General features: G+C 67.3%; 59 protein-coding genes, 2 tRNA genes and 1 pseudogene. 36 read left to right on the forward strand and 26 right to left on the reverse strand.

Annotated features, from left to right (window positions below):
• The 6 genes from D6T64_RS11550 to D6T64_RS11575 form a co-directional block, all read left to right on the forward strand.
• The coding region (locus D6T64_RS11550) for a RibD family protein (protein WP_147364532.1) at positions 1 to 506 on the forward strand (506 nt) is incomplete at its 5' end.
• Entirely contained in the window at positions 507 to 1178 is a 672-nt protein-coding gene (locus D6T64_RS11555; RefSeq protein ID WP_119974831.1) for a riboflavin synthase, read from the forward strand. It begins immediately after the preceding gene.
• Positions 1175 to 2455, forward strand: a complete 1281-nt coding sequence (gene ribA, locus D6T64_RS11560; protein WP_119974832.1) for a GTP cyclohydrolase II — start codon at positions 1175 to 1177, stop codon at positions 2453 to 2455. The genes D6T64_RS11555 and ribA overlap by 4 nt, the downstream gene beginning before the upstream one ends.
• A complete protein-coding gene (gene ribH, locus D6T64_RS11565; RefSeq protein ID WP_119974833.1) occupies positions 2452 to 2925 on the forward strand; it encodes a 6,7-dimethyl-8-ribityllumazine synthase in 474 nt (157 codons plus the stop codon). The genes ribA and ribH overlap by 4 nt, the downstream gene beginning before the upstream one ends.
• A gap of 45 nt (positions 2926 to 2970) precedes the next feature.
• Entirely contained in the window at positions 2971 to 3327 is a 357-nt protein-coding gene (locus D6T64_RS11570; protein ID WP_119974834.1) for a hypothetical protein, read from the forward strand.
• Positions 3328 to 3581: 254 nt separating this feature from the next.
• Positions 3582 to 4964, forward strand: coding sequence for an MFS transporter (locus D6T64_RS11575; protein ID WP_119974835.1), 1383 nt, complete (start codon positions 3582 to 3584; stop codon positions 4962 to 4964).
• A gap of 72 nt (positions 4965 to 5036) precedes the next feature.
• Here D6T64_RS11575 and D6T64_RS11580 read toward each other — a convergent pair whose 3' ends face one another.
• From D6T64_RS11580 to D6T64_RS11590, 3 genes are read right to left on the reverse strand one after another with little or no spacing between them, the layout of a single operon-like run.
• Positions 5037 to 5891: an ABC transporter permease gene (locus D6T64_RS11580; RefSeq protein WP_119974836.1), complete on the reverse strand. Its 855-nt coding sequence runs from the start codon at positions 5889 to 5891 to the stop codon at positions 5037 to 5039.
• On the reverse strand, positions 5888 to 6808 hold the full coding sequence (locus tag D6T64_RS11585; protein WP_119974837.1) for an ABC transporter permease: 921 nt from the start codon (positions 6806 to 6808) through the stop codon (positions 5888 to 5890). Before D6T64_RS11585 ends, D6T64_RS11580 begins: the two co-directional genes overlap by 4 nt.
• Positions 6805 to 7764, reverse strand: coding sequence for an ABC transporter ATP-binding protein (locus D6T64_RS11590; protein ID WP_119974838.1), 960 nt, complete (start codon positions 7762 to 7764; stop codon positions 6805 to 6807). The genes D6T64_RS11585 and D6T64_RS11590 overlap by 4 nt, the downstream gene beginning before the upstream one ends.
• Positions 7765 to 7978: 214 nt before the next feature.
• Between D6T64_RS11590 and D6T64_RS11595 the strand changes: the two genes are divergently transcribed.
• Positions 7979 to 9865, forward strand: coding sequence for an ABC transporter ATP-binding protein (locus tag D6T64_RS11595; protein ID WP_119974839.1), 1887 nt, complete (start codon positions 7979 to 7981; stop codon positions 9863 to 9865).
• On the opposite strand, the gene D6T64_RS11600 is transcribed toward D6T64_RS11595, so the two are convergent.
• Positions 9862 to 10434, reverse strand: a complete 573-nt coding sequence (locus tag D6T64_RS11600; RefSeq protein WP_119974840.1) for a DUF1697 domain-containing protein — start codon at positions 10432 to 10434, stop codon at positions 9862 to 9864. The genes D6T64_RS11595 and D6T64_RS11600 overlap by 4 nt on opposite strands.
• Before the next feature lie 151 nt (positions 10435 to 10585).
• Here D6T64_RS11600 and D6T64_RS11605 point away from each other — a divergent pair, with 151 nt between their 5' ends.
• Positions 10586 to 10861 carry a FitA-like ribbon-helix-helix domain-containing protein gene (locus tag D6T64_RS11605; RefSeq protein ID WP_199719148.1) on the forward strand — a complete coding sequence of 92 codons (276 nt, stop codon included), beginning with the start codon at positions 10586 to 10588 and terminating at the stop codon, positions 10859 to 10861.
• A 73-nt stretch (positions 10862 to 10934) separates the two neighbouring features.
• Here the strand turns inward: D6T64_RS11605 and D6T64_RS11610 are convergent, their stop codons facing one another.
• The gene (locus D6T64_RS11610) at positions 10935 to 11132 is read right to left on the reverse strand and encodes a hypothetical protein (RefSeq protein WP_119974841.1); all 198 of its coding nucleotides are present in this window, start codon (positions 11130 to 11132) and stop codon (positions 10935 to 10937) included.
• A 637-nt stretch (positions 11133 to 11769) separates the two neighbouring features.
• On the opposite strand from D6T64_RS11610, the gene D6T64_RS11625 reads away from it, so the two are divergent.
• Positions 11770 to 13590 (forward strand): HNH endonuclease signature motif containing protein, encoded by a 1821-nt coding sequence (locus tag D6T64_RS11625; protein ID WP_119974844.1) that lies wholly within the window; start codon positions 11770 to 11772, stop codon positions 13588 to 13590.
• 474 nt (positions 13591 to 14064) lie between these two features.
• On the opposite strand, the gene D6T64_RS11630 is transcribed toward D6T64_RS11625, so the two are convergent.
• Positions 14065 to 17247 (reverse strand): alpha-mannosidase, encoded by a 3183-nt coding sequence (locus D6T64_RS11630; protein ID WP_119974845.1) that lies wholly within the window; start codon positions 17245 to 17247, stop codon positions 14065 to 14067.
• A 158-nt stretch (positions 17248 to 17405) separates the two neighbouring features.
• The gene (locus D6T64_RS11635; RefSeq protein ID WP_119974846.1) at positions 17406 to 19256 is read right to left on the reverse strand and encodes a phosphoenolpyruvate carboxykinase (GTP); all 1851 of its coding nucleotides are present in this window, start codon (positions 19254 to 19256) and stop codon (positions 17406 to 17408) included.
• A gap of 182 nt (positions 19257 to 19438) precedes the next feature.
• Here D6T64_RS11635 and D6T64_RS11640 point away from each other — a divergent pair, with 182 nt between their 5' ends.
• From D6T64_RS11640 to D6T64_RS11650, 3 genes are all read left to right on the forward strand, one after another.
• Positions 19439 to 20881, forward strand: coding sequence for a helix-turn-helix domain-containing protein (locus tag D6T64_RS11640; RefSeq protein ID WP_119974847.1), 1443 nt, complete (start codon positions 19439 to 19441; stop codon positions 20879 to 20881).
• Positions 20882 to 21089: 208 nt separating this feature from the next.
• Complete coding sequence (locus D6T64_RS11645; RefSeq protein WP_119974848.1) at positions 21090 to 22493, forward strand: hemolysin family protein; 1404 nt, start codon at positions 21090 to 21092, stop codon at positions 22491 to 22493.
• On the forward strand, positions 22490 to 23536 hold the full coding sequence (locus D6T64_RS11650; protein WP_119974849.1) for a hemolysin family protein: 1047 nt from the start codon (positions 22490 to 22492) through the stop codon (positions 23534 to 23536). The genes D6T64_RS11645 and D6T64_RS11650 overlap by 4 nt, the downstream gene beginning before the upstream one ends.
• Here the strand turns inward: D6T64_RS11650 and D6T64_RS11655 are convergent.
• From D6T64_RS11655 to D6T64_RS11735, 17 genes and pseudogenes are all read right to left on the reverse strand, one after another.
• Positions 23533 to 23880, reverse strand: coding sequence for a hypothetical protein (locus D6T64_RS11655; protein WP_147364533.1), 348 nt, complete (start codon positions 23878 to 23880; stop codon positions 23533 to 23535). The genes D6T64_RS11650 and D6T64_RS11655 overlap by 4 nt on opposite strands.
• 128 nt (positions 23881 to 24008) lie before the next feature.
• A complete protein-coding gene (locus D6T64_RS11660) occupies positions 24009 to 24626 on the reverse strand; it encodes an SRPBCC domain-containing protein (RefSeq protein WP_119974851.1) in 618 nt (205 codons plus the stop codon).
• Positions 24627 to 24634: 8 nt separating this feature from the next.
• Positions 24635 to 25519: an SDR family NAD(P)-dependent oxidoreductase gene (locus D6T64_RS11665; RefSeq protein ID WP_119974852.1), complete on the reverse strand. Its 885-nt coding sequence runs from the start codon at positions 25517 to 25519 to the stop codon at positions 24635 to 24637.
• Positions 25516 to 26718, reverse strand: coding sequence for a thiolase family protein (locus tag D6T64_RS11670; protein ID WP_119974853.1), 1203 nt, complete (start codon positions 26716 to 26718; stop codon positions 25516 to 25518). The genes D6T64_RS11665 and D6T64_RS11670 overlap by 4 nt, the downstream gene beginning before the upstream one ends.
• 154 nt (positions 26719 to 26872) lie before the next feature.
• Positions 26873 to 27679: a TrmH family RNA methyltransferase gene (locus D6T64_RS11675; RefSeq protein WP_119974854.1), complete on the reverse strand. Its 807-nt coding sequence runs from the start codon at positions 27677 to 27679 to the stop codon at positions 26873 to 26875.
• Between the two features lie 291 nt (positions 27680 to 27970).
• A complete protein-coding gene (locus tag D6T64_RS11680) occupies positions 27971 to 28735 on the reverse strand; it encodes a DUF4397 domain-containing protein (protein WP_119974855.1) in 765 nt (254 codons plus the stop codon).
• Positions 28736 to 28863: 128 nt separating this feature from the next.
• Positions 28864 to 29862, reverse strand: coding sequence for a DNA-3-methyladenine glycosylase family protein (locus D6T64_RS11685; RefSeq protein ID WP_233551101.1), 999 nt, complete (start codon positions 29860 to 29862; stop codon positions 28864 to 28866).
• 43 nt (positions 29863 to 29905) lie between these two features.
• A complete protein-coding gene (locus D6T64_RS11690; RefSeq protein WP_119974856.1) occupies positions 29906 to 31420 on the reverse strand; it encodes an NAD-dependent succinate-semialdehyde dehydrogenase in 1515 nt (504 codons plus the stop codon).
• Positions 31421 to 31624: 204 nt separating this feature from the next.
• Positions 31625 to 32563: an anti-sigma factor domain-containing protein gene (locus D6T64_RS11695; protein ID WP_119974857.1), complete on the reverse strand. Its 939-nt coding sequence runs from the start codon at positions 32561 to 32563 to the stop codon at positions 31625 to 31627.
• Positions 32550 to 33110, reverse strand: coding sequence for a sigma-70 family RNA polymerase sigma factor (locus D6T64_RS11700; protein WP_233551102.1), 561 nt, complete (start codon positions 33108 to 33110; stop codon positions 32550 to 32552). Before D6T64_RS11700 ends, D6T64_RS11695 begins: the two co-directional genes overlap by 14 nt.
• Before the next feature lie 198 nt (positions 33111 to 33308).
• Positions 33309 to 34259, reverse strand: a complete 951-nt coding sequence (locus tag D6T64_RS11705; RefSeq protein ID WP_199719149.1) for an alpha/beta fold hydrolase — start codon at positions 34257 to 34259, stop codon at positions 33309 to 33311.
• A gap of 206 nt (positions 34260 to 34465) precedes the next feature.
• Positions 34466 to 35035, reverse strand: a pseudogene (locus D6T64_RS11710) (isochorismatase family protein); the annotation flags it as partial.
• A 75-nt stretch (positions 35036 to 35110) separates the two neighbouring features.
• Complete coding sequence (locus D6T64_RS11715; RefSeq protein WP_233551104.1) at positions 35111 to 36535, reverse strand: D-alanyl-D-alanine carboxypeptidase/D-alanyl-D-alanine-endopeptidase; 1425 nt, start codon at positions 36533 to 36535, stop codon at positions 35111 to 35113.
• Between the two features lie 195 nt (positions 36536 to 36730).
• On the reverse strand, positions 36731 to 37732 hold the full coding sequence (locus tag D6T64_RS11720) for a Gfo/Idh/MocA family protein (protein WP_119974860.1): 1002 nt from the start codon (positions 37730 to 37732) through the stop codon (positions 36731 to 36733).
• 9 nt (positions 37733 to 37741) lie between these two features.
• On the reverse strand, positions 37742 to 39154 hold the full coding sequence (locus D6T64_RS11725) for a DHA2 family efflux MFS transporter permease subunit (RefSeq protein WP_119974861.1): 1413 nt from the start codon (positions 39152 to 39154) through the stop codon (positions 37742 to 37744).
• A 102-nt stretch (positions 39155 to 39256) separates the two neighbouring features.
• Positions 39257 to 39466 carry a three-helix bundle dimerization domain-containing protein gene (locus D6T64_RS11730; RefSeq protein WP_119974862.1) on the reverse strand — a complete coding sequence of 70 codons (210 nt, stop codon included), beginning with the start codon at positions 39464 to 39466 and terminating at the stop codon, positions 39257 to 39259.
• 99 nt (positions 39467 to 39565) lie between these two features.
• Positions 39566 to 42064 (reverse strand): MMPL family transporter, encoded by a 2499-nt coding sequence (locus D6T64_RS11735; protein ID WP_119974863.1) that lies wholly within the window; start codon positions 42062 to 42064, stop codon positions 39566 to 39568.
• Positions 42065 to 42137: 73 nt separating this feature from the next.
• Here D6T64_RS11735 and D6T64_RS11740 point away from each other — a divergent pair, with 73 nt between their 5' ends.
• Positions 42138 to 42725: a TetR/AcrR family transcriptional regulator gene (locus D6T64_RS11740; RefSeq protein ID WP_199719150.1), complete on the forward strand. Its 588-nt coding sequence runs from the start codon at positions 42138 to 42140 to the stop codon at positions 42723 to 42725.
• 109 nt (positions 42726 to 42834) lie between these two features.
• On the opposite strand, the gene D6T64_RS22600 is transcribed toward D6T64_RS11740, so the two are convergent.
• A tRNA-Thr gene (locus D6T64_RS22600) sits at positions 42835 to 42928 on the reverse strand.
• A gap of 345 nt (positions 42929 to 43273) precedes the next feature.
• On the opposite strand from D6T64_RS22600, the gene D6T64_RS11745 reads away from it, so the two are divergent.
• Entirely contained in the window at positions 43274 to 44551 is a 1278-nt protein-coding gene (locus tag D6T64_RS11745) for a tyrosine-type recombinase/integrase (RefSeq protein ID WP_119974865.1), read from the forward strand.
• Positions 44552 to 44629: 78 nt separating this feature from the next.
• Positions 44630 to 44806 (forward strand): helix-turn-helix domain-containing protein, encoded by a 177-nt coding sequence (locus D6T64_RS22245; protein WP_147364534.1) that lies wholly within the window; start codon positions 44630 to 44632, stop codon positions 44804 to 44806.
• Here D6T64_RS22245 and D6T64_RS22605 read toward each other — a convergent pair.
• A complete protein-coding gene (locus tag D6T64_RS22605; protein WP_325049798.1) occupies positions 44803 to 45102 on the reverse strand; it encodes a helix-turn-helix domain-containing protein in 300 nt (99 codons plus the stop codon). The genes D6T64_RS22245 and D6T64_RS22605 overlap by 4 nt on opposite strands.
• 77 nt (positions 45103 to 45179) lie before the next feature.
• Between D6T64_RS22605 and D6T64_RS11755 the strand changes: the two genes are divergently transcribed.
• From D6T64_RS11755 to D6T64_RS11825, 21 genes are all read left to right on the forward strand, one after another.
• A complete protein-coding gene (locus D6T64_RS11755; RefSeq protein WP_147364535.1) occupies positions 45180 to 45428 on the forward strand; it encodes a hypothetical protein in 249 nt (82 codons plus the stop codon).
• A complete protein-coding gene (locus D6T64_RS11760; RefSeq protein WP_119974868.1) occupies positions 45425 to 45649 on the forward strand; it encodes a hypothetical protein in 225 nt (74 codons plus the stop codon). The genes D6T64_RS11755 and D6T64_RS11760 overlap by 4 nt, the downstream gene beginning before the upstream one ends.
• The gene (locus D6T64_RS11765) at positions 45646 to 46431 is read left to right on the forward strand and encodes a Rha family transcriptional regulator (protein ID WP_119974869.1); all 786 of its coding nucleotides are present in this window, start codon (positions 45646 to 45648) and stop codon (positions 46429 to 46431) included. Before D6T64_RS11760 ends, D6T64_RS11765 begins: the two co-directional genes overlap by 4 nt.
• The gene (locus tag D6T64_RS11770) at positions 46424 to 46768 is read left to right on the forward strand and encodes a hypothetical protein (protein ID WP_119974870.1); all 345 of its coding nucleotides are present in this window, start codon (positions 46424 to 46426) and stop codon (positions 46766 to 46768) included. The genes D6T64_RS11765 and D6T64_RS11770 overlap by 8 nt, the downstream gene beginning before the upstream one ends.
• Positions 46769 to 47082: 314 nt before the next feature.
• Positions 47083 to 47153: transfer RNA gene (locus tag D6T64_RS22610), tRNA-OTHER, on the forward strand.
• A 23-nt stretch (positions 47154 to 47176) separates the two neighbouring features.
• Positions 47177 to 47395, forward strand: a complete 219-nt coding sequence (locus D6T64_RS11775; protein WP_119974871.1) for a hypothetical protein — start codon at positions 47177 to 47179, stop codon at positions 47393 to 47395.
• Positions 47392 to 47559 carry a hypothetical protein gene (locus tag D6T64_RS22615; RefSeq protein WP_158594867.1) on the forward strand — a complete coding sequence of 56 codons (168 nt, stop codon included), beginning with the start codon at positions 47392 to 47394 and terminating at the stop codon, positions 47557 to 47559. Before D6T64_RS11775 ends, D6T64_RS22615 begins: the two co-directional genes overlap by 4 nt.
• 251 nt (positions 47560 to 47810) lie before the next feature.
• Entirely contained in the window at positions 47811 to 48119 is a 309-nt protein-coding gene (locus D6T64_RS11780) for a hypothetical protein (protein ID WP_119974872.1), read from the forward strand.
• Entirely contained in the window at positions 48119 to 48286 is a 168-nt protein-coding gene (locus D6T64_RS22620; RefSeq protein ID WP_158594868.1) for a hypothetical protein, read from the forward strand. The genes D6T64_RS11780 and D6T64_RS22620 overlap by 1 nt, the downstream gene beginning before the upstream one ends.
• The gene (locus D6T64_RS22625) at positions 48286 to 48456 is read left to right on the forward strand and encodes a hypothetical protein (protein ID WP_158594869.1); all 171 of its coding nucleotides are present in this window, start codon (positions 48286 to 48288) and stop codon (positions 48454 to 48456) included. Before D6T64_RS22620 ends, D6T64_RS22625 begins: the two co-directional genes overlap by 1 nt.
• Before the next feature lie 98 nt (positions 48457 to 48554).
• Positions 48555 to 48878, forward strand: coding sequence for a hypothetical protein (locus tag D6T64_RS11785; protein ID WP_119974873.1), 324 nt, complete (start codon positions 48555 to 48557; stop codon positions 48876 to 48878).
• Complete coding sequence (locus D6T64_RS22250; protein ID WP_147364536.1) at positions 48875 to 49249, forward strand: hypothetical protein; 375 nt, start codon at positions 48875 to 48877, stop codon at positions 49247 to 49249. The genes D6T64_RS11785 and D6T64_RS22250 overlap by 4 nt, the downstream gene beginning before the upstream one ends.
• Positions 49246 to 49665, forward strand: a complete 420-nt coding sequence (locus tag D6T64_RS11790; protein WP_119974874.1) for a hypothetical protein — start codon at positions 49246 to 49248, stop codon at positions 49663 to 49665. The genes D6T64_RS22250 and D6T64_RS11790 overlap by 4 nt, the downstream gene beginning before the upstream one ends.
• Entirely contained in the window at positions 49662 to 50027 is a 366-nt protein-coding gene (locus D6T64_RS11795; RefSeq protein ID WP_147364537.1) for a hypothetical protein, read from the forward strand. Before D6T64_RS11790 ends, D6T64_RS11795 begins: the two co-directional genes overlap by 4 nt.
• 611 nt (positions 50028 to 50638) lie before the next feature.
• The gene (locus tag D6T64_RS11800; RefSeq protein WP_158594870.1) at positions 50639 to 51274 is read left to right on the forward strand and encodes a DNA polymerase III subunit beta family protein; all 636 of its coding nucleotides are present in this window, start codon (positions 50639 to 50641) and stop codon (positions 51272 to 51274) included.
• A gap of 18 nt (positions 51275 to 51292) precedes the next feature.
• Positions 51293 to 52567: an OLD family protein gene (locus D6T64_RS11805; protein WP_119974877.1), complete on the forward strand. Its 1275-nt coding sequence runs from the start codon at positions 51293 to 51295 to the stop codon at positions 52565 to 52567.
• Positions 52564 to 53046 carry a hypothetical protein gene (locus tag D6T64_RS11810; RefSeq protein WP_119974878.1) on the forward strand — a complete coding sequence of 161 codons (483 nt, stop codon included), beginning with the start codon at positions 52564 to 52566 and terminating at the stop codon, positions 53044 to 53046. Before D6T64_RS11805 ends, D6T64_RS11810 begins: the two co-directional genes overlap by 4 nt.
• Positions 53047 to 53128: 82 nt before the next feature.
• Positions 53129 to 53371: a hypothetical protein gene (locus D6T64_RS11815; protein WP_119974879.1), complete on the forward strand. Its 243-nt coding sequence runs from the start codon at positions 53129 to 53131 to the stop codon at positions 53369 to 53371.
• Positions 53368 to 53811, forward strand: a complete 444-nt coding sequence (locus D6T64_RS11820; protein ID WP_119974880.1) for a RusA family crossover junction endodeoxyribonuclease — start codon at positions 53368 to 53370, stop codon at positions 53809 to 53811. The genes D6T64_RS11815 and D6T64_RS11820 overlap by 4 nt, the downstream gene beginning before the upstream one ends.
• The gene (locus D6T64_RS22630) at positions 53808 to 53978 is read left to right on the forward strand and encodes a hypothetical protein (RefSeq protein WP_158594871.1); all 171 of its coding nucleotides are present in this window, start codon (positions 53808 to 53810) and stop codon (positions 53976 to 53978) included. Before D6T64_RS11820 ends, D6T64_RS22630 begins: the two co-directional genes overlap by 4 nt.
• Complete coding sequence (locus tag D6T64_RS11825) at positions 53975 to 54673, forward strand: hypothetical protein (protein WP_119974881.1); 699 nt, start codon at positions 53975 to 53977, stop codon at positions 54671 to 54673. The genes D6T64_RS22630 and D6T64_RS11825 overlap by 4 nt, the downstream gene beginning before the upstream one ends.
• Positions 54674 to 54762: the final 89 nt, after the last annotated feature.

Consider the following 54762-nt stretch of genomic DNA (forward strand, 5'->3'; position numbering starts at 1 on the left):
CCGCCGCCGACGCGATCCTGGTCGGCACCGGCACCGTGCTCGCCGACGACCCCGCACTCACCGCCCGCGACGCGGCCGGGGAGCTGCTGCCCAGCCAGCCGATCCCCGTCGTCGTCGGCCGGCGGGCGACCCCGGACACGGCCGCGGTGCGGCGGCATCCGCGGGACGCGCATTTTTACGCGACCGACGACCTCGCCGCGGTGCTCGCGGACCTGGCGGCCCGGGGCATCCGTCGCGTGTTCATCGAGGGCGGACCGACGCTCGCGAGCGCGTTCGTCGCCGCCGGCCTCGTCGACGAGTACCTCGTCTACCTCGCCCCGACGCTGCTCGGCGGGCCGCGAGTCGCCCTCGGCGACATCGGCGTGGAGACCATCACCGGGCAGCGACGCCTCGCCATCGACCACCTCGAGCAGCTCGGCGACGACGTGCTCATCGTGGCACGGCCGCGGCCCCTGAGCCCAATCTCCCCCAGTTCCAGTTCCACTCGCATCTCGAAGGGCGCCTGAATGTTCACCGGAATCATTGAAGAACTCGGCCGCATCGAACGCGTCGACCACACCAGCGACGCCGCCCGGCTCACCGTGCGCGGCCCGCTCGTCGTCGACGGGGTCGGCCACGGCGACTCAATCGCCGTGAACGGCGTCTGCCTGACCGTCGTCGACCGCACCGACAGCACCTTCACGGCCGACGTGATGGCCCAGACCCTGTCGATGTCGACCCTCTCCGACGCGATCGCCGGGTCGCCGGTCAACCTCGAACGCGCCGCCCTCGTCGGCGACCGCCTCGGCGGCCACATCGTGCAGGGCCACATCGACGGCACCAGCGAGGTACTGAGCGTGACGCCCGGCGAAGCGTGGCGGGTGCTGCGGTTCAGCCTCAGCCCGGCATTGGCCCCGCTCGTCGTGGGCAAGGGCTCGATCGCGATCGACGGCGTCTCCCTCACGGTGAGCAACATCAGCGCCGCGGATGCCCCCGCCCAGTGGTTCGAGGTCTCCCTGATCCCCGAGACCCTCACCGCCACCACCCTCGGGGCCCTCATGCTCGGCGACCACGTCAACCTCGAGACCGATATTCTCGCCCGCCACGTCGAGCGGATGCTGGCCCTCGCCGCCGTACACGCTGTCCCCACCATCCCCACCGGCCCCACCATCCCTGCAACACCTAGGAGCGCATCATGAGCCTCACCGACATCCCCACCGCACTCGAGTCACTGCGGCTCGGCCGGCCGGTCATCGTCGCCGACGATGAGGGCCGCGAGAACGAGGGTGACGTGATCCTCAGCGCCCAGCTCGCCACCCAGGAATGGCTCGCCTGGACCATCCGCGTCTCCTCCGGCTTCGTCTGCGCCCCGATGACGAACGACATCGCCGACCAGCTCGATCTGCCGGTGATGGTGCTCGACAACGAAGACCCTCTCGGCACCAACTACACGGTGAGCGTCGACGCCGCCGACCGGCTCTCGACCGGAATCAGCGCCGCCGACCGCGCCCACACCCTGCGGGTGCTGGCCAACCCGGAGTCGGTGCCGTCGAGCCTGCACCGGCCCGGCCACATCCTGCCGCTGCGCGCCCGCGACGGCGGCGTGCGCGAACGCAGCGGCCACACCGAAGCGGCCGTCGACCTGATGAAGCTCGCCGGCCTCGTGCCGGTCGCCGCGATCTGCGAGATCGTCGCTGACGACGGCGAGATGATGCGCCTGCCCGGCCTGCTCGAACTCGGCGAGCGCGAAGGCCTCGACGTGATCACCATCGCCGACCTGATCGTCTACCTGAACGAAAACCACGGCGACGAACCGCTGCCGTCCATCAGCCCGATCCAGGAGAGCCCGCGCGTCGACTTCGAGGTCGAAACCACCGTGCCCACCCGGCACGGCAGTTTTCAGGTGCGCGCCTACCGCGACCGCATGACCGGCGCCGACCACGTCGCGCTCGTCTCCGGTACCCCGGTCAACGGCGCGCTCGTGCGGGTGCACTCGGAGTGCCTCACCGGCGAGGTCTTCGGCTCGCTCAAGTGCGAGTGCGGGCCGCAGCTCGACGCCTCCCTCGAGGCGATCCAGGCCGAGGGCGGCGTGGTCGTCTACCTGCGCGGCCAAGAGGGCCGCGGCATCGGTCTCATCAACAAGCTGCGCGCCTACGCCCTGCAGGAGGACGGCCTCGACACCCTCGACGCGAACCTCGCGCTCGGCCTGCCGGGCGACAACCGCGACTACAGCGCGGCGACCAGCATCCTCGAAGACCTCGGCCTCTCAGAGGTGCGCCTGCTCACCAACAACCCCGAGAAGGTGCGCCAGCTCGAAGCCCGCGGCGTGAGCGTCACCGAACGAGTGCCGCTCATTGTCGGAGTCGGCAGCCATAATGAGGGCTATCTCGCCGCTAAACGGGACCGGATGGGTCACCACCTCGCCGCCGCAGACATACTTAAGGGCCAGGACAGCTTGAAAGGACAGACCGTATGAGCGTTGAAGGCGTACCCGAGATTGAGGTGGACGGCACCGGACTCACCGTGGTCATCGTCGCCGGAATGTGGCATGACGTGATCACCGACGGACTGATCGCCGGAGCGACCCGGGTGCTCGAGGCATCCGGTGCCCGATTCTCGCTCGTGCGGGTGCCGGGCAGCTTCGAGCTGCCGGTCGCCTGCAAGGTCGCCCTCGACAACGGGGCCGACGCGGTGGTGGCGCTCGGCGTCATCATTCGCGGCGGCACCCCGCACTTCGAGTACGTCTCGAGTGCGGCGACCGATGGCCTCACCCGCGTCGCCCTCGACGCCGGCAAGCCGGTCGGTTTCGGAGTGCTGACCCTCGACACCGAGCAGCAGGGCCTCGACCGCGCCGGCCTGCCCGGCTCGAAGGAAGACAAGGGCGCCGAAGCGGCGAGCGCGGCGCTTGCGACCGCCCGGGTGCTGCTCGGCCTCGCCGGGCACTAGCCCCGGCCGGTGCGCGGGGCTCCGCGGGGCCAATAGGCTGGCTGCATGGAACTTTTGCGTCAGATTCTGCTCATTCTGCACTTCGTCGGCCTCGCCTCCCTGCTGGGCGGGTTCCTCGTACAGACGAAGGCGATCGCCGCCGGCAAGGGCACGATTGTGACCTCGATGTTCCACGGCGCCCTCACCCAGCTCGTGACGGGCATCGCCTTGGTCGGCGTGATCCAGATGGCGGCGCTCGGCTCGATCGACAACGGCAAGATCGGCGTGAAGCTGCTCGTGCTCATCGTCATCACCGCCCTCGTCATCGTGTACCGCAAGAAGGCGACGGTGCCGTCGTGGGCGTTGTGGTCGATCGGCGGCCTCACCCTGGCCAACGTCGTGATCGCGGTGCTCTGGCGCTAACCCGACCCACCGCATCCGCTTACCCGAATCTCGCGAGTGAGCAAAAAGTGCACTTCCCAGCCCCGGGAAGTGCAAAAACTGCTCACTCGCGGGACGGTAACGGGGTCAGAGCTGTGTGCCGAGGGCGTAAGGTGCTGGAAGGCCTCCACAAGTGGCCGTCCATTTTCGCGTTCCACACCCCCAGCCTGTCTGTCTGATCGACGTTCGCATTCCGTGGCCCGCACCAGCGCACGCACACACGGAGTTGTGAGACCATGTCATCCCCCACCACCTCGGCGACGACGCCGGGCTCCCCGACCGGCGCTGCCGGCGCCCCGGCCGCCCCCGTCAATCCGAAGAGCCGCGTCATCATGGCGAGCCTCATCGGCACGACCATCGAGTTCTACGACTTCTACGTCTACGCGACCGCGGCCGTACTCGTCTTTCCGCACCTGTTCTTTCCGACCGGCAATGAGACCACCGCGCTGCTGGCCTCCTTCGCCGTCTTCGGTGCCGCGATGGTCGCCCGCCCGATCGGCGCGCTGTTCTTCGGCCACTTCGGTGACCGCAACGGCCGCAAGGCCACCCTTGTCGGTGCGCTGCTCACGATGGGCATCGCGACGTTCCTGATCGGCCTGCTGCCGACCTACCAGATGATCGGCTGGTGGGCCCCGTTCATGCTCGTCATCCTGCGCCTGGCCCAGGGCTTCGCCCTCGGCGGCGAGTGGAGCGGCGCGGCCCTCGTCGCGACCGAGAACGCCCCGGTCGGCAAGCGCGCCTGGTACGGCACCTTCCCGCAGGTCGGCGCCCCGCTCGGTTTCATCATCGCCAACGGACTGTTCCTCGGCCTCGCGCTCGCGTTGCCCTCGACCGACCCGACCCGCCCCTCCGAGGCGTTCCTCGAGTGGGCCTGGCGCATCCCGTTCCTGTTCTCCGCGGTCATGGTCATGGTCGGCCTCTGGGTGCGCCTGCGCCTCGTCGAGAGTGAAGCGTTCACCAAGGTCGTCAAGACCAAGCGCGTCGAAAAGCTGCCGCTCGCCGCCGTGTTCAAGTCCAACTGGCGCGAACTCATCCTCGGCACGTTCATCATGCTCGCGACCTACGTGCTGTTCTACCTGATGACCACCTTCACCCTCGGCTACGGCCGCGCGGCGACGGATGCCCCGGTGCCCGGCCTCGGATTCAGCTACAACAACTTCATCCTGATGATGATCCTCGGCGTGGTGTTCTTCGGAATCTTCACCCTCGCCTCCGGCCCCTGGGCCGACAAGCACGGGCGCCGCAAGACGCTCATCATCGTGACGATCGCCATCGTCGTCTTCGGCCTGCTCTTCGTGCCGCTGCTCGGCGCCGGTTTCTTCGGCGTGATGTTCTTCCTGATCCTCGGCTTCTCGTTGATGGGCATGACCTTCGGCCCGATGGGCGCCCTGCTGCCGGAGCTCTTCCCGACCAGCGTGCGCTACACCGGCTCCGCTTTCGCCTACAACATGAGCTCGATCCTCGGCGCAGCCGTCGCGCCGTTCATCGCGATCTGGCTGTGGACCCTCGGCGAGGGCAGCCCGTTCTGGGTCGGCGTGTACCTCTCGGTGATGGCCGTCATCACCCTGATCGCGCTGATCCTCAGCCGCGAGACCAAGGACCTCGACCTGCACCGCTAAGGTTCCGCACCTGCAGCATCCGCTCCCCCTCGCCATCTGCGAGGGGGAGCGTCTGCGTTCAGCCGAGAATCTTCAGTCCAGGAAAAGGGCGCGCAGCCGCCGGGTCGTGAAGACCAGCCCGATCACGATCATCACGGCGTAGTAGAGCACGTGCCAGAGCATGCCGAGGTCGACCATGCCGGTCGTCAGCCCGCGCACGAGCTCAACGCCGTGCCAGAGCGGCAGCGCCTGGATCACCCACTGGATGCCCTGTGGGTAGACGCTGAGCGGATAGAACGTAGCCGAGAACAGGAACATCGGCAGCAGCACGAAGGTGATCCAGTCCATCTGCTGGAACGTCTTCATGTAGCTCGTGACCGCCATGCCCACGCTCGCAAACCCGAACGCGATCAGCAGCACCGCCGGCAGCGCGAGCAACGCCCACCACGACAGGTTGAGGCCGAGCGCCTGCATCACCACCAAAAACCCGGTCGCGTAGAGGAGCCCGCGCAGGAGCGCGAGCGAGATCTCGCCGAGCGCGACATCCAACGGGCCGAGCGAAGTCGACAGCATGCCCTCGTAGAGCCTGGCGAATTGCATCTTGAAGAACACGTTCCAGGTCGAGTCGTAGATCGCCCCGTTCATCGCGGCGACCGCGAGCAGCGCCGGCGCGATGAAGGCCGCATAGGGCACGCTCTGGCCGTCGTCGGTCTGCACCTGGCCGATCAGCGCGCCGAGCCCGAGGCCCATCGACAGTAGGTAGAAGATCGGCTCGAAGAACCCGCTCACCACGACGAGCCAGTTGGTGCTGCGGGTCGCCCGCCAGCCTCGTGCCATCACGCTGCGCGCGTTGCCCGCGTAGAGACCGCCAAACGGGCGCGGGCCAGCCGATGCCGCCGCGCTCGATGGTGCCAGGCTCGGGTTCGTCGTGCGCTCGCCCGCGGTCATATATTCAACCGCCGCAGCGTCAGGCGGCGTGCCCAGATCCAGCCGGCCGCGAGCAGGACGACGAGGTAGACCACGTGCACCAGGCTCAACCAGATGGGCTCGGCCATGCCGTAGGCGAACACCCGCGACAGCTCGGTGCCGTGCCAGAGCGGGGAGATCCAGCCGATCCACTGCAGGTAGCCCGGCAGCACGTCGAGTGGAAAGAAGGTGCCCGAGAACAGGGTCATCGGCAGGATCACGAAGCGCTGCACCATGGCGAGCTGGCCGGTGTCGTTGGTCAGGGTCGCGGTGTACCCCATCAGCACGGCGCCGAAGGCGAGGCCGGTGAGCAGCGCGACGAACACCGCGACAAAACCGAGCGGCCCCGGAACCGCCCCGAACAGCAGCATGAATGCGTAGTAGATGGCGCAGGTCAGCAGCATGCGCGCGGCAACGGAGATGACGATTCCGTTGATGATCTGCCGGGGCTGGATCGAGCTGGCATTCATGCCGAAGAACACCGGGTTCCACTTGAATCCGAGCATGATCGGATAGGTGAACTCTTCTGAGGCGACCGAGATGGCGCTGCTGGCCAACAGTGCCGGTGCGAGAAAGGCCAGGTAGCTGACCCCGTTGACGGCGTCGGCGCCGAGGTTGCCGTCGACGAGGGTCGCGAGCCCCACGCCCATCGCGTAGAGGTAGACGATCGGGTTGCCGATCGCGGTGAACAGCACGGTCTGCGCGTAGGAGCGCATGACCCGAAACCGGTGCTCGGCCACGTACCAGGAGCCGTAGCGGCGAGTGCGCGCGGCCTGCGCGACCGCCGCGGCCACGGTTTCGGACCGGGCAGCAGACGCGGCGGGCACACGGATGCCGTCGGCCGGCTCGGTCGCGTCGGCGCCGCCGGCCGCTCCTCCTGGCTCGGGCGCGCCGCTCATTCGATCAGGTTTCTGCCGGTCAGGCGCAAAAACACGTCTTCGAGGCTGGAGCGGCGCACGAGGCTCGTGATCGGGTGCAGGCCGACCGCGGACATCCGCTCGAGCTCGCGTTCCCCGCTGTCGCTGTAGACCAGGATGCGGTCGGGCAGCACCTCGACGCGTTCCCCGAACGCTGCGATGCGCTCGGCGACCTCGGCGTTCTGGGTGGAACCGAACCGAACCTCGAGCACCTCGCGGGAGGAATAGCGGCGAATCAGGTCCGCCGGCGATCCCTCGGCCATGATGCGGCCCTTGTCGACCACGACGAGGCGGTCGCAGAGCTGTTCGGCTTCGTCCATGTAGTGGGTGGTGACGAGCAGCGTGGTGCCCTGCTCCTTGAGGCGGAACAGGCGGTCCCAGAGAATATGGCGGGCCTGCGGGTCAAGTCCGGTCGTGGGCTCGTCGAGCAGCATCATGCGCGGCTCGTTGATGAGCGCCCGGGCGATGGTCAGCCGACGCTTCATGCCACCGGAGAGGTCGTCGACCTTCGCGTTCGCTTTGTCCTCGAGCTGGGCGAATTCGAGCAGTTCGTCGGCGCGGCGGGCGACCTGGGCGCGCGGCAGGCCGAAGTAGCGGCCGTAGACGAGCAGATTCTCGCGCACCTTCAGCTCGGTGTCGAGGTTGTTCTCCTGCGGCACGACGCCGAGTTGCGAGCGGATCTCCGGCCCGTACCGGTTGGGGTCGAGGCCGAGCACGCTGAGCTCGCCGCTCGTGCGGGTCGACACCGCGCCGATCATGCGCATGGTCGTGGACTTGCCGGCTCCGTTCGGGCCGAGCAGCCCGAAGGACTCCCCGGCGGCAACCTCAAAGCTGATTCCGTCGACGGCCACGAAGTCCGTCGACCCTCTGGCGGCCTTCGACCCCGTGACGGCATAGCTCTTGACGAGATTCTGGGTGGCGATGACCGGCGCTGGCACGGTTCTAACCTAGACCGCCCCACCGACTGTCGTGTTTCGGCCGCATCTCATCTCGGCTCCCGGCGGTTAAGATTGGGCAGTGACTACCGCTACCCGAAGCGCACGCGCTTCCGACGCATCCGCTGCCCCGACACCGCCGAAGCCGAAGCCGGCCCGCGGCGGGCGGCGCGGGCGCCCCGAACCCGTCGGCCCGCGCGCCACCTTCGGCCAACTGATGCCCTACCTGCTCGAGCACAAGAAGGTGCTCAGCGTCGTCATCGTGCTCAGCGTGCTCGGCGCGGCCGCGAGCCTCGCCCAGCCGCTGCTCGTCAGCCAGGTCATCACCCTCGTCGGCGACGGCGACCCGCTCGGCTCCCTCGTCGGCGCCCTCATCGCGCTCGTCGTGATTTCCGGCCTGATCAGCGGATACCAGCACTACCTGCTGCAGCGCACCGGGGAGGGCGTGGTGCTCTCGAGCCGCCGCCGCCTCGTCGGCCGCCTGCTGCGCCTGCCGATCAGCGAGTTCGACACCCGCCGTACCGGTGATCTCGTCTCCCGCGTCGGCAGTGACACCACCCTGTTGCGCGCGGTGCTCACCCAGGGGCTCGTGGAGGCGATCGGCGGCAGCCTCACCTTCGTCGGCGCACTCATCGCGATGCTCATCATCGACCCGCTGCTGCTCGGCCTGACCGTGCTCGTGATCGCCGTGTCGGTCGTGACAGTCACCCTGCTGTCCAAGCGCATTCGAGTGGCGAGCCTCGCCGCGCAGACCAAGGTCGGTGACCTCGCCGCGAGCGTCGAACGTGCCATCAGCGCCATTCGCACCGTGCGCGCGTCGAACGCGACGCAGCGTGAAGTCACGGTCATCGAAGAGGATGCCCGTGGCGCCTGGCGGATGGGCATCAAGGTCGCCAAGATCAGCGCCCTCGTCGTGCCGATCGCCGGCATCGCGATGCAGGTGTCGTTTCTCGTGGTGCTCGGCGTCGGCGGATTCCGCGTCGCGAGCGGCGCCATCGAGATCGCCGATCTGGTCGCGTTCATTTTGTTCCTGTTCATGATGATCATGCCGCTCGGCCAGGCCTTCGGCGCGATCACCTCGGTCAACTCCGCGCTCGGCGCGCTCGGCCGCATCCAGGAGATCATCGATCTGCCCAGCGAAGACCAGTTCGACCGTGACATCCTGCCGCTCGCCATCACCGTCGGCGCCGCGAACGATGCCGTCAACCCCGAAGAACCGGCGATCGAGTTCGATGACGTGCACTTCGGGTACGCCGCCGCCGTGGCGCCCACTGCCGGAGCCGATACCGATGCCTCCGATACGACGACGGATGCCGCGGCCAGCTCCCGCGCGGCCGTCGCCACCGGTGCTGCTCCCGACTCGGCTGCTCCCGACTCCGCTGCTCCCGACTCGGCTGAGCCGGCCGATGAGCCCGCCGAGAGCCGCGCCGTGCTGCACGGCGTCTCGTTCAGTGCCCCGCGCGGCCTGCGCACCGCGCTCGTCGGCCCGTCGGGCGCCGGCAAGAGCACGATCCTGGCGCTGATTGAACGTTTCTACGATGCCAGCGCCGGCACGGTGCGGCTCGGCGGGCTGGACATCCGCGCCCTCGACCGCACCGCGCTGCGCTCGCAGATCGGCTACGTCGAGCAGGATGCCCCGGTGCTCGCCGGCACGATCCGCGACAACCTCACCCTCGCCTCCCCCGACGCGACCGACGAGGAGTGCATCGCGGTTTTGCACGCGGTGAACCTCGGGGAGGTGCTCGAGCGCGATCCGGCCGGGCTCGGGGCATCCGTCGGCGAGCAGGGCGTGAAGCTCTCCGGTGGCGAACGCCAGCGGCTCGCGATCGCCCGGGCGTTGCTGTCGGCGCCGCCGATTCTGCTGCTCGACGAGAGCACCTCCAGCCTTGACGGGGCGAACGAGCAGCTGATGCGGGCCGCGATCGACGCCGTCGCCGAAAACCGCACCCTCATCGTCATCGCGCACCGGCTGTCGACCGTCGTCGACAGCGACCAGATCGTGGTGCTCGACCACGGCAAGGTCGTGGGAACCGGCACCCACTCGGAGCTCGTCACGTCGACGCCGCTCTACCGGGACCTCGCCAAGCACCAGCTGCTCGTTTAAGGGTGGGCCGGCTCGTTCTCGTCGAGCAACGCAAGCAGTTTCGTCGTCGTGCGCCAGTTGCGCACGGTCATCTGCGTGAACATGGGCATGCGCATAAGGCGGGTGATGCGGGTCTTGCCGGCCAGGGCCGCCACCCGGGAGAAGTAGATCACGCCGGGGCCGAGCGCCACCGAATCCACGCCCTCGCGGAGTTCGGGCAGATCGGCGAATGTCGCGTCGGCGTCCAGGGGAGCTTTAAGGAAGTAGGCGTCGCTGCGCAGTTCCGCGGACCCATGGTTGGCCGGCGCGGCGGCGATGATCGCCGCGAATTCGTCACGCGAGCGGATGATGACCAGGATCGGAATCTCGAACCGCTCCGTGAGCATCCGCTCGACGGCGTCTTCCAACCCCGCGCCGCGCACGGCATCCGCCGCACCAGCATCCGCCGTGAACAGCACGTTACCGCTCTGGATGTAGGTGCGCACGCCGCGATACCCCGCGTCGCGGAAGCACTCGGCGAGAGCGGGCATGCCGATCAGGTTGCGGCCGCCCACGTTGATGCCGCGGAGCAGCGCCACGTACGCCGGCATCAGTGGCTCCGTTCGCGGGCGTGCCCGGCGGCCAGCAGCTCAGTCATGGACCAAGCCTACGTGGCACCCTCCGCCGTGACTGCTTGCCTGTTTTCGGCCGAAACCGATGGTTACGAATTCTTGACGTCTCGGCGGGCTGCGTGAGCCCAGAGTGCAGCTGGGCTACGTTGCCTGCATGGGATCAGGGTTTCAGATCAGAAACGTACCGGAGGAGACGCATCGGATTCTGAAAGCCCGAGCCGCCGCGCGCAGAAAATCTCTCAACACGTATCTGCTGGAGATCCTCGAGCGCGAGGTGGCGCGGCCGACGCTGGGCGAAATTCTCGACCGAGCTGCCCGCGAGGCCGTACTCGCCGAGGCCGCCGAGGCCGCCGAGGCCGCCGAGCGTGCAGGGGCCGCTGCGGTGGAAGCGCTCGACGAGGCCTAGGCAGGATCCCGAAGCCACCGGCCCAGGCGCAGGTCTTCACGATCAAGCCGCCGCATCATTCGTGCACGATCTTTCAGGCGCCCCCGCGTTGGGCGAGGTTGACGGTGATCCGATTCGTCATGGAGCGCAGCCGCTCACCGCGCGCGGAGTTCCCGGTAAAGGTCACGGCCGCATGTCCGAATGCGACGCCCGCACCGACGGATGCCTGCACGTCGGCAAACACCACCTCCACGGTGTCGCTGCCGAGGCCGCCGAACCAGCCGATCACCATCGCCCGCTAGGCGCCCTGTCCGGCGTATCCCCACTGTCCCCACGAGTCACAGACGATCACGTCGTCCTCATACAGCGCCACGAACGCGTCAACGTCCTGATCTGCGGCCGCCGCCACTAAGGCGTCGAACGCCCGCGTCACCGGGACCTGCAGGCACCTCCGTCGGTTCGCCACCCGTGCGCTCCCCCACACAGCGGATGCGCAGCGCGTCCGCAATTTCTACTCTGGTAGCAGGCACACAAATTGGAGAGTCGAGGACCGGACCATGCGGAGCGAATTCCTGGCACAGATCTTTGGGGACAGAGTGGATCCCCGGCTCAGGCTCGAGAAGATATTCGGAGGTACGTCGACCGCCGCCGGGCCGCCGACGCCCGCTCGCGCGTGGGCAGTCCGAATCCTCGATGAAGCGGGGATCGACCCCGCCCTCGACGAGCTCGCAGCCATCAGATGCCTCCTCGCTGCCGAGCCTCGTCTCACCCTGCGGCCGGCTGTCTACCTGGCGAAGGTCGCACGGACCAACTGAGTCCACAGCCACGTCACTCGCAAGCGATCCCTCCACAGGTAGGGTGCGGCACGGAGTTTCGCTGAAGCTGAGGTTTGCTCCGATAATGTCGGAGGTTGCTGAAACGCTGAGGTCATGGACAACCTCGAAGCTACCTTCAGTGACATGACTCGGTGTTTGGACCGGGCCGCGCTGTCGGCTGCGTCGTTCACGTCGCTCTCGAATGAGCAGTCCGAGCAGGCCCACCGGCTGATCGCCGGGTTCCAGCGCCGGGTCAATCTGATCGTGGCGCTCTCGGCGGCGAACATCGGCGCTCGTTCCGATTACACGCTCGGCCGCGAGGGCCTGGCCCGCCGGCACGGCTTCAACAGCCCGGAAGAGTTCGTGCAGAGCCTCGGTGGCGGCGGAGGCGGCACCAAAGCCGACGCCCGAAAGCTGATCGAGGCCGGCACACTCGCCGCCGCGACCGAAACCGCCCGCGAGCGCCAGAAAGATGCCGACGCCCTGGCACTCGAGTTCCCTGACCTCCCGCCCGTCGAGGTTGACCAGCCGTGGTTCGCTCCGCTCGGCGAGGCCGTCGCGCAGGGCGTGTTCACGGTCGAGGCCGCCACGGCCATCCGGCGCGGCCTGGGCGAACCCGCGATCGGCGTCACCTCGGACATGCTTCGCGCAGCGCTGATCGTGCTGATCCCCGAATGCGCCAGCCTGAACGCCGACCGGGCCTCGCAAGCGGCCCGCCTCATGCGCGACCGCATCGACACCAACGGCATCGCCAGTCGCGCCGACGCCATGCGCGCCCGGCAATACCTGAGAGTCAACGACCGACCCGACGGCATGCTCCACGGCGAATTCCTCCTCGACCCCGAAAACGGCCAGTTCATGCGGTCATTCCTGCTTCAGGTCGTCGGCCCCCGCCTCGGCGGCCCCCGCTTCACCGAAGAAGGCGCCAAAGCCCGCGCGCAGAGCATCATCGACGACCCCCGCTCCACCGACCAGATCGCCGCCGAGTCCCTGATCGAAGCCCTCGAAGTCGCCGCGAAAGCCGACCCCGGCACGGTCTTCGGACCCGTCGGGCCCAGCGTCAAAGCCGTCTTCGTCGTCCCCGACGACGCTGACACCACAGCGGGCAACACGGACACGGCCCCCACCCCCGACACCGGCACCGGCACCGGCACCACCGGCATCCGCACCACCAGCACCAGCACCACCAAGAGCCCGGCCACCAACGAGACGGGCACCACCGACACCACCGACACCGCCGACACCGCCGACACCGCCGACACCGCCGACACCAATATCTCCGCTGTCGCAGACGCCACAGATCTCCCCAGGACCACCGCGGTCCCCACCACCACCGATACCGGCGGCACCCGCGCCGACAATGGACTGCTCTTACCCGGCGGCGGCACGTACTTTGCCAAAGACAAAGCGACGAGCAGCCAAAACCTCACCTGGGGACTGAATGACGGGCTCCTCGAAGGCACCATCAACCCCGCACCCGAAGCCACCATCGCCCGACTCATCTGCATCGGCGGCTTCACCCCCATCCTCTTCACCACCACCGGCCAACCCCTCGACGTCGGCCGCACCCAACGACTCTTCACCGCCACCCAACGCGCCGCCCTCGCCATCCGCGACGGCGGCTGCATGATCCCCAACTGCCACAGGCCCCCCAGCTGGACAGAAACCCACCACCTCCACGGCTGGGCCGGCAACAACGGCCACACCAACATCGACGACGGCATCCTCCTCTGCAAACCCTGCCACCTCCGCCTCCACAACGACGGCTGGACCATCACCCGCACCACCACCCCCGACGGAACCGGCCACGAATACTGGCTCATCCCACCCACACAAGCAGACCCCAACCACACCCCAATCCGACTGCTGAGCAAGACCGCACTCCACCTCACATCACCCTTCCAACGGGATCCCCTAGATCACCTAGATCACTGAAATCACTGAAATCACTGAAATCAGTGAAATCAGTGAAATCCCTGAGGCGATGTCCCGACAGAGCCCCGGCGGCGGCCGTCCCTCGTCCGCGGCAACGGCCATTTCGCCACTGCCATCTCCTGCGTTACTGCCGTCTCCTGCGTTACTGCCGTCTCCTGCGCTACCGCCGCCACTGCCGCCGGCTGCCCTCCTGCCCTGTCGTATCTGCCGCACTTACCGCCGCCTGCTGCCGCCGCCGCCGCTTCCGCAGCTGCCGCATCTGCCGCCTCCCGCTTGGCAGACCCCCTGAGCTGCCGCCGCCTTCTTCGGCCGCCTTCTGCATCGCGCCGCATCTGCCATATCTGCTGCCTCTGCCGCCCCCTGCGCGGACTCTTTCGTCGCTACCGCTACTGCTGCCTGTGTTGCGCGTCCCCGCCGCCGCGTCTACGGCCGCCACCGCATCCGCCACAAAAGCTTAGGAAAGCTTCAGGGCTTCTACGGCCGGTTTGCGCGGGGGTAGCGCAGGGTGACGAGCTGGAAGGGGCGCAACTCGAGCGTGAGGTCGGCGCCCAGCTGGGCTTGGAGCGCGACCGGGCGGGGAAGCGGGCGTTCGAGCAGGTCGGTTTCGTGGGCATCCGCTGCCTCAAATGTGCGGGTGACCCGGGCCCGGGACCGTGAACCGTGCGCCTCGTAGAGCCGCACCACCACGTCGCCGCCGCCGTCTTCGGCGAGCTTGACCGCCTCGACGACGACGGCCGGGTTGTCGACCTGCAGCAGCGGCACAATCTCGGTGGAGCCGACGCCGGCGACCTCCCGCAGGGGCAAGTTGAGCCGGTAACCCTCAGCGACGGCATCCGCGATCGTCGCACCAATGCGCACCGCCACCCGAAACTCGTGCGCGCCCCGGTCGGCGCCCGGGTCGGGATAGAGCGGCGCGCGCAGGAGTGAGAGCTGCACCGTTGTCGTGGGTCGGGCATCCGGCTGCGGGGCCTGCGCCCGAAAGATCGAGTGCCCGTAGACGGCGTCGTTGGCGATCGACACCCCGTAGCCGGGCTCGCCGACGTGCACCCAGCGGTGCGCGACGGTCTCGAACCGGGCAGCGTCCCAGGAGGTGTTGACATGCGTGGGCCGAAACACGTGCCCGAACTGAATCTCACTCGCCGCCCGCTCGGCGAGCACGTCGAGCGGAAAGGTGAGCTTCAGCAGCTTCTGGCGCTCGTGCCAGTCGATCGCGAAGTGCAGGTCGACGGCACGGCTGTCGGCTTCGAGGGTCACCGTTTCGACGACGGTCGACTCCCCGAAGCGGCGGGTGATGCGCACGGCGGCGGCCAGTGGATGCCCCGTGTCGACCGGCTCGACGGACTCCGCGGCCGTGAGGTCGGTCACCGTGTGGCGGTAGTGGGCATCGATGTCCCACGCATCCCACTGGTTCGGGGTATCCCGATAGAGCTGCAGGACATTGCCGCGGGCACCTTCGGGGACGAGTTCGCGGTAAGCGTGCAGGTCGAGCAAGGAGGCGAACAACCCATCTGTGTCGATCGTGACGGCGACGTGGGCGTTGCGCAGAATGAGGCCAACCGGAGTGGACTCGATGGTGGCTGGCGGGTGCTGCGTCGTAGCCCCGTTGCCGCCACCGGCGGTGCTCGGGCCGTAGGCTGGGCCCGCGCCAGCGCGGGCACCATTGCCGGCCGAAACGCTGGTGCCGGCGGCGGCACCGAGCGCGGGCACCCCGTTCAACGGGTAAGGGCCGGAATTCAGCAGGGCCGTGCTCTGGCCGGTCCCGGCCAGGGCGCGCACGGCGTTCTCGATGAGGGGGGTGAGCATCCGCTCGACGGCCGCGTACTGTCGCTCGGCCTCTTGGTGCACCCACGCGATCGACGAGCCCGGCAGGATGTCGTGGAATTGGCCGAGCAGCACGGTTTGCCACGCCCGCTCGAGCCCGTCGCGCGGGTACTCGGCGCCGGTGCGCACGGTCGCGGTCGCCGCCCAGAGTTCGGCCTCGCGCAGCAGATGTTCGCTACGGCGATGGCCCCGTTTGGTGCGGGCCTGGCCGCTGTAGGTTCCGCGGTGAAACTCAAGGTAGAGCTCCCCCGACCAGACCGGCGGATGCTCGTACTCGGCCTCCGCCGCCGTGAAGAACCGCTCCGGGCTCGACAACTGCACGGTCGGAGAGCCCTCGAGGTCGGCCGTACGGGCAGCCGCGGCGAGCATCTCCTCGGTCGGGCCTCCCCCGCCGTCGCCCCAGCCGAACGGCACGAGCGAGGTGTTCGCGTGGCCTTTCTCGGCGAACAGGCGCTCGGCCCGGGCCAGCTCAAGCCCGGACAGCTGGGCGTTGTAGTCGGCGACCGGTGGAAAATGCGTGAACAGTAGGGAGCCGTCGATACCTTCCCAAAGAAAGGTGTGGTGCGGAAACCGATTCGTGTCGTTCCACGACAGTTTTTGGGTGAGAAACCAGTGCGAGCCGGCGGCCCGCACGATCTGCGGCAGCGCGGCCGAGTAGCCGAAGGAGTCGGGCAGCCAGACATCGAGCGGCTCGACACCGAACTCCCGCAGGAAGAATGCCTTGCCGTGGATGAACTGGCGGGCGAGGGATTCCCCGCCAGGCATGTTGGTGTCGGACTCGACCCACATGCCTCCGGCCGGTACGAACACGCCGCTCGCGACGGCCGCTCGCACCCGCTCGAACAGGGTCGGGTAGTGCTCTTTCAGCCACGCGTACTGCTGCGCGGACGAGGCCGCGAAGACGAACCCGGGATTGCTGTCGATGAGGGCGAGCACGTTGGAGAAGGTGCGGGCAACCTTCCGCACGGTCTCCCGGGTCGGCCAGAGCCAGGCGCTGTCAATGTGCGCGTGACCGACGGCGTGAACCCGGTGGGCGCTGCGACTCGCGGGGCTCGCGAGAACGTCGGCGAGGGCCGCCCGACCGGCGGGGGCCGTACCCGAGACGTCGTGCGGGTCGACCAGGTCGGCGCAGCGCTCGAGGGCGCGCAGCAGGTTCGCGCGCCGCGGCGAAGCCTTCGGCAGTTCGCGGCGCAGGCCGTCGAGGGTCCAGACATCCTGCAGCAGCTGCCACACCGGCACGTCGCGCAGGGCCACATCAGCCTGCCGCAGCACGTAGAGGGGCTCGTCGCCGGCGGTCGCCGGGTCGCCGAGAGCGGTCGGCGTGAAGCTGAAGTCCGCTGCGATGTTCGGGGTCGCGGCGGCCTCGACGTAGAGGTCGACTGTGCGGCCGGTGATCGGCACCGAACGATTGAGCGACTCGAGCCCCTTGATGATCGTGCCGTCGGCGGAATAGACCAGCCCCTCGGCCTGGAACCCCGGTGCTCCGAGGCTGAAACCGAGGTCGATCAGCACTTCCACGACGACTTCGGAAGCGGGCCCGGCATCGGCATCGGCATCGGCATCGGCATCGGCCAGTGCTGCCCATTCCTCGGGCACCGTTCCCGTGACGTGGAACCACACTGTTCCCCACGGGCGGCCCCACGACTCGCCCGCACCGAACGACGTGAACGGCTGGCGAACAGCCTCGGAGAAGGGAACCAGGGCATCCGTCACCGGGCCCGGAACGCCCCAGGCGGTGACGGTGAGGGGCACCGCGGCGCGGTGCACGGCCGGCACCAGCCGCTCCCGCACGAACCGGATGAGACGGGCTTCTACGTTGACGCTGTCGTCATGCATGCCAGCATCCTACGGCCCGCCTCCGCCGCGCACACCACACGCAAGCGACCCCGCCACGGGAGGTGACGGGGTCGCTGTGGTGCTGTCGTGCGCTGCCCGGATAGTGCCGGGCAGGTGGAGCAGAGGGAGAGCGGGTCGTTCCCGGCGCGGCCTCGGCGTTAGTCCTTGAGGTGGTAGCGCACGCTGGCCAGCTCGGCGAGCAGGGCCGGCGGCACACGGTCGCCGAACTTGTTGAAGTATTCCTCGGTGAGGTCGCACTCGGCGAGCCAGGACGCGGGATCGATCGCGAAGAGCTGCTCGAGGTCCTTCTCGGAGAGGTCGAGACCCTCGACGTTCAGGCCATCAGCGGTCGGCAGCAGGCCGATCGGGGTGTCGCGGGCTTCGGCCTGGCCTTCGAGGCGGCGCACCATCCACTCGAGAACACGAGAGTTCTCGCCGAATCCGGGCCAGATGAAGCTGCCGTCTTCGTCTTTACGGAACCAGTTGACCTGGAAGATCGCGGGAGCCTTCGTGCCGAGGGACTTGCCCACCGCGAGCCAGTGCGCCCAGTAGTCGGCCATGTTGTAGCCGCAGAAGGGCAGCATCGCGAACGGGTCGCGGCGCAGCTCGCCGACGGTTCCTTCGGCGGCGGCGGTCTTCTCGGAGCTGATCGTAGCTCCCATGAAGACGCCGTGCTTCCAGTTGCGGGCCTGGGCGACGAGCGGCACGTTCGTCGCGCGGCGTCCACCGAAGATGATGGCGTCGATCGGCACTCCGCCGGCCGCTTCCCAGTCGTCGGCAATCGACGGGCACTGGGCGGCAGCGACGGTGAAGCGGGAGTTCGGGTGGGCGGCGGGGCGGCCGGACGCGGGCGTCCAGTCCTTGCCCTGCCAGTCGATGAGGTGTGCGGGGGGCGTGTCGGTCAGCCCTTCCCACCAGACGTCTCCGTCGTCGCGCAGGGCGACGTTGGTGAAGATGGTGTTGCCCCACATGGTGGCGACGGCGGTCGGGTTGGTGGTCTCACCGGTTCCGGGGGCGACTCCGAAGAAGCCGGCCTCGGGGTTGATGGCCCAGAGACGTCCATCTTCACCCTGGCGCAGCCAGGCGATGTCGTCACCGATGGTCTCGACCTTCCAGCCCGGGATGGTCGGCTGCAGCATCGACAGGTTCGTCTTGCCGCACGCGCTCGGGAACGCCGCAGAGACGTGGAACACCTTGCCCTCGGGTGAGATCAGCTTGATGAGCAGCATGTGCTCGGCAAGCCAGCCCTCGTCGCGGCCCATGACGGATGCGATGCGCAGCGCGAAGGACTTCTTCGAGAGCAGCGCGTTTCCGCCGTAGCCGGAGCCGTAGGACCAGACCTCACGGGTGTCGGGGAACTGCACGATGTACTTGGTGTCGTTGCAGGGCCATTCCACGTCGTCGCGCTTGACGCCGTTGGCGTCGACGAGCGGGTAGCCGATGCTGTGCACGGTGTGCACCCACGGGTCGCCGGCTTCGATCATGGTGAGGATCTGCTCGCCCATGCGGGTCATGATGCCCATGTTGAGCACGACGTAGGGGGAATCGGTGATCTCGACACCGAGCTGCGAAATCGGGCCGCCGAGCGGGCCCATCGAGAACGGCACGACGTAGAGCGTGCGGCCGCGCATGCTGCCGGCGAAGACACCCTGGAGTTCTTCGCGCATCGCGGTCGGTTCGGCCCAGTTGTTGGTGGGGCCGGCATCCGCTTCATCGTTGCTGCAGATGAAGGTGCGGTCTTCGACGCGGGCGACGTCTTTCGGGTTGGTGCGGGCGAGGAAGCTGTTGGGGCGCCATTCCGGGTTGAGGCGGATGAGCTTGCCTTCGGCGACCAGCTGGCGGCTGAGGATGCTCGCTTCACGCGGCGACCCGTCGCACCAGACGACTGCGTCCGGCTGCGTCAGGCGGGCGATTTCATCGACCCAGGCCTGCAGGTTCGGGTCGGTACTGCCCGTGCGCTTCGGGCTCAGGGTCTCGGGGGTGTGTACGGGGGGATTCGTGAGGGTCATGTTGGGACCTTTTCTGCCGCTCGGCTTCGATGGAGACGCGGGGTCTACGTACGCTGAAGTTGCTGTACTGAAGTTGCTGGTGACCGTAATTTCTTGCGGTAAGACCAGAATGCTCCCCCCAGCACGGGTCAACCCTCGAATTCCATAGTTAAGAATGGCAATTCTTTAGATAAAGTTAAGGAATGACGCCTCAAGCCTCCGATCTCATGACACTGGGTCATCGCATCCGTCACTTTCGTACGGAGAAGGGCCTGACCCTCGACCAGCTCGGCAGCGAGTCTGGCCTCGCCGGCAGCCAGTTGTCGCTGATCGAGAACGGGCGTCGCGAGCCGAAACTGTCACTGTTGCAAGACCTGGCGGCGGCGCTCGGCGTGGAGCTCGGCGAGCTGCTCAGCCGCGAACCCCCGAACAAGCGCGCAGCTTTGGAGATCGAACTGGCCCGCGCGCAGAAGAACCCGCTCTACGGCGCACTCGGCCTGCCGATCGTCAAGGTCACCAAGGGCATGCCGCTGCCGGCGATCGAGTCCCTGCTCGGCCTGCACCGCGAACTGTCCCGGCGGGCGAGCGAAGCGATCGCGACCCCGGAAGAGGCACGGCGGGCCAACACCGAGCTGCGTGAGCGGATGAGGGACGAGGGCAACTACCTGCCGGCGATCGAGCAGCTCGCCGAGGACCGGGTGCGGGCATCCGGTCACACCGTCGGCGCCCTCACGCACCGCGAGGTGAGCGTGATGGCCGAGCAGCTCGGCTTCAGCCTGATCTACGTGAACGACCTGCCGCACTCGACCAGGTCGGTGACCGACCTCGTGAACGGGCGCATCTACCTGCCGCCGGCGTCCATTCCGGGCGGGCACGGCCTGCGGTCGATGGCGCTGCAGGCGATCGGGCACAGGCTGCTGCAGCACGAACGTCCGGGCAGCTACGCCGAATTTCTGTGGCAGCGGCTGGAGATCAACTACTTCGCCGCCGCCGCACTCATGCCCCGGGATGCCTCGCTCGCTTTTCTCTCGAACGCGAAACGCGAACGGGAGCTCTCGGTCGAAGACTTTCGCGACGCCTTCGGTGTCACCCACGAGGCCGCCGCGCTGCGGCTGACCAACCTCGCCACCAGCCACCTCGACATGACGCTGCATTTTCTGCGGGTGAACGGTGACGGCGCCCTGCAGAAGGGGTACGAGAACGACGGCCTGCCGCTGCCGGTCGACGTGACCGGGTCGATCGAGGGCCAGTACGTCTGCAAGCAGTGGAGCGCCCGCAGCGCGTTCACGCACACCAACCGCACCACCGAGTTCTACCAGTACACCGACACGCCTGCGGGCACGTTCTGGTCGGCGACGCAGACCGGCGCGACGCCGGCCGGCGAGTTCTCGATCAGCGTCGGGGTGCCGTTCGCGCAGGCGAAGTGGTTTCGCGGCCGGGAGACGACGCAGCGGTCGGTGTCGACCTGTCCCGACGAGTCGTGCTGCCGCCGTCCCGACGGTGCCATGGCATCGCGCTGGGCCGGGCGGGCGTGGCCGAGCGCGCGGCTGCACGCGCACGTGCTGTCGCCGCTGCCGAGCGGCACGTTCCCGGGCGTGGACGACACCGAGGTCTACGAGTTTCTGGAGGCCCACGCGCAGGAGTAGCGCGCGGCCCCGGCCCCTCCCCGTGACCGGTGGATACCCAGCCTCCAGCACTACGCTCAAACAAGTTGGCGCCTTTTCGTTGTCCTTTCGGACCACGCGTCAACGTATGTGAACACCCTGAATGGAAGTACATGAGCGCCCCCGGTGACGCCCTTGTCCGTTTCGTGATGCCTTCGGGCATGACCAACACCGCTCGGGGGGTGAAGTGATGGAAATTCTCGCTCTCATCATCGGCGTGATCCTGATCGCAGCCTGTGGGGCCTTCGTCGCGGCCGAGTTCTCGCTGATCACGGTGAACCGCAACGACGCTGAGGCCGCTGCCGAAGGCGGTGACAAGCGCTCGCAGGGCGTGCTCAAGGCCATGAAGACCATGTCGACGCAGCTCTCCGGAGCCCAGCTCGGCATCACCGTCACCAACCTCGGAATCGGTTTTCTCGCCGAGCCGGCCATCGCGAACATTGTCGACGGCCCGCTGCTCAGCCTGGGGCTGTCCGAAGCCGGCGCCACCACCGTCTCGGTGACGATCGCCCTCGTGCTCGCAACCGCGCTCACGATGATCTTCGGTGAGCTGATCCCGAAGAACCTCGCCATCGCCCGGCCCCTCGCCACCGCCCGCGCGGTGCAGGGCTTCCAACGGGGCTTCACCACGAGCACGGCCTACCTGATCCGCCTTTTCAACGGCACCGCCAACCGCGTCGTGCGCCTGCTCGGCTTCGAGCCGCAGGAGGAACTCGCCTCGGCCCGCTCCCCCGAAGAGCTGCTCGGCTTGGTGCGGCACTCCGCCCGACAGGGCGCCCTCGCCGTCGACACTGCCGAACTCGTCGAGCGCTCCTTCGCCTTCGGCGACCGCCGCGCCAACGACGTCATGACCCCTCGCGGCCAGATCCTCAGCCTCGACCCCGACGACTCGGTGCATGAACTGCTCATTCGCGCCAAGGCGACCGGACATTCCCGGTTCCCGATCATCGGCGGCGACGGCGAAGGCACCGTGCTCGGCCTCGTGCACGTGCGCCATGCCCTCGCCGTGCCCTACCTCGACCGCGACCGGGTCACCGTCGGCCAGGTCATGGGCCCCGTCACGACCGTGCCCGACACCGTCGAACTTGACGGCCTGATGGACACGCTCCGCCACGGCGGCCTGCAGATGGCCGTGCTCATCGACGAGTTCGGTGACACCGCCGGACTCGTCACCCTCGAAGACCTCGTCGAAGAACTCGTCGGCGAAGTCCGCGACGAGCACGACCCCGTTCAGGAGACGATCACCAGCGACGCCGACGGCGCCTGGGACCTCGAAGCGTCCCTGCGCCCCGACGAAGCGAGCCAACACCTCGGCGTGCTCGTGCCCGAGCATGAAGAGTACGACACCCTCGCCGGGCTCGTCACCCTCGAACTCGGGCGCCTCGCCCGGGTCGGCGACACGATCGAGATCACGAGCGCGGATGTCCCCGGGGAGCCGGCGAGCCGCATCCGCTTCGACGTGACCGCGATGGATGACCACCGCATCGACCGGGTGCGCATCCTGGTGCACACGATCGACCCTGACGAAGACCCCGACCACGAACACGGCCCCACAGCGGCCTCGACCCTCGAACGAACGGAGCGCCACTCATGAGCACCACTGCAGGCTTGCTCCTGACCGTCGGGCTGTTGCTCGTCAATGCCTTCTTCGTCGGCGCGGAATTCGCGCTCATCTCCGCCCGCCGCACGATCGTCGAACCGAAGGCCCTCGCCGGCTCCCGCGCCGCGAAGATCACCCTCAGGGCCATGGAAAACGTGTCCCTCATGATGGCGGGCGCTCAGCTCGGCATCACCATCTGTTCGCTCGCCCTCGGCGCGCTCAGCGAGCCGGCCATAGCGAGCCTGCTCGAGGGCCCGTTCGCCGCGATGGGTGTTCCGGAGGCTTTCGTGCACCCGATCGCCTTCGCGATCGCCCTGTCGCTCGTGACCTACCTGCACGTCGTGTTCGGTGAGATGGTGCCCAAGAACATCGCCCTCGCCGGCCCCGAGCGCATGGCCATGCTGCTGGCGCCGCCACTCGTGGCCATCGTGACCGTTCTCTTTCCGCTCCTGTGGGTCATGAACGCCATCGCGAACGCGTTCCTGCGTCTGATGAAGGTCGAACCAAAGAACGAGGTGACCAGCGTCTTCACCCGCGACGAGGTTGCCGCGCTCGTGGAGGAATCCCGCCACGGCGGCATGCTCGACGTCAACGACGAGAAGCTGCTGCTCGGCGCCCTCACCTTTGAGGAGCGTGACGTGTCGAGCGTCCTGATTCCGCTGCTCTCGCTCACGACGCTTTCGGCGGATGTCACGCCCGCCCAGGCGGAGGCCGTCGCGATCGGCGGGTTCTCCCGTTTCCCGGTGCGTGCGGAGGACGGAAGTCTCGTCGGCTACGTCCACATCAAGGACCTGCTCGAGATCGAGGCCGAGCGCCGCGAGCTGCCGATGGATCCCGCTCTGATGCGCTCACTGCCGGATGTGCACATGCACACGCCGCTGCGCCAAGCGCTCACCGCGATGCAGGGGTCAGGCGCACACCTCGCGCGCGCGATCGACGCGGACGGCGTCACCCTCGGCATCCTGACCCTGGAAGACGTGCTCGAAGAGCTCGTCGGCCAGATTCGCGACGACAGCCGCAGCCTGAAGCTCGGCTAGGCGCCTCGGCCGGTCGGCCCTGCGGGGTCGGCCGGGATCCGGCCGCCGTGCGGCCCAGCCAGGTTGTGATTGTGCCGGACGATCAGAAGGGTCAGAGCCGCCACGGGGATCAGCACCAGCAGCAGGCTCCACCGGCCGGCGACAGCAATGGTCTGGCCATGCCCGAACGTCAACAGGGCCAGACCGAACAACCGAAGCGCGACGCTGCCCCGCGGCGCATGAGCCGCAGTACTCCAGAACGGGATGCGGATGCCTCGGTTGAGTCGACTCGTGCGCTGCAGCCCGTAGGCGAGAACCGCGCTCCCCGCCACGATCAGGAGCACTCCGCCGATGAACCCATTCACTGCGTGCCCCCTGAACCCGATCCCGTTTGCCCGGTTTGCGTAATGTCCAGCCTACAACCCAACCGGTTGGATTGTTAAGCGAGCACGTGAACCGGCACGAGGGCGGACCCGTGTTAGTTATGGCCCGGTCAGGGCGTGTCGGGGGCAAACTGGGCGATGGACGCGGCGACAGCCGCCGAGAGCTCGATGGCGCTGGCCGTCTCGGACCGCTCCACCGCCACCGCCCAGGCGTCGATCGACAGCCGGGCGAAGCGCTGCATGCCGGGCGACGCCTCCCAGTGGACCGGATCCTCGACGAAATCCCCGGCGAGGAACAGGCCCAGCCCCACGACGCTCATCTCCCAGGCCGGTGCCACAGAGAGCGCCCCGGCGCCGCTGCCGGCCATCGTCAGCGGCACGGTGTGCTCGAACGTCAGCGTGGTGCCGCCGTTCACGCCCGGGTCGAGCCGGGCTACGACCACGCTGCTCGGGCCGCCATAGCTCACCCGCAGCACCCGACCGGGCACGCAGGCGAGCACCGCGCCGCCCGCATTGCCCGCGAGCTGGAAGGTGCCACCCACCTGCAGGTCACCGGTGACGGGGAGGAACCAGCGGGCCAGGGCGGCAGGGTCGGTGAGGGCGGCCCAGACATCCGCCGGTAGCGCCGTGTAGTGGTGCACGAGCCGCACCTGCACGGCGGGCTCGCCGCTTCCCGGTGCCACAGCGACCGTGCGCTGGGTTTCGTTGAGCTGGATGTCGGGTGACATGGTCTCTCCTACTTCGGTTGCATGCGAATGGCGCCGTCGAGTCGAATGGTTTCCCCGTTGAGCATGGGATTGTCGACGATATGCCGCACGAGGGATGCGTATTCGGCGGGGTCGCCCAGACGCGACGGATGAGGCACCTGAGCCCCCAGGGAGTCCCGCACCGCGGTCGGCAGCCCCTGCAGCATGGGGGTGTCAAAGGTTCCCGGTGCGATGGTCATCACCCGAATGAAGGACGGCGCAAACTCCCGGGCCAGGGGCAGGGTCATCGCGGCGACTCCGCCCTTGGACGCGGCGTAGGCAGCCTGGCCAATCTGCCCGTCGAAGGCGGCGACGGATGCCGTATTCACGATCACGCCGCGTTCGGCGGCTCCCTGCCGGGCCGGGTCACCGACCGGTGCGGTTTTCATCATGGCCGCGGCGGCAAGTCGGGTCACGTTGAAGGTGCCGACGAGGTTGATGCGGATCGCCCGGTCGAAGTCGGCGAGCGGCATTGGTCCGTCGCGGCCCACCGTGCGGGCTCCCGGAGCGATGCCGGCACAGTTGACGACGATGCGCAGCGGCCCGAGCAGCACGGCGGCGTCGACGGCGGCCTGCACGTCGCCGGCGCTCGTGACATCGCCGGGCACGAACTGGGCGCGGGGGTGGCTGGTGCCGGGGTTAATGGGTGCCGCGGGGTCGCGCGGCACCACCGTGGTGCTCGCGCTGGATCCCGCGGGGACGTGCGCGGCGGCGCCGGCACCGGCGTTGAGCCGGTCCGCAATGGCCTCACCGGGGGCGCCGGGCAGGTCGAGCAGCACCACGTGGGCGCCGGCGGCGTGCAGTGCGGTCGCGGTGGCCAGGCCGAGGCCGGAGGCGCCCCCGGTGACCAGGGCGGAGCATCCGTTGATGATCATGAGAGCCTTTCGATCAGCGTCGCGTTGGCCATGCCGCCGCCCTCGCACATGGTTTGCAGACCCCAGCGGCCGTCGGTTGCTTCGAGCTGGCCGAGCAGGGTGGTGAGCAGGCGGGTTCCGGAGGATCCGAGGGCGTGGCCGAGCGCGATGGCGCCGCCGCGCGGGTTGAGCCGGGCGGGGTCGGCGTCGAGTTCCTGCTGCCAGACCAGAGGCACGCAGGCGAAAGCCTCGTTGACCTCGTAGGCGTCGATGTCGTCAATGCTGAGGCCGGCGCGGGAGAGGATGCGCCGGGTGACGGGAATGACCCCGGTCAGCATGAAGAGCGGATCACTGCCGGTGACCGCGAAGCCGTGAAACCGGGCCCGCGGGGTGAGTCCGAGTTCGGCGGCCCGGGTGGCGCTCATGATCAGCGTCGCCGAGGCGCCGTCGGTCAGCGGAGACGAGTTGCCGGCTGTGGTGTGCCAAGCCAGATCGGGGTAGCGCTCGGCGAGCCGCTCGGTGCGAAAGGCGGGTGACAGCCCGGACAGGCTCGCGTGCGACGTCGCCGGGCGGATGGTCTCGTCGTCTTCGATCGGTCGGCCGTCGGGCGCGTCGACGGGCACGATCTCGGCGGCGAAGTCCCCGCGTTCGGTCGCGGCGGCGGCGAGCCGGTGTGACCGGGCGGCGAAGGCGTCAAGCTCGTCGCGGCCCAAATGCCAGTGGTCGTTGATGAGCTCGGCGGATACGCCCTGATTGACAAGGCCGTCTGGGTAACGATCGCGCATCCGCTGCCCGGCGGGGTCCTGTTCCCCGGTGCCGTAGCCCGAGATCGACGATCCTAGCGGTACCCGGCTCATCGACTCCACACCGCAGGCGATGACCACGTCGTAGCTGCCGGCCATCACCCCCTGCGCCGCGAACGCCACGGCCTGCTGGCTGGAACCGCACTGGCGGTCGATGGTGATGCCCGGCACGCTGTCGGGAAACCCCGCACTCAGCAGCGCGGTGCGGGTGAGGTTGTAGCCCTGCTCGCCGACCTGGCTGACGCAGCCGCCGATCACGTCGTCGATCAGCGCCGGATCGAGGTCGTTGCGGGCGACGAGTTCGCGCAGCACGGTGGCGAGCAGATCGGCCGGGTGAATGCCGCTGAGGGCACCGCCGGGCTTGCCGCGCCCACTCGGGGTGCGCAGAACGTCGATGATGACAGCCTCATTGCTCATGACTCCACCCTACGGCGATCCCCTGACTATGCCCAGAAACCGCCGGAATCAGCCGGAGCCGCGGGCGCGTCAGACGAGCGAACAGCCCGCCAGAACAGCCGGTCTGATCAGCCGGGCTCTTCAGCCCGGCTCTTCGGCCCGCACGTTCAGCCCTTCAGGAGGACAGCGCCCACATCGCCACCGCGCTCGCGGCGGCGACGTTGAGGGAGTCGATGCCGTGCTTCATCGGAATCTGCACCACGCTGTCGCTCGCTTCGAGGGCCTCGGGGGTCAGGCCTTCTCCCTCGGCGCCGAGCAGCAAGGCGAGTTTCTCGTGGTCGTGGGCGGTGAAATCACGCAGGCTCACGGCATCCGCTGACAGGGCGAGGGCGGCGACATGAAAACCATGCCGTGTGAGCAGCGCGCGTGTTGACGTCCAATCACCGACCCGAGTCCAGGGCACCTGCAGCACGGTACCCATCGACACCCGAATCGCGCGCCGGTAGAACGGGTCGGAGCAGCGCGGAGTCACGAGAATCGCGTCAGCGCCGATCGCGCCGGCGGAGCGAAAGATGGCTCCGACATTTGTCGGGTCGGCGACGTTTTCGAGAATCACGATGCGGGTGGCCGTGCTGAGCAGCGCGTCGGCGTCGGGCAGTTCGGGCCGGTGCATCGACGCGATCAGGCCACGGTGCAGAATGTAGCCGGTCAGTTCGGCAAGCAGCTCGCCCGGTCCCACGAACACCGGAATGTCGGCCGCGTCGGGCCCGAGCACACGCAGGGCTTCCTCGGCCGTGCCGCCGAGCGCCAGCACCGACCGCGGGCGGTGCCCGGCGCGCAGTGCCCGCTCGAGCACGAGCGCGGATTCGGCGATGTAGAGGCCGTGCTCGGTGCCGCGGGCCTTCTTGAGGGCGACATCCGTGAGGTGGGCGTAGTCGACCAGGCGCGGGTCACTGAGGTCGGTGATGGTGATGACGGGCATCCGTTCAGCTTAGTTCCGGGCCCACACCGTGACCCGGCCGGGGTGTCGGGCCGGGGTGTCGGGCCGGAGAGGCAGCTGACTCACCGGCATAACTCCTGCAACCCGGCCGACGGATGCCGCGGGTCGCCCGTCTTTCCGGGCCACCCGCGGTTGCCGTGCCGCGAAGTGCAGGAGTTATGCGCCGGTGCCTGCCGCCCCCGACTCGCCGTGAGGCCGGAGGGCTCTGCGGCCGTGCGGCCGGCGAGGCCCGTGAGGCCGGTGAGGCCGGTGAGGCCCGTAAGGCCGGTGAGGCTAGTGGTGGTGGCTGTGATTCTTGTGGTGGCCACGGTAGCCGTGGCCGCGGTGGCCGTTCTTCTGCTTGTCGGTGGCGACCGTCTGCACCGCGAGGTTCAGGCTGTCGTCGCTGAGGCTGCCCCAGGCGTAGACGATGGTGTTGGTGCGCTTGGCCACGTCGACGTCGGCCGGGCCGATCAGGGGCTCGGTGGTTCCCGCGGCGGCGACGGCTGCCGAAATCACCCCGGCCGGCAGCGCCAGCACGGCTTCGTGCGGGTTGACCAGGCCGGAGACGGCGGCGGCGCCGCCGGCAAGCACGTCGACGGCCGGGGCCGCGGCGATGTGACGCACGGTGAGGCGGCCCTCGCCGCGCTTCAGCCGCGAGGTGTCATTGGTGAACAGCGTGGCGGTGGGGGCGCCGGCCTCGGTGAGGTGGGCGGCGACGGTGTAGTCGGTGCCGGCGGTGAGGGTGAGGTCGACCGGGCCGATGGCCGGGGCGCTGGCGTCGGCGGCATCCGCTGCCGTGATGGCGACGGTGTAGGTGCCGGCCGGCAGGTCGAGGGGGCCGGCGAAACTGCCGGGTTCGAAGTCATCGAGGGTGAGTTCGTTGTTGACGTAGACGTCGACGACGAGGCCCGGCACGCCGTGGAACACCGAGAGCTGGGCCTCCGGTCCGTGCTGTCGGGGGCCATCGTGGGCCTGGGCGGGGGCGAAGCCGGCCAGGCCGACGAGGACTCCGGCGGTGAGACCGAGTGCGAGGGTCTTCGGGAGGGTGTTCTTCATGGGATCTCCAAAGGTCGAAATCGATGAACGAGCGGGTCGAAAGAACCACTCACCCACTGACTTCGCGCCCCGGGCTGGTTTCGGATGCACCACGGAGAATGTTTCCTGATTATTTCTCAAGAGTTGGGCTAGTGCAGCCGGTGGTCGACAAAACTCAGCCGCGGCCCGCGGCGGGGCTTCAGGGTAGCCCCGCCCGCCTCGAGCAGTCGGACAACGCGGTATCGATGCGGCTGCCATTTCTGCATCGCGACGATCATCTCGGTGTCGGTCATATCCCGACCGAACAGGGAATGCCCGATCATGTTGGACAGGTGGAAGTCGCCCACGGACAGCGCGTCGGCGTCACCGAGGGCCCGCTGGGCGACCTCCGCGGCCGTCCAAACCCCGACTCCGGGCACGGTGCGCAGCCGTGCGGCCGCCTCCGCCGGGCTGAGGTTGACCCCCGACTGCAACTGCCGTGCCACTTGGAGGGCCAGCATCACCGTGCGGGACCGCCGCGGATCAACCCCGGCCCGGTGCCATTCCCACGACGGAATGAGTTGCCAGGCCCGGTTCGACGGACCCACAACCATGTTGGCGGGCGTCGGACCGGGTGCCGGCGTGCCGTGCGCGCGCACGAGGGCTCGCCACGACGCGGTCGCCTGCACGCTGATCACTTTCTGCTCGAGAATGGCGGGAATCAGCGACTCCAGCACGAGCCCGGTACGGGGAATGCGCAGGCCCGGAAACCGGCGGTGGGCATCGTGCAGCCGCGGATGATCGGCGACGAACCCGGTCGGGTCGTCGGCTTCTCCCACCAGGGCGGATGCCGCAGCGACCGCCGCGTGAGCTCCCTCGCCCCAGGCTTCACATCTGAGGGTATGCAGGTCGTGCTGCGTGAACCGCATCGAGGCCGGTCCTTCGACCGTGAGCGTCGTGCGCCAGACGGCGCCGTCGGCCGCGACCTGGTGGGTCGGGTCGGTGGCCCCGCGGCCGAGCCGCGACAGCGTCAACTGCATGTCGGTGGCAAACGCCGGATGCCACGTGGTGGCGGCATCCGGCGTCGCCCCAGCCTCACTCGGCGCCGCCCGGGCTCCGGCGCCGGAGCGGGCGAAGCCGCCCGCACCGGAACTGAGCTGTTCGGTCATGGTTTGTCTGCTGCGCGTGGGTATCGCGTGCTGCCCGTCGCGGCTAGACCGTGGCGGGGTCGGGCGTCAGGGTGTACTTCGTCGAGAGGTACTCGCGAATGCCTTCGAGTCCGCCCTCGCGGCCGAGTCCGGACTGCTTAACTCCGCCGAACGGGGCAGCGGCGTTGGAGACGACGCCGGTGTTCAGGCCCATCATGCCGGTCTGCAGCCGATCGATCATGCGCTGTCCCCGAGCGAGATCGGTTGTGAACACGTAGCTGATCAGGCCGAACTCGGTGTCGTTGGCGATGCGCACGGCATCCGCTTCGTCGGTGAAGGTCGTGATCGCCAGCACCGGGCCGAAGATCTCCTGGGCGAGGATGTCACTGCCGGCGGTGACCCCGCTCACGACGGTCGGGGCGTAGAACGTGCCGGGGCGCTCGAGCGCCTGCCCGCCGGTGAGGATCTCGGCGCCGCGGGCGACGGCATCCGTCACGAGGGCGTGCGCCTTCGCGACGGCGGCGTCGTTGATGAGCGGGCCGATGTTCACTCCGGTTTCGGTGCCGCGGCCGACCTGGAACGTCTTCACCCGCTGGGTGACCCGGCGGCCGAATTCGGCGGCGATCGACTCCTCGACGATGAACCGGTTCGCGGCCGTGCAGGCCTGGCCGATGTTGCGGAACTTGGCGATGATCGCGCCGTCGACGGCCTTGTCAAGGTCGGCATCGGCGAAGACGACGAAGGGGGCGTTGCCGCCGAGTTCCATCGAGGTGCGCAGCACGTTCTCGGCGCTCTGCTTGATCAGCAGCTTGCCGACCGGGGTCGAGCCGGTGAAGCTGAGCTTGCGCAGCCTGGGGTCGGCGATGATCGGGGCCGAGACCGCGCCGGACTCCGACGTGGTGATGACGTTGACGACGCCCTTGGGCAGGCCGACCTCTTCGAGCAGGGCGACGAAGGCGAGGGTGGTGAGCGGGGTCAGCTCGGCGGGCTTGACGACCACCGTGCAGCCGGCGGCGAGCGCCGGGGCGATCTTTCGGGTTGCCATGGCGAGCGGAAAATTCCACGGCGTGATCAGGTAGCAGGGGCCGACCGGGTGCTGGCTGATGATCATGCGGCCGGTGCCCTCGGGGTTGGCGCCGTAGCGGCCGCTGATGCGTACGGCCTCCTCGCTGAACCAGCGCAGGAATTCGGCGCCGTAGGCGACCTCGCCGAGCGCTTCGGGCAGGGGCTTGCCCATCTCGAGGGTCATCAGCAGTGCGAAGTCGTTCTTGCGCTCGGTGAGCAGGTCGAAGGCACGGCGTAGCAGTTCGGCGCGCACGCGCGGCGGTGTCTGAGCCCAGTCGTCCTGCGCGGCGACGGCGGCGTCGAGGGCGGCCGTGCCGTCGGCGACGCTCGCGTCGGCGACGCTCGCGAGCACGGTGCCGGTCGCCGGGTCGATCACGTCGAGGGTACGGCCGGCGGATGCCGCCACCCACTCTCCTCCGATGAACAGCCCGCTCGGGACCCGTTTCAGCAAGGCAGCCTCGGCGGCCTGCGCCGTGGTCACGTTGTTCGTTTCTGCGCCTGTTATCGCTGTCATGTGGACTCCCTACCGTTGCCTGCGCAAACTTCGCCGCACGTGTCGACACACCAGTCGGCGCACGTTTCGACGCGCGTTTCGATTCGACGGGCACACCGCCCGTCTCGTTGACGCTAACAGCCTAACCGGCACCACCGACATCGCCCGCCTGTCGCCGCAGGCGCACGGATTTCGCCGCCCCGGCGATCCCGAGGCACGTCCGGGTCAGCTGGCAACCGCACGCGGGACAAGCTCGCCGCGCACGATCGAGTCCCCGGAGTGCGCCGGGTCCCCATCGCTCGCCTCTGCGGAGACGTCGACAACCGAAAACTCGGCGAGATCGACGGCATCGGGAACCACGAACCGGCCGGTGTCACCGGTCAGCAGGCCGAGGCTGACAAGACCCGAGGCGTCGGGGGTGAGCAGCCAGACCTCCCGCAGCGGTTCGTCGCCCGGAGTCGCCGACGGCGCGCCGACGCTGAGCGTGACGGTCACCTCCCGCGGCCCGTCGGCTGATCGGGCGACGGATGCCTCCCCACTCGCCGTCCAGCCCGGCAGCGGGTCGAGCGTCCCCTGTGCGAGCAGTTGCTCGCGGGGAGCCGGCCACCACAGGGAGGCGGAAAGGCCGACGGCGAGGCCGACCGCTGCCGCTGCGGCCACCGGAACCCAGCGAAGCCGGTGCTGCCGCGCGGGCCGACCATCAGTGAGAGCGGTCACGGGCGCGTCGATGGGCGCGACGACAGGCCCGAGGGCACTGTGTCCGGGGTCACCAAGTATGGGTAGAACCCCCACGGGTTCACCCAATCCGGGCACAACCGGTACGGGCGCACCCGGTCTGGGGGCGACCGGTCCGAGGGCGTCCGGTCCGGGGGCAACTGCTCCGGCGGCCTCCGGTCCGGCGGTGGCCGGTCCGGGCACCGCTGCCACGGAGGCGGACAGCCCGAGTTCGGCGTGGATCCCCGCCCAGACCGTGGGGCTCGGTGTGAGGAGGTCAAGCGGAATGGTGCGACCGAGGTCTACCGTTCGGCGCAGTTCGGCGAGCTCACGGGCACAGTCCGGGCACTCCGCGAGGTGGGACGAGACATTCGCGCCAGCCGGAGCATCCGTCGCCCCGGTGCCGGACAGCGCGATCAGCGCGAGGTCGTCGGGATCAATGTGCGCCATCGGTCCCCTCCAATCGGGTGCGCAGATGGTGCAGGCTGCGGCGAATATGGCTCTTGACGGTGCCGAGCGGCAACCCGAGGCTGTCGGCGATCTGCACCTGGGTGAGGTCGTCGTAGAAGGCGAGGCGCATGACCTGCTGCGGAATCGGCTCAAGCCGCTCCAGGGCCTCGCCCATCATGACGCGGTCCGCCACCTGGTCGCAATCGTCGGGGCTGGTGAGGTTCACGTGTATGGCGACCGCGTTCTCGACGCGGCGCTGACGGGCCCGGCCGGCGTGGGCATCCGCGATCGCGTGCCGCGTGATACCGACCAGCCAGGCCGGCAGCCGCGACCGGCCGGGGTCGAAGCCGGCCCGCCCCCGCCATGCCGCGATGAAGACCTTCTGGGTGACGTCTTCGGCGTCGGTGACGTCGCCGAGGGAGCGCAGCGCGAGAGTGAAGACGAGGGCCGACCAGCGACGGTATGCCTCGGCGAGGGCCCGCTCGTCGCCGTCACGGAACCCTGCGAACAGGCGGGCATCGTCGTCGGTCTCGTCGGCACGGGTCACGGCGGGCGGTGTCCTCCGGGTTGGGATTCGTGGCGCGGCTGTTCGCACCGTTTGTGACCGGGCGGCAAGACTCGCGTCGCTCAGCATAGTGAGTTCCTCCCTTCCCTACCCCTGCTTCGCCGCATCTGCCTCATTCGGAGGCACCCGCCCGGGCAATTTTGCCAGCGAGAGAGCTTTCCACCGAGAAGGTGAGGGGCTTCAGGCGAGAAAGGTCAGCGCGGCATGCTTGAACTCGCGCGCGGTGAGCGCGTTGATGTGCGTGCGGCCGGGCAATTCGAGGTAATCGGCGCCGCGCGCGGCGGCGAGCTCGGCGGCTCCGACCGGGATCGCATCCGCTCCCCCGGCCACGAACAGCTGGCGGATGCCCTCGGGCACGTCGAGCGTCGCGCCCGCGACTCCCTGCACGCACGCGATGAGAGCCTGCCGGTCGGCGCCCGCCGCGATGGCGGCGCCGAGCACGGCGGCGATCGTGGGGTCCTCGGCACCGGGCCTCAGCTCTCCGTGGGTTGCGAACCGGTTGACGGCATCGAGATCCCAGGTTTCGAAGAGTTCCAGCGGGCCGGCACCACCGAGCACGAGTGCGCCGACCCGATCGGGCGCGAGCCGGGCCAGGGCCGCCGCGACGCGGGATCCCATCGAATACGCGATCACGTCGGCCTGCTGCAGTTCGAGGTCGTCGAGCACCGCGACGAGGTCGGCCGCAAGCTGCCGGGGCGCGTAGTCCTCGCCGCGATGCGGTTTGTCACTGCGGCCGTGGCCGCGCAGGTCGGGGGTGATCACGCCGCGCCCGGCCGCGGTCAGCGCACGCACCCAGCCGGGCGTGTGCCAGGTGACGGATGCCGTCGTCGCGAAACCGTGAACCAGAAGGATCGGGCGCTCCCCGGCGACAAAGTCGTAGGCGATGCGCACACCGTCCAGCCGCCGCACAACGCTCCCGGAGCCCCCAGTCGTGGCCGCAGCGGGGGTGGCCGCGGCGGGGGTGGCCGCAGCGGCGTCGCGCGCTGCGACGGTGCCTGCGGCAATATCCGCACCCGCACCCGCACCCGCGGCAGTACCACCCTCACCCGCAGCGGCACCCGCCCCCGCACGCGCAGCACGACTCGCCGGCGGGGCGCCGGCGTTCGGGATGCCCGCTGCGACCGCCGTCATTCCGTGTCGGCGGCTGTGTCGGCGGCTGTGTCGGCGGCTGTGTCGGCGGACATTTGGGATGATGTTCCGGTCGAGCTCGCCCCCGATCCGCCCGCCGCCGAGCTGCCCGTCGAGTTGTCGTGCGCGCTCGCGGACGTGTCGGTCGCGGCGCCCGCGGGGCCGCCCGCCGCGGTATCCGCTGTCGACGGGCCGAGCACGTCGGAGCTGGCGAAGACGGCCCCGGCATGGGCCATCTCGGCGAGCGCCGTCGCGGTCGATTCTGCCGCGACCCCGGCGACCAGGTCGGTGAAGACGCGCACGTGCTGGCCGTGTTCGAGGGCATCCAGCGTCGATGCACGCACGCAATAATCGGTGGCGAGGCCGACGATGTCGATCTCGGCGACCCCGTTTTCGCTGAGCAGCGTGGTGACCGTCTGCCCCGCTTCCGTGATGCCCTCGAAGATCGAGTACGCGGGTTTGCCCTGGCCCTTGCGAATGTGGAAGGTCACGGCATCCGTCGCCAGGGCCGGGTGGTACTCGGCGCCGCCGGTGCCGGCGACACAGTGCACGGGCCAGGTCGTCGCAAAATCGGGCGCGGTATCGCGGGCGAAGTGGCCGCCGTTGTCGTTGCCGATGTCGTGCCAGTCGCGGCTCGCGAACACGAAACGATACTCCTGCGGATGCGCGCGCAGCAGCGCCGTGATGCCCGCGGCAACCGCCGCACCGCCGTCGACGCCGAGCACGCCGCCCTCGGTGAAGTCGTTCTGAACGTCAATGATGAACAGGGCCCGAGTCATGGCACTCCTTCAGTCGTGAACGGTCGCGGTCGTGAACAACGTGCAGTCGTGAACATCGCTGGTTCTGCGATACCGCTAGTTGTTGGACAGGTTATCGCCGCAACGGTAGAAGCCGGCGGTAATCGTGTCGATCGCCTGCTTCGCAGTGTCGCTCACGTCGCCGAGCGCGTACACCGCGAACGTCAACGCGGTGCCGTCGGCGGCGTGCACGATGCCGGCGAGGGTGTAGCCGGTGGTGATCCAGCCGGTCTTGGCGAAGACCGCCCCGTCGGCGACGCCATTGTCGCCGGCGAACCGGTCGCTGTAGGAGAGCGATCCGCTCGGGCCGCCGGCCACCGGCAGCCCGTCAAAGATCACCCCGAGGTCTCCCGCGCGGGCGTCGATCTGCTGGAACAGCTCGGTCAGGTAGGCCGGCGGCACGGCGTTCGCGGGGCTGAGGCCCGATCCGTCGGCGATGACGAGGCCGGTGGTGTCGATCCCGTAGGGTGCGAGGCCGCCGACGATGCCCTGCTGTAGCGCCGCGAACGTGGTGCCGGCGCCGGACTGCACGGCGACGAGTCGGGCAAGCATCTCGGCAATCGTGTTGTCGGAGACGATGAGCGACTGTTGGACCAGTGTGGACACCGGCTGCGATTCGGCGCTCGCGAGCGGCGCCGCCCCGACCGGCGCGGCCGCGCGGGTCACGCTGAGGCCGGCGCTGGCGCCCGCGCTGGTGAGTGCGTCGGAGAACGCCTGCCCGGCGCGCGCGATCGGGTCTTCGCTGCGCGGGGAGGTGCTGCGGGCCGGGTTCTCGCGGTCGCCGTCGACCTGCAGGGCGGTGATCTCGGGCATGTAGCCGAGGGCGAGTTCGCTGCGGGCCCAGCCGGCATCCCAGCCCGGGCCGTCGAACAGGGTCGAGTCGAGCACGAGGGAGGTGATCGGCGTTCCGGCGCGCGCCGGGTCGGCGTTCCACGCGGCGACGGTCGCGCTCGCGAGGGTGTCGAGGTGCGCGGCCCCGGTGTAGAAGGGTTCCTGACCGCTCGGCAGCCGGGTGAGGGTGAGGTCTCCGCCGCCGACGAGCACGACCTGGCCGGGTTCGGCCCCGACCATCACGGTCGTCGTGGCGCGGTAGTCGGGCCCGAGCACACTGAGTGCGGCGGCACTGGTCAGCACCTTCATTACGCTCGCGGTCGCCCCGGGCGTGGACCCGCCGCGGTCGAAGAGCACCTCGCCGGTCGCGGCGTTGCGCACCTGGCCTTGAAAGTTCGCGAGCCGCGAGTCGGTGGCGAGGTTTGCGACGGAGCAGGTGCGCAGGCGGCTCGCGGTCGTCGCCGCGGCGGGCACCGGACGTGCGGGCGCTGGGGTGACTGTGGGCGTGGGCGTCGAGGTGTCACCGGCGGATGCCGCCCCCGGCTCCCCGGAATCAGCCGCGCCCGCGGTCGCCGCGCCCCCGACGGCTGCGCCCCCGACCACTGCGCCGGTCGCCAGCAGCGCGAACACGGTGGCCGCGGCGGCGATCACCCAGCCGCGACGGTGGCGTCGAAAGTGTGCTGCACGGGACTTCTGCGATGGCGATGTCCTGGGCTGCAGAGGCTTGCCGGGCGGCGCGGCGGACGGTGTCGAGGCCGCTGGGGGCGGAAAACTGGGGTCGCGCGGGGGTTCCAATTCGGGCACCCAAGTATTTTACCTGCCCGCGGCATCCGCTGCCTGAGAGACCTACTCCCCCGGATACCGCAGCCCGATCTGCGCCCGCACGGCGTCGAGGCCCTGCATAATCGTCACCGATTCCTCGGGCGGCATAACCACGCTCGAGACCGAACCGGCTCGGATCAGGCGCTCGATTTCCTGCGCCTCACAGTACATGCCCCGCCCGGTCAGCTCCCCCGTGACGAACGTTTCGAGCAGGTCGCCCGTCGCCGAGTAGACCCGAAACGTGGTGGGCGAATACCAGACCGCGTCGATCTCGATGCGCCCGAGGCTGCCGATGATCACGGCCGTGTTCGGCCCGACGCTGTCGCTCACCGAGACCGTCGACGCGATCGCCCCGCCCGGGTAGCGAAAGAGCGTGGCGACGTGGGCATCCGCGCCGGTCGGCTTAAACGTCGCCGTCGCCAGAATAGACTCAGGAACCCCGAACAACGACGACGCGAACGAGAGCGGGTAGATTCCCAGATCGAGCAGCGCGCCTCCGCCCAGCTCGAGGGCGTTGAGCCGGTGCCCAGGGTCGGCGGGCAGGCTTTGGCAGTGGTCGGCGATGAGCGTGTGCACCTCACCGATGGTTCCGGCGGCGAGGATCTCGCGGATGCGCACCATGTGCGGCAGAAACCGGGTCCACATCGCCTCCATGACGAGCAGGTTCCTGCCCGTTGCGAGATCGACGATCGCCCGGGCCTGCTGCGCGTTCAGCGCGAAGGGCTTCTCGATCAGCACGTGTTTGCCGGCGTTCAGCGCGAGGCGGGCATTGGCCTCATGAAACGGATGCGGCGTCGCCACGTAGACGACGTCGACCTGCGGGTCCGCCACCAGCGCCTCGTAACTGGCGTGCGCGGTGGGAATGCCGAACTCGTCGGCGAAGGCGGCCGCGGCACCGGGGGTGCGCGACCCGACGGCCTGCACGGTGTGCCCGTTTTTCACGAGGTCGTCGGTGAAGGCGTGGGCGATGCCGCCCGTGGCCAGGATTCCCCAGCGAATCTGTGTGCTGCTGTTCGGCTCAGTCATGACGTGAGCCTACCCACTCACACCGGTCTCTCTCGCGGCCTTGACGACAGGCGCTCGGGGCGGGTTCACGATGCCGAAGCCCGACACCACGCCGCCGAGCATGAGCAGCACCCCGGTGACGATCACGGCCCGGTGCAGGCCGTCGAGGTCGAGCTCGGCGCCCACGATGACGCTCGCCGACGCGATCGCAATGAGGCCGGCAACCCGCGACACCGCGTTGTTGACCGCGGAGGCGATGCCCGCCCGGCCCGGGTCGATGGCGCCGAGAATCGCGCTGGTCAGTGGGGCAACCGTGATCGTGAGACCGAGGCCGAAGATCACGACCCCCGGAAATACCTCGGACCAGTAGAGCGCGTCCGGTCCGATCCGCAGCATCACGATGAAGCCGGTGCCGGCGATGATCGGGCCGATCGTCATGAACAGGCGCGGGCCGATGCGCCCGGCGAGGGTGCCGAAGAGGCCCGCAAGCAGAATGCTGAAGATCGTCACCGGCAGCAGCGCCAGCCCGGCGAGCGTCGCGGAGTAGCCTCCGACCTGCTGCAGAAACACGGCCAATACGAAACTGCCCAGGGAGAGCGCGCTGTAGATGAAGGTCGTCGCGACGTTGCCGACCCAGAAGTTGCGCACCGAGAACAACCCGAGCGGCATCATCGGCTGCGGCGCCCGGCGTTCCCAGAACAGAAACCCGACAAACGCGGCGACCCCGACGATCGCCGGCGCGAGGATCACCGGACTGGCCCAGCCGAAGTTCGCCTGCTCGATGAGCGCGAAGACGGGCAGCCCGAGGCCGAGCACCCCGAGAACCGCGCCGACCACGTCGACGCGAGCGCCGGCATCCGGTGCCCGGTCCTTTGGCAACCGGGCGAGCAGCAGAAGCGTGACCGCAATCGGCAGCACGTTGATGGCGAACACCAGCCGCCAGGAGGCGAGGTCGACGAGCAACCCGCCGATCAGTGGCCCGGCGAGGAACGCGGTGCTGGTGAACGCGGTCCAGGAGCCGATCGCCTTCGCCTGTGCGGCACCGCTGAACGTCGACAGGATCAGCGCGAGCGAGCTCGGCACGAGCAGGGCGCCGGCGACTCCCTGAAGCCCCCGAGCCACGATCAAGACGGATGCCGTGGGCGCCGCCGCGCACAGCACGCTCGTCACGAGAAACCCGACGAGGCCCCAGAACAGCACCCGCTTGCGGCCGAACGCGTCGGACAGCGACCCCGCGAGCAGGATGATTGCGCCGAGGGTGATCAGATAGGCGTCGACAACCCACTGTTGGGTAGCGATACCGCCGCCAAGGTCACGCGTGATGGCCGGCAAAGCCACGTTGATGACCGTGCCGTCGAGAAACGCGATGAACGAGGCCAGCACCGCGACACCCAGCACCAGCCGCTGGGCGCTGCTCGGCGCGGAACCATGGGATGTCGTCATGTCCCCAGCTAACCCCGGTTTGGGCTCCGCCGCACCCGATACCGACTTCCTCGACGGGGCGCTGCCGGCTGAGTGGTGCTGCGGCTCAGAGGCGCTGCCGGCTTAGTGGTGCTGCACGCCGGAGGCGTTCAGGCGCAGGCGGGCGGCGCGCTGAACGAGCACGGACACATAGGCGCGAATCGGACGACCCTCGAAGCGCACGTGTTCGTCGTGCACGACCTGTTCGATCTCGGCGCGCGGGCGTCGGGGAAACTTCTCGGCGAGGGTGTTGACGACCTGAGCGATGGCACCTTTTTCATCGATTTGTTTCATATTTGATTGTGTCCTTTAAGTCCCGTTGCGGGCAAGCCGACTCCCGCGTGTCGTCCACCCCCAGTTGGGGTTGACCTCGCCCTGCTCAGACCACACGCCTCACACCAGGTGGTGGGTGCGTTCGAGGGCAGCGCCCTCGACGTCGACGTTCGGCAGGAGCCGGTCGAGCCAGCGCGGCAGCCACCACGCGGCCTCACCGAGCAGGTGCATGAGGGCCGGCATCAGCAGCATCCGCACCACGAAAGCATCGAGCAGCACGCCAACGGCCAGGCCGAAACCAAGCGAGCGGATGATCGTCGATTCAGAGAAGATGAACCCCCCGAACACGGCCACCATGATCAGGCAGGCAGCGATCACGACCGAGCGCCCGGACCGGAAGCCCTGCGCCACCGCGAGCCGTGCCGGCGCTCCGTGCACGAACGCTTCCCTCATCCCCGAGGCCAGGAACAATTGGTAGTCCATCGCGAGCCCGAACAGGATGCCGACGAGGATGATCGGCAGGAAGCTCAGGATCGGCCCCGCCTGAATGCCGAGCAGCTCGGCGCCCCAGCCCCACTGGAACACCGCGACGGTGGCGCCGTAGGTCGCGAACAGCGACAGGATGAACCCGCCGGTCGCGATCAGCGGCACCAGCAGCGAGCGGAACACCAGGATCATGATCAGCAGCGAGAGGGTCACGACGACCACGAGGTAGAGCGGCAGCACGTCGGCGAGGGACTCCGAGATGTCGATGTTGCTGGCCGCCTGACCGGCAACGCCGAGCTCGATATCGCTGTCCGAGCCGATGCCGCCGGTGCTGATCGGCGGCAGGTCCCGTAGCTCACGCACGAGGGTTTCGGTCGAGACGCTGTTCGGACCCTCCTCCGGCTGCACCACGAAGGCGGCGAGCTGCTGGTCCTCGGAGACCGCGATCGGGGCGACGGCCGCGACATCCGCCTGGGCGCCCAGAGTGCGCGCCACGAGGGCCTGCAGCTCGAGCTCCTCGTTCGCGGACAGGTCGCCCGGCAGGGCGGCGGTCACGAGCAGCGGGCCGTTGGCACCGGCACCGAACTGCTGCTCTGTCACCGTGAAGGCTTCCTGCGAGAGCGATCCGGCGGGTTCGGAGGCACCGTCGGGCAGTCCGAGGCGCAGCGAGAGCGACGGGATGGCGATCGTGAGCAGTGCTGCGACGGCGAGCACGATCGTGACCACGGACCGCGTCGTGGACATCGCCTTCACGGGCTTGGTCGTCAGGGCGGGCAGGCCGATGCGGGTGCGAGCCTTGCGGCCGAGTAGGCGACGCCCGAGCAGGCCGAGGATCGCGGGCGTGAGGGTGACCGCAATGAGCACGGCGACGAAAACGCTCACGGCGCCGGCGGTTCCCATCAGCGCCAGGAACGGCACACCGGTCACGTTGAGGGCCAGCAGCGCCACGACCACGGTCGCACCGGCGAAGACCACGGCGTTGCCGGCGGTTCCGTTGGCGAGCCCGATCGATTCCTTCGGGTCGGCGCCCTGCAGGAGCTGCTTGCGATGGCGGTTGATGATGAAGAGCGAGTAGTCGATGCCGACGGCGAGCCCGAGCATGACGCCGAGAATCGGGGTGACGGATGCCATCTGCACCAGCCCCGAGAAGGAGAGCACGGCCATGGCGCCGACTCCGACGCCGAACAGCGCCGTGACGATCGGCAGGGCGGCCGCGATCACGGAGCCGAGCATGACCAGCAGCACGATCGCCGCGATGATCACGCCGATCAGCTCGCCGATCCCGAGGAGTTCAGGCACGCCCTGCGCGATGTCGGTGGAGAATGAGACACTCACTCCGTCGATCGGTTCGGACTGGAAGTATTCGAGCACCGCGTTCTTGCTCTCCTGCGCGAGCTCGAGGCGCGGCTCGGAGAAGGCCAGGCTCACGAGCGCGGTGGAGCCATCCGCTGACACCTGGCCGATGCCGGACGCCAGGTCGAGCAGTTCGGCGCCGAATGATGCGGTGGTCGCCTGGGCCTCGAGGTCGGTGAGGGAATCGGTCAGGACGGTCTGCTGCGCGTCGATTTCGGCGAGGCCGGCGTCGAGCTGAGCCTGCTGGGCGTCGAGCTGGTCGGTGGGGAAACCGGCCTCAACGGCCTGGGCGCGGCCCTGGTCGAGCTGCGCCTGGGATGCCTCGAGCGCGGTGCGGCCAGCGTCGAGCTGGGCCTGTCCCGCGTCGATCTGGGCGCGGCCGGCCGCGATCTGGGCCTCGCCGTCAGCGAGCTGGGCGGTCTGGTCGGCACGCTGCTGCTCGCTCGTGAACGGGTCGGTGATGGTGGCGATGTCCGGAAGGGTGCTGCCGCCCGCGGCGAGCGCGCTGATGCCGGCGCGCTGGGTCGCGGAGAACTCTGAGCCGTCGGTCGTCGTGAAGACGACGGTTCCGGAGGCGCCGCTGGTGTCGGGGAGCTTGTCGGCGAGCTGTTCGGTGACGGCGCCGGAGGCGGTGCCGGGGATGTCGAAACTCGAGCTGAGTCCGCCGAAGCCGACCAGGAACCCGCCGACCGTCAACGCCAGCACGGCGATCCAGGCCGCGATGACCGTCCACGCGCGCCGCGCCGCGAACATGCCTAGTTTGTACAGCAGCTCAGCCATCTGGGTGATCCCTTCGATCCGTCTCCTAGAGAATACGCTACGTCTCGTCTAGTCCGTGACCTAGGATGACATTATGTCTGCACATCGTCAGGGTCCCGTGCGCAGCGAAGCAGCCCGGGTCGCCATCCTCCAGGCCACGGCCCGACTCTTTGCGGCCCGCGGCTACGACCACCTCACGATGGAGGGGATCGCCGGCGAGGCCGGCGTCGGCAAGCAGACCATCTATCGGTGGTGGCCCTCGAAGGGCGCCGTGGTCGCGGACTGCCTGCTCGACGGCCTGCTTTTTCCCGAACAATTCGCGCTGCCGAACACGGGCGAACTGCGCGAGGACCTCGCCACCTGGCTGCGCAACATCTTCGGAGTGCTCGAACATCCGTCGGGTGAGATGCTGATGCGCTCGCTCATCGCCGCGGCCGCCGAGAACGCGGACGTTGGGCTGCGGCTCTACGACAGCCTCGGCACCGGATCGACGCTGAACGCCCGACTGCACGAGGCGGTTAGCCGCGCCGAGCTGGAGGGCGACACGCCCGTCGAGCAGGTCGGCGACGCACTGGTGGGAGCGGTCGTGATGCGTGCCCTCAGCCGCCTGCCAACCCCCGCCGGGCTGCCCGAACAGCTCGTGGACGCGGTGCTCGGTCGTTCGGCGACCCTGCGGCCCTGACCTCAGGCCGGAATGTTGGGCGCCCGGCCGATGGGGTGCCCAGCAGGGTGCAGGCATGAAAAAAGGACCGGGGCCAGAGGCCCCGATCCCGGTGATTCCGATGATTGCGTGGAGCCGCCTGTCAGAATCGAACTGACGACCTTCTCATTACGAGTGGTGAGTTCCGTATTTACGAACCCCCTAGTTGCCCGGAATTACGCGGCCAAGCCCCACACAGATACCCACTGATATTGCATGCAATATCTAACAATGGCTACCCAATGGCTACCAAAGTGCTAGGTTTCAGACGTACCAAAAAAACGAGGCCGCCAGGGATGCAACCCTGACAGCCTCAGCCCCACCCCGAATTCCACTACAGGGAAGGAACACCATGAACTTTACCGCTACTCGCACAGTCCGTCGCGGTTCGGTCACCAGAAGACTTGAGGCAACGGGGCGCGCGGCTACATGCCGCCGCAACATCTCTCTCGGGAAACTGACCACTGCTGAATGGACTGCTCATTCAAGAAGAAGACCGCACGCCGGATGACCGGCACGAACGGGGAACGATGGCACCGCCGCAAGGACCAAACCGTCACGCAAAAGGGGAGGGGACAACATATCGAGTCCCCAAGGACCCGAAGCTGCCGCTCAAGTACTGGGTAGCGGCGATCGAGCTCCCCTCCCCCGACGGCGCACCCCGCAACCGCGTCACCCGCAAGCGCAAGACCGAGGGGCTCGCGAAAGAGCAGCTCACCAAACTCAAGCGCGAAAAACTGAAACACGGCACGATCAGCACTTCGACCATGACCGTCGCCGAATGGCTCGCGGAATGGCAGGAAGAATGGATGGATGTACGCCCAAAGACTGCGGCCGGGTATCGGTCGAGCATCAAGGCCCACATCATCCCGAGCATCGGCAAGAAACGGCTCGACCAGTTGACGCACAACGACGTACGGAAACTGCACCGCGACATCATCGCGAAGGGCCGCGTCTCATCGACGGCGCTCTACGCGCACAATGTTCTCTCGTCCGTGCTGAAGGATGCCGCGCGCGCCGGAAAGGTCACTGAAGTTGCTACCGACCTCGCGAAAAAACCTCGTGTCACGGCTTCGTCGCTGAGCGTGATGAGTGTCGAGGATGCGATCGCCGTTCTGCGGGCCACACAGTACGACCGGCTCGGCGCCCGTTGGTGGGCCGCACTGTTCACAGGAGCGCGACAGGGCGAAGTTATCGGCCTTGAGATCGACCGTGTGCTGCCCAACGCGCTCGACCTCTCCTGGCAGCTTCAGCGGCTCTCGTGGCTGCACGGGTGCGACGGCGACTGCGGCAGGAAACGAGGCACTGACTGCCCTGCTCGCACCCTAAAAGCGCCCGCAGACTGGGAGCACCGCCACGTGACAGGTGGGCTCTGGCTTGCGCGGCCCAAAAGTGACGCCGGCAAACGAATGCTGCCGCTTGTGGAGCCGCTGCGAACCATCATCATGCAACGCCTCGTGGCATCCTCTGGCGAGCCGAACCCCCACGGGCTAGTCTGGACCGCCGAACCCAAGCGCGACCGCCACAGCCGCGAGCTGCCTCTCGACGGCGCACCGCTTGATCCTGGCCCCGACTCAAAGGCATGGGATGCTCTGCTCAAGCGCGTGGGAGTTGCCGACGTGCGCCTGCACGACGCCCGCCACGTGACCGCCTCGCTGCTCAACCGCGCCGGGGTGAATCAGGCTGCCCGCATGGCGATCCTCGGGCACAGCTCGCCCGCCATGACACAGCACTACACCGACGTGGATATGCAGCAGCTCAGCGCAGGCATGACCTCTATGTCAGCTTTTCTTTCTCTGGACGCTTAGCTATGTCCGACCCTCGACGTAGGGTGAACGTATGTTCGAGTAATCCGCTCGACTGGTTTCATTCAAAGGGGAAATTCCGTGTCGAAGATTGGTTATACCATCACTCAAGCCGCAGATGCCGCCGGCGTCACTGTCCGGATGATCGAAGTCGCTGTGCGCGCAAAGCAATTGAAGGCCCACAGAGTTGAAGGTCAAGCGGTGATGCTCAAAGATGACATCACCACATGGCTGCGCGGCTTCCCTAGCTGGGATTAGAGCGGCTTCACGTCCCACTCAGGCTCGACGTGACGGCTCGCAGTCGCCGCGTCGGCCTGGGCTAGGGTTGCGAGGAAGTCGAGCCCGAGGGCCCAGCAGATGCGCTCTAGGTCTTCCATGTCAATCTGCTTTGTGCCGGCTTTGATCTTCTGCACCTGAGGTCGTGATATCCGCCCTTCGCCGATCGCCCGCGAAAGCGCGAGGTCGTTAATCTTCATGCGCGCCATCCTCTCTCGAATGATCGTCGCTATCTCTTGTGTGAGCGGCCCAGGCGCGCTCTTAGATCCACCAGCCATAACCGGATTGTCGCACAGATAGAGCGAATACTGCACAAGTTGTGCGCTCTGCTCCAAAAGTGTGTAGTGTGTTCCACATGGAGCAAATACAGCACGACCCAAGCCTCAGAAGAGCGAGGATAGCGGCCGAGGTTCGGTCGGAGCTCGCCATCCAGAAGAAGACACGCGCGGCCCTTTCGCTGGCTGTCACCATGTCCACCTACACCCTACGCAGACGCCTAGATGGGATCCAGCCGTTCACAATGGACGAGCTGGACTCCACTACGCGGTTCCTCGGGATCTCACTCGCCGACTTCGTGGCACGAACCGAAGCGGTCGCATCGTGAGCCACATTCCCTTTGGCCCGTCCAACAGTTCCCCGGCCCCGGTGGCCTACAGCATCCTCGACGCAGCTTCGGCCGTTGGAATGAGCGCGCCGTCGTTCAAGCGAATCCTTGCAGCCGGCGACATCACTCGCCGCTACCCGAACTCGACCCCGATCATCTCGCATGCCGAGCTTGTCGACTGGGTTAAGTCGCTGCCGGTCGATAAGCCGGTGCGCTCATGACCGCCCTCGACATCTTCACCAGCGGCGACACGCTCGTCATCTCATCCGAGACAATCGCGGATGGGTCCGGCGTCCAGCACAAGAACGTGCTCGATCTTATCGACGCCAACCGGGCCGACTTCGAGGACTTCGGCTTGGTCGCGTTTGAAACGCGAGCAAGATCAGCGGGCCAGCACGGCGGTGGCGTCACGCGCATCGCTCTCCTGAACGAGCAGCAGGCGACCTTGCTGATGACGTTCCAGAGAAACACCGAGTTGGTTCGCGGATTCAAGAAGGCTCTCGTTCGGGCATTCTTTGACATGGCGCGGCAGACGGTTGTGGCGCCGGCTGAACTCACTCGGATGCAGATTCTTGAGCTGGCGATGGAGTCGGAGCAGCGGGCGATCGCAGCTACCGCTCGCGCCGAGGTCGCGGAAACGTTCAAGGAAGCGATCGAGCGCAATGACGGACTTGTGCCGCGCGAGTTCCACAAGCACTACTTTCCCGACGTGAACGAGAAAGCATTCTTCGACCTTCTCTACACCCGCAGCCTGTTGATCAACCAGCTCGGTAAGGGTACGCGTCGTGAGAACGGCACTTGGCGTGACGGCTCCCAGCACGGACACCCCGGATATCAGGGCAAACGATTCTTCTACCTCGATAGCGGAGTCAATCAGAAGACTGGTTACCGGTACGAGCAGACCCGCGTTCGCCCTGGCGACCCTGAGGTTGAGCTTGTCCAGTACCTCACCAAATTGGGGCTCGTTCCTCAGACCGTTTCTAAGGAGCTTGCCCGTGTCTAAGCCCGTCTTTCTGTTCCGTGCCGTCACAGCGCGGCCCCTCCTCATCGAGCACGACGGCGTTGAAGATGTGCTTGCGCCGGGTTTTGTGATCGGTCGCCAGTCCGGCTACCTGTCGCGCTCGTCCGCGAAGGCTGTTGCTTTCCGTAACCACTTCGCCTTCGACGAGTTCGAAGTCATCCAATCTGAGCCGGTCCGATTCTTGACCGCCGCCGAGAAGACCGAGAAGCGCATCGCCGAGCTTGAGGCTGAGCTGGCCTCGCTGCGAGTGCCAGAGAATCACGGTCGCTCAATCCGCGATGACGTCGATGCGAGACAAGCGGGCATCTGGCCCATCTAGCCAGCCCGTAACACCCCCATTTCTTGGCCGTCCCCGGATGGCCTAACCACTGGCGTGCCCGAACGCCACCAGCTAGAGCATCGCACGCGCGGATTTCGCTAAGCGTGCGACCGACGGGTTTGAGAACACGAGCACGCCCAAGCCAGGGCCTGCGCCACATAGTGAGCCGGATTGAAAGCTAAGTCGCTGTAGGACCGGTTGAACGCTGAACGCCACCGCACTCGCTCACCGACCCTCTCAAGGGCAGCGAGTACGGCAACGCGCACACTCCCGGTTCGGTCCGGGGTGCGCGGCCTGTCTCACGACGGGCACATGGACGGGTAGCCCAACGGTAGAGGCGAGCTGATAAGGCACCGAAGTGCAGGTTCGAATCCTGCCCCGTCCACTCACCAACAGAAGGAGAAACACATGATCGAAGAGCACGTCTACAACGAGAACATCCGAATCGCCGCCGAGAAGCTGCGTGAAGCGGCCGACACGATTGACCCGCCCGAAGCGTCACTTACGGACAAGCTCATCGCATTCCACGCCGACCTGATCACGGGCGGCATCCCCGAAAACGTCGCGGCGACCTTGACGAGTCAGCTGCTCGCGGGCTACCTCAACGACCAGATCGAACTGGCATGAACGTCTTCGCCTGGATCGCGGTCGCGTGGCTTGCATACGTGGGCCTCGTGGCCGTCGCGAACGTGGGCAAGCCGAAGGATGTCACCACTCCCGGTGTTGCGGTCGGCGGAGTCATCGTGCAGGCAGCGGTCATCACGCTGATCGTGCTCGCCACGACCACCTAGCCCCACCCGGGGACTGGCCCGCATAACCCAGTCAGCGGCGCGTCCGTTATAGGAGTGTCCGGGTGGACAGATACACAGCAATCCCGGCGTCGCACTTAACCGCGGGATCGGTGGGGTCAGGGATCACGGCAGCAGGACGGGGCAGGACCTCGACACCGGATGGAGAGCCGCCACGAGGGTACTCCGGACCTCACCCTCATCCCCGATTCGGCGGGACAAACCCACCAAAGAATGTCACGAAAGGACATCGCATGTCAGACAAGAAGATCAGCCCCCGCAAGACCCGCAACACGGCGGCGAATCAGGCACAGCACGCGGCCAACGTGGCACTGGTCGCCGCGCTGGGCATCCCCGCAGCAACCAGCGAGCACATCAAACTGCGCCGCGACGGCAAGGGCAACAGCTACCAGGTGACGACGACGAAGCGGGTTCGTGAGTCGAAGCTGCTTCGCAAAGCAGAACGCGAGCGGCAGCGAACTGCGGAATCGATTGTCCGGGAGGTCAAGGCGCGAGCAGAAGACGCCGCGACTGAAGCCGAACTCGTTGCGACGGTGCGCTGATGCCTAGCGATGACTTTGGGCATGCGAGCATCCTGCCCTACCGCGTCCGAGTCGCTGGCAGCACGGTCGCCGCGTTCGACAACTTCGCCGATGCCGCCGCATTCGCCCAGCCGCTGGTGCGCGATCACGGAGCCGCCGAGATCGTGTTCAGCCTGACGGCGATCTGATGCCGACGAGCTTTCCCACCAGCGATGACAAGGCGATGACCGACGCCGTGAAGGCAATCGCGGCGATTGGTGCCGACGTGACGATGCAGACCACCGAGTTCAAGGGCTCAGTGGCTCGCACGGTGACGATCACCTGGATCACCCACACGACACAAGGCCGAATCCTCTAACGAAAAAGCCCACCCGCACGAACGGATGGGGCACAACACAGAAACGAGATCCAATGCCCAATCAGACTACCGGCCGGCACGATTGCATAGGCCAGCGCATGAGCACCATGTACGACGCAACCCCGCCCGCCCCGTGGCAGCTTGACCAGGACCGCGGCGAACTGCACGGCCTCGACCGTCTCGAGGCTTACGGTTCCGCCGAGTACGCGCAGCATCACCGGGCCACTTACCCGCCGATCACTCGCCGACCGGTTCAGCCCCACCAGCCGATCATCGCGATTCAGCCGGCGCCCGAGTTGCCCTCGGATCGGGTCGCCGCTCGCCGTCACCGTTCCCTGTTCAACCTGCTGACCGTCTCTTTCCTGTTCGCCGTCACTGTCGGCCTCGCCGTCCTCTTCATGGTCGGGATGGTGCGCTCATGACCGCCGTAATCCGTCACCCGCGCCCCACGCATTGTGCTGGGTGTGGCCGTCGTGCACGAGGCGGCAAGCAGCTGCTCAAGGATCACCCCGGGACCGTCGCGCTGACCTCTTCGACCGAGTGCGCACGCTGCCGGTACCGCCAGGCACACCCGGCCCGACCGGTCATAGCGGTCATCGCAGGCCCGAAGCCGAAGACGCTCGATGAGCGGCGCGCAGATCAGCGCAAGGGTCGCAAGTCCTCTACTGACGCCTTGGCTATCAGCTATCTCTTGAATCCTGCGACTCCTGAGGAATACGCCAAGGTCGCGCCGTGGACCGCACTATTCGCCAAGCCCGGGTCCGACGTCGCCGCGATGCTGGGTGCCGCATGAGTGCCGTTGACGCCAAGCACCTTTGGGAGTTCGATCACCCCTATTACTGCTCACAGGGCTGCTACTACACCAAGGGCACCGACTGGGAAGAGGTGCACCGCGACTGGGAAACATGGGCAGACTTCGCGGAATCGTGGGGCGACAGCGACGAAGACTACAACCTGCTGTTCCGCTGGGACTGGAAACGTTCAGACCCGGACCACTACGCCTTTGAGCGTACTGAAGACCCGGCGTTTGAGATGCCCGCCGACCATCTCGAACTCTTCTACATGCTTCAGCGGAAGGCCAAACCGTTCAGTCACATAATCACGGTGACCGAGACCGACGAGCCTGCCGTGCGCGAGTGGCTGACCAAGAAAGCCGAGCACATGCGCAAGGTCTGGGAGCCGCTTCTGAACGCAGGGTGCGCCGCATGAGTGCCGTTGAGGAGATCCAGGCGGCGATTGAGAAACTGACGGCAATCAGGCGTGACTCCGGTCTTGTTGTGCAGTGCTCTGATCCCGAAGACGTGTGCTTTCGAACGGATGATGACACTGACGCGGACGGCAACGGGTTCTCATTCGGCGTCATCGTGGGGATTGATGATACGGACATAGCAGAAGGCATCGTCACCCTGCACCGCACCATCGACGCGCAACTGGCGATCCTCAAAGACCTGCTAGCCGAGGCTGTGGAGGGCGATGCGACACTTGGTGGCTCGCTACAGGCAGACGACTTCATTGGGTCTACGTCGGCAGCAATGATGGCACTCGCCCGCGCAATCAACGGGGCCGCCTAATGGGCAGCATCTTGTCCACGAAGCCATGGGTAAACGAATCCACGGGGAAAGTCGGACGCGCAATTTACTGGGAGCTGACATGCGATCTATGTGGCGGATTCATATCTGCCTACATCGCTAAATCGAAATCCCTTGTCTGCCCAAATCGGGCAACAGACGAAGCCTTTCATCGATTCAACTGCGCCGGACCCGCCGAATGAGCGCCCTCGTGTACGCGACCCCTGCAGTCGGCTGGTCCTGCTATTCCTGCGGCGCTCACGGCGAACTGAGGGCCGCACAGCACCGGGCCGCGGTCGATGCTGAGGCGGCAACTCACGTGTGCCAGCCATCCGAGCCGCCGTGCTAAATCGCCCTCAACCCCTCCCAGTCGCAACTCCCGGCGATCTCGTCATGGTCTGGGGGCTGTATCCCAGCCGTGAGGAATGGGAACGCACCGGGTGGCTCATCCGCTCCGATCCCGCCTATGTGGTGATCGCCTCCCATCCCGACGACGACGGCAGAGCGGGCCACTTGAACCGTCCTGACGACTGGCTCAGAGACACATGGCGGGCCGAAAAAGTAAGCGTCATCCGCATGACCGAACGCACCGCACCTACAGAGAAGAGAAACGCATGACGAATTCATTCACCATGACCCGAGTGGATGCGAAGCGACTGGCGCAAATCGCCTTGTCGGCGGCATCCAAAGATGATGTCACCCCGGTAATTTGCGGGGCGCTCCTGACCGTATCGAATGGTGCCCTCCGCACGACATCGACCGACCGTTACCGCGTGCACACGGCGCTAATCGACATCGAGGGGAAATCCGAAGATCACGAGTTCATTATTTCCCGGTCCTCCCTCGAATGGCTGGACAAAAACGTCGGCACGTTCGGATCATTTCAGGCGCACAGGCAGCGCGTCACGATCACCACGAACCTCGATGCGCTGAACATCACGGTGCGCGCGTCCGACCTTCCCGAAGCTGAATCGGTTTCATGGAGTGGGCGCACGACGAAGGGCAACTTCCCGCCCGTTATCCGGCTGATTGAGAAGGCTAGAGAATCCGAGCCCATCTCCGCCGAAGCCTCATTCAGGCTCGAATACCTCGCCAAGGCCAAGGTGCTCTCCCATCTCGGAGACGCCCCGCTCATTCGATTCACGGTCTCCGAGAATCCGAACAAGCCCGGCCCCGTCTACTTCGCATTCTCATCGGCAGGCAAGGTCTACGCCGAAGCCATCATTCAGCCCAACCTCAACCTTTCCTAAGACAGAGAAGAGCAGCACATGACACAAACATTCAAGGCCACCAACTTCAAGCGACTTATCGGGGAGGCCACCATCACCCCGAGCGGCAATGAACTCGTGGTGCTCGCCGGGAAGAACAAGGCGGGCAAATCGAGCTTTCGGGAAGCGATGCAGTCGCTCCTGAAGTACGCGTCCAAGCTCATCCCCGACCCGATCCACGAGGGCGAGACCGAATCCCGCGCCGAGTTCATCGACACCGAGTTGGGCGTGAGACTCCTGCGGGTGTGGAAGCGCAAGGCAGACGGCACGATCACCTCGACCTTCAGCGCCTACGCCCTCGACGGCGCCAAGTACCCTTCAGCGGTCGCCCTGGTCGCCGAACTCACGGGCGGCATCCTGCTCGACCCGAGCGAGTTCGTGAACTTCGATGAAAAGAAGCAGCGGGAGGAGCTGCTGCGACAGGTTAAACTGCCGTTCGACATCGACAAGCTCGCCGCCGAACGCAAGGGCATCTTCGACGGCCGCACCGACAAGAATAATGAGGTCAAGCGACTCGCCGCGCAGCTCAAGGGATTCGCTGCCCTCGACGCGAACGTGCCGACCGAGCAGCTTTCGGCCGTGACGCTGTACGCCGAGATGGACGCGATCCGCACGAACAACGAGCACGTGGAGCAACTGCTCGGCGCGCACGAGGTCGCCGTCAACGCCCTCGAAGCCGCCACGCACGCAGGCCGCGCAGCATCCGCCGCGCTCGACAAGGCACGCGCCGACCACACGGCCGCACTCGCCGCCGAGAAAGCAGCCAGTGAGGCCAGCGCGCAGGGCCAGATCCAGTCGACGGATGCCGTCACCGCGCAACTCGCCAGTATCGATGAGACGAACGAGAAGGTGCGCGAACAGATCGCCCGCGCCGCACTCGCCGACGAACTCGACACCAGCACGGCACAGGCTGACGGGCTCACCTCGAAGCTCAACGCGATCGACAAGCGCAAGACAGACGGACTTGCCGCGGCGAAGTTCCCCGTCGAAGGCCTGAGCGTCGATGAGAACGGGATCACGGTCAACGGCCTCTCGTTCCTGTCGCTCTCGGAAAGTGAGCAGCTGTGGGTGGCGCTCCGAATCGCGACGGCTGGCAACCCGAAGCTGAAGCTGATCTTCCTGAAGAACGGCGATGCATTCGATGACGAGACCCTGGCGAAGGTTCAGGAGTACGCCGCCGAAAAGGGTTGGACGATCATCGCCGACCGGGGCCGCGACAATTCCAACGACTTCGGCATCGTGTTCGAAGAGGGCATTCTGGCGGTGTCCAAGTGACCGCCACGAGAACCTCGATCCTGCCCGCCTATATCCGTAAGGGCGACTTGATCCGCAAGGAATACACAGAGCCGTATTGTGCGACTCACGCCCTCGAATACGTGGCCGCTTGGAACGAGGACGACAGGCCACCGAGCGACAATCTCGCTCTCGCCTCATTCTTCCTGCTCTCCCGCCCGGTGTCGCCCGTGGTGCTGCCGACTGTGCCGGGGATTTACGTGGACAAGGATGGCTGCCCGTGGGTACTGCATAGGGAGATCCCGAACATGCCGCAGCACTGGACTGAGGACAGGGAATTCATGGCAGATTCGGAAGCCCTGTATCTCGCCCCCTTTACCCGCCTGCGCCCCGAGTCCGACGTCGCCGCCGAGGTTTTCAGCACCCTGAGTGCCGAGTTCGCTTGGCTCTTTGGCGATGACGCACTCGGAACCCGCAAGATCCGCTTCGAAGAACTCGCCGCAAAGTGGGCCACCAAGTGACCCTCCGCGTATCCGACACCATCCCAGCGCTGGTGTTCCTCGCGCCCCCTGCACCCCGCAAGAACGACGAGACGGAGACCGAATGACTGACCCGCTTCACGAAGCCCGCGACCAGATCGAAACGGTCAAGGGGATGAGCGACTACATCACGACAGCCGACAGACTCGCGATCGCACAGGCACTCGCCACGATCGCAGTTGCCGAGGCTGCACGGGATCAAGTCGCCGCGACAACCGGTATGGCAGAAAACGTCGGCCGGCTGGGTGACCTGCTCGCCATGATCGTCAGCAATGAAGCAGTCATCAGAACCGAGAGTGCCTCGTGACGCTCGGCAGCATGGAGGGGATGGGGGCGGCGACTTATGCGGTCGACGCCGGCGAAGTGCTCATGCGCTTCACGATCCCCGGCAACCCGCGCCCGAAGGAACGCCCACGGCAGGGCAAGGGTCGCACCTACACGCCCGCAGGGACCGTGATCGCCGAACAGTCCGTGCTTGCCGCTTTCGACGCCGCATATCCCAACTGGGAGCCGGTCGCGAAGGTAATCAAGCTCGACCTGAAAGCAAGCTTCTACCGCGACTCACACCGACTCGTGGACGTGGACAACCTCGCCAAGCTCATCCAGGACGCGCTCAACAAAAGAGCGTTCGTGGATGACTCGCAGGTGTTCGACCTGCACGGGCACAAGTGGTTCACGACGAAAGACCGCGCACGTACTGAGGTCGTAATCACCCGCGTGGACAGCGACCGGATCGAGGCCGCGTGAACGTCGGCACCCGCGTCAAGTTCACCAACCACATGCCCAACCGGCCCGGCGCTGAATACGACGGGCAACAGGCAACCATCACCATCGGCAACCACGGCGAGTACGTCATCCGTTTCGATGACGGCAAGTCGATCTATGCCATGCACAGAGAACTGGAGCCCGCGTGATCATACTCGGTCGGTGGGCTCCTCTGGGCGGCACGTTCAAGATCGGCGTGCCGAGTCCTGGCGACCTCATCGCAATCAACTTCCGCACCCTGAGGCACAAGGCGTGGAGGGTCGCAGAGGTCTCTCCGCACGAAGACAATCGGGCCCGCGTCATCTTGCGGCCCAATGGCCCCACGTTCGACTACGCGCAGTACAACGTGCTGATGGATATGGGCAAGCACGCCACCTACTACGAACTCACCGATCATTACCCGGTGTGCGTGAAGTGTGGCGACCTGTGCCCCTGCTCTGATCAGTGGTCGGAGTCGCAAGCAGCGGGCGAAATGAAGCGGGCAGAGCGCTACGAAGTCGCCGGCGTCTGCCCTGCCTGCCAGCAGCCGGTGTCATCCCGGCAAAAACACATCACGTTCGACCTGAACGTGGTCAGCCCGATCGGCCCGCCCGTCACATTCCACATGAAGAACAGTTGCTGGCGCTCAGCGATCGACTACGACAAAGCGGTGGCGAAAGCGACGGACACCAAGCCGAAACTCTCGTGCACCGGGCATCTCATCCAGCACCACGACGACAGCTATTCGTGCTCAGAGATGGTCGAGTGCCCGGGATCTGAAATGAGCCACGGCCACTACGCGCGCTGCTACGTGTCCGGCATTGCGTGCAATCACCTCCCATGCATCGAAAGGAACAACCGATGACTCCAAACCCCACCCAAGAAGCACCCACTACCCCCGCTGAGATTGACTTGCAGCGGGGGTTCGCAATTGGCGGCGACTCAGGGCCCCGA

Origin of the sequence: Cryobacterium melibiosiphilum (assembly GCF_003602235.1) — a bacterium.
Taxonomy (GTDB): domain Bacteria; phylum Actinomycetota; class Actinomycetes; order Actinomycetales; family Microbacteriaceae; genus Cryobacterium; species Cryobacterium melibiosiphilum.

Excerpts from the sequence above, each read along its gene's own strand:
- D6T64_RS11555 (WP_119974831.1), top strand. The coding sequence starts at position 507 with ATGTTCACCGGAATCATTGAAGAACTCGGCCGCATCGAACGCGTCGAC.
- ribA (WP_119974832.1), top strand. The coding sequence starts at position 1,175 with ATGAGCCTCACCGACATCCCCACCGCACTCGAGTCACTGCGGCTCGGC.
- ribH (WP_119974833.1), top strand. The coding sequence starts at position 2,452 with ATGAGCGTTGAAGGCGTACCCGAGATTGAGGTGGACGGCACCGGACTC.
- D6T64_RS11570 (WP_119974834.1), top strand. The coding sequence starts at position 2,971 with ATGGAACTTTTGCGTCAGATTCTGCTCATTCTGCACTTCGTCGGCCTC.
- D6T64_RS11575 (WP_119974835.1), top strand. The coding sequence starts at position 3,582 with ATGTCATCCCCCACCACCTCGGCGACGACGCCGGGCTCCCCGACCGGC.
- D6T64_RS11580 (WP_119974836.1), bottom strand. The coding sequence starts at position 5,891 with ATGACCGCGGGCGAGCGCACGACGAACCCGAGCCTGGCACCATCGAGC.
- D6T64_RS11585 (WP_119974837.1), bottom strand. The coding sequence starts at position 6,808 with ATGAGCGGCGCGCCCGAGCCAGGAGGAGCGGCCGGCGGCGCCGACGCG.
- D6T64_RS11595 (WP_119974839.1), top strand. The coding sequence starts at position 7,979 with ATGCCCTACCTGCTCGAGCACAAGAAGGTGCTCAGCGTCGTCATCGTG.
- D6T64_RS11600 (WP_119974840.1), bottom strand. The coding sequence starts at position 10,434 with ATGCCGGCGTACGTGGCGCTGCTCCGCGGCATCAACGTGGGCGGCCGC.
- D6T64_RS11610 (WP_119974841.1), bottom strand. The coding sequence starts at position 11,132 with ATGGTGATCGGCTGGTTCGGCGGCCTCGGCAGCGACACCGTGGAGGTG.
- D6T64_RS11625 (WP_119974844.1), top strand. The coding sequence starts at position 11,770 with ATGGACAACCTCGAAGCTACCTTCAGTGACATGACTCGGTGTTTGGAC.
- D6T64_RS11630 (WP_119974845.1), bottom strand. The coding sequence starts at position 17,247 with ATGCATGACGACAGCGTCAACGTAGAAGCCCGTCTCATCCGGTTCGTG.
- D6T64_RS11635 (WP_119974846.1), bottom strand. The coding sequence starts at position 19,256 with ATGACCCTCACGAATCCCCCCGTACACACCCCCGAGACCCTGAGCCCG.
- D6T64_RS11640 (WP_119974847.1), top strand. The coding sequence starts at position 19,439 with ATGACGCCTCAAGCCTCCGATCTCATGACACTGGGTCATCGCATCCGT.
- D6T64_RS11645 (WP_119974848.1), top strand. The coding sequence starts at position 21,090 with ATGGAAATTCTCGCTCTCATCATCGGCGTGATCCTGATCGCAGCCTGT.
- D6T64_RS11650 (WP_119974849.1), top strand. The coding sequence starts at position 22,490 with ATGAGCACCACTGCAGGCTTGCTCCTGACCGTCGGGCTGTTGCTCGTC.
- D6T64_RS11660 (WP_119974851.1), bottom strand. The coding sequence starts at position 24,626 with ATGTCACCCGACATCCAGCTCAACGAAACCCAGCGCACGGTCGCTGTG.
- D6T64_RS11665 (WP_119974852.1), bottom strand. The coding sequence starts at position 25,519 with ATGATCATCAACGGATGCTCCGCCCTGGTCACCGGGGGCGCCTCCGGC.
- D6T64_RS11670 (WP_119974853.1), bottom strand. The coding sequence starts at position 26,718 with ATGAGCAATGAGGCTGTCATCATCGACGTTCTGCGCACCCCGAGTGGG.
- D6T64_RS11675 (WP_119974854.1), bottom strand. The coding sequence starts at position 27,679 with ATGCCCGTCATCACCATCACCGACCTCAGTGACCCGCGCCTGGTCGAC.
- D6T64_RS11680 (WP_119974855.1), bottom strand. The coding sequence starts at position 28,735 with ATGAAGAACACCCTCCCGAAGACCCTCGCACTCGGTCTCACCGCCGGA.
- D6T64_RS11685 (WP_233551101.1), bottom strand. The coding sequence starts at position 29,862 with ATGACCGAACAGCTCAGTTCCGGTGCGGGCGGCTTCGCCCGCTCCGGC.
- D6T64_RS11690 (WP_119974856.1), bottom strand. The coding sequence starts at position 31,420 with ATGACAGCGATAACAGGCGCAGAAACGAACAACGTGACCACGGCGCAG.
- D6T64_RS11695 (WP_119974857.1), bottom strand. The coding sequence starts at position 32,563 with ATGGCGCACATTGATCCCGACGACCTCGCGCTGATCGCGCTGTCCGGC.
- D6T64_RS11705 (WP_199719149.1), bottom strand. The coding sequence starts at position 34,259 with ATGACGGCGGTCGCAGCGGGCATCCCGAACGCCGGCGCCCCGCCGGCG.
- D6T64_RS11720 (WP_119974860.1), bottom strand. The coding sequence starts at position 37,732 with ATGACTGAGCCGAACAGCAGCACACAGATTCGCTGGGGAATCCTGGCC.
- D6T64_RS11725 (WP_119974861.1), bottom strand. The coding sequence starts at position 39,154 with ATGACGACATCCCATGGTTCCGCGCCGAGCAGCGCCCAGCGGCTGGTG.
- D6T64_RS11730 (WP_119974862.1), bottom strand. The coding sequence starts at position 39,466 with ATGAAACAAATCGATGAAAAAGGTGCCATCGCTCAGGTCGTCAACACC.
- D6T64_RS11735 (WP_119974863.1), bottom strand. The coding sequence starts at position 42,064 with ATGGCTGAGCTGCTGTACAAACTAGGCATGTTCGCGGCGCGGCGCGCG.
- D6T64_RS11740 (WP_199719150.1), top strand. The coding sequence starts at position 42,138 with ATGTCTGCACATCGTCAGGGTCCCGTGCGCAGCGAAGCAGCCCGGGTC.
- D6T64_RS11745 (WP_119974865.1), top strand. The coding sequence starts at position 43,274 with ATGGCACCGCCGCAAGGACCAAACCGTCACGCAAAAGGGGAGGGGACA.
- D6T64_RS22605 (WP_325049798.1), bottom strand. The coding sequence starts at position 45,102 with ATGGCTGGTGGATCTAAGAGCGCGCCTGGGCCGCTCACACAAGAGATA.
- D6T64_RS11755 (WP_147364535.1), top strand. The coding sequence starts at position 45,180 with ATGGAGCAAATACAGCACGACCCAAGCCTCAGAAGAGCGAGGATAGCG.
- D6T64_RS11765 (WP_119974869.1), top strand. The coding sequence starts at position 45,646 with ATGACCGCCCTCGACATCTTCACCAGCGGCGACACGCTCGTCATCTCA.
- D6T64_RS11775 (WP_119974871.1), top strand. The coding sequence starts at position 47,177 with ATGATCGAAGAGCACGTCTACAACGAGAACATCCGAATCGCCGCCGAG.
- D6T64_RS22615 (WP_158594867.1), top strand. The coding sequence starts at position 47,392 with ATGAACGTCTTCGCCTGGATCGCGGTCGCGTGGCTTGCATACGTGGGC.
- D6T64_RS11780 (WP_119974872.1), top strand. The coding sequence starts at position 47,811 with ATGTCAGACAAGAAGATCAGCCCCCGCAAGACCCGCAACACGGCGGCG.
- D6T64_RS22620 (WP_158594868.1), top strand. The coding sequence starts at position 48,119 with ATGCCTAGCGATGACTTTGGGCATGCGAGCATCCTGCCCTACCGCGTC.
- D6T64_RS22625 (WP_158594869.1), top strand. The coding sequence starts at position 48,286 with ATGCCGACGAGCTTTCCCACCAGCGATGACAAGGCGATGACCGACGCC.
- D6T64_RS11785 (WP_119974873.1), top strand. The coding sequence starts at position 48,555 with ATGAGCACCATGTACGACGCAACCCCGCCCGCCCCGTGGCAGCTTGAC.
- D6T64_RS22250 (WP_147364536.1), top strand. The coding sequence starts at position 48,875 with ATGACCGCCGTAATCCGTCACCCGCGCCCCACGCATTGTGCTGGGTGT.
- D6T64_RS11790 (WP_119974874.1), top strand. The coding sequence starts at position 49,246 with ATGAGTGCCGTTGACGCCAAGCACCTTTGGGAGTTCGATCACCCCTAT.
- D6T64_RS11795 (WP_147364537.1), top strand. The coding sequence starts at position 49,662 with ATGAGTGCCGTTGAGGAGATCCAGGCGGCGATTGAGAAACTGACGGCA.
- D6T64_RS11800 (WP_158594870.1), top strand. The coding sequence starts at position 50,639 with ATGACGAATTCATTCACCATGACCCGAGTGGATGCGAAGCGACTGGCG.
- D6T64_RS11805 (WP_119974877.1), top strand. The coding sequence starts at position 51,293 with ATGACACAAACATTCAAGGCCACCAACTTCAAGCGACTTATCGGGGAG.
- D6T64_RS11815 (WP_119974879.1), top strand. The coding sequence starts at position 53,129 with ATGACTGACCCGCTTCACGAAGCCCGCGACCAGATCGAAACGGTCAAG.